The sequence below is a fragment of the Roseovarius gaetbuli genome (assembly GCF_900172365.1).
Taxonomy (GTDB): domain Bacteria; phylum Pseudomonadota; class Alphaproteobacteria; order Rhodobacterales; family Rhodobacteraceae; genus Roseovarius; species Roseovarius gaetbuli.
On the sequence record NZ_FWFJ01000009.1, the window covers coordinates 57,672 to 113,012 of the forward strand.

The 55,341-nt window shown below is 57.9% G+C and carries 58 protein-coding genes (1 of these 58 cut by a window edge); 34 read left to right on the top strand and 24 right to left on the bottom strand.

Going from position 1 to position 55,341, the window contains the following annotated elements; all coding sequences use genetic code 11:
- Positions 1–52 precede the first annotated feature (52 nt).
- Complete coding sequence (locus tag ROG8370_RS06590) at positions 53–1,276, top strand: MFS transporter (protein WP_085826288.1); 1,224 nt, start codon at positions 53–55, stop codon at positions 1,274–1,276.
- On the opposite strand, the gene ROG8370_RS06595 is transcribed toward ROG8370_RS06590, so the two are convergent.
- From ROG8370_RS06595 to ROG8370_RS06605, 3 genes are read right to left on the bottom strand one after another with little or no spacing between them, the layout of a single operon-like run.
- Positions 1,259–1,852, bottom strand: coding sequence for a Smr/MutS family protein (locus ROG8370_RS06595; RefSeq protein WP_085826289.1), 594 nt, complete (start codon positions 1,850–1,852; stop codon positions 1,259–1,261). The two genes, ROG8370_RS06590 and ROG8370_RS06595, sit on opposite strands and share 18 nt — an antisense overlap.
- On the bottom strand, positions 1,849–2,883 hold the full coding sequence (mltA, locus tag ROG8370_RS06600) for a murein transglycosylase A (RefSeq protein WP_085826290.1): 1,035 nt from the start codon (positions 2,881–2,883) through the stop codon (positions 1,849–1,851). Before mltA ends, ROG8370_RS06595 begins: the two co-directional genes overlap by 4 nt.
- Positions 2,880–3,539 carry a Tim44/TimA family putative adaptor protein gene (locus ROG8370_RS06605; RefSeq protein ID WP_085826291.1) on the bottom strand — a complete coding sequence of 220 codons (660 nt, stop codon included), beginning with the start codon at positions 3,537–3,539 and terminating at the stop codon, positions 2,880–2,882. Before ROG8370_RS06605 ends, mltA begins: the two co-directional genes overlap by 4 nt.
- Positions 3,540–3,649: 110 nt before the next feature.
- Here ROG8370_RS06605 and ROG8370_RS06610 point away from each other — a divergent pair, with 110 nt between their 5' ends.
- The gene (locus tag ROG8370_RS06610; RefSeq protein WP_085826292.1) at positions 3,650–4,135 is read left to right on the top strand and encodes an FxsA family protein; all 486 of its coding nucleotides are present in this window, start codon (positions 3,650–3,652) and stop codon (positions 4,133–4,135) included.
- A 63-nt stretch (positions 4,136–4,198) separates the two neighbouring features.
- Complete coding sequence (gene secB / locus ROG8370_RS06615; protein WP_085826293.1) at positions 4,199–4,693, top strand: protein-export chaperone SecB; 495 nt, start codon at positions 4,199–4,201, stop codon at positions 4,691–4,693.
- Here the strand turns inward: secB and dnaQ are convergent.
- From dnaQ to ROG8370_RS06635, 4 genes are read right to left on the bottom strand one after another with little or no spacing between them, the layout of a single operon-like run.
- Entirely contained in the window at positions 4,690–5,388 is a 699-nt protein-coding gene (dnaQ, locus tag ROG8370_RS06620; protein WP_085826294.1) for a DNA polymerase III subunit epsilon, read from the bottom strand. The genes secB and dnaQ overlap by 4 nt on opposite strands.
- Positions 5,381–5,974, bottom strand: a complete 594-nt coding sequence (gene coaE, locus ROG8370_RS06625) for a dephospho-CoA kinase (RefSeq protein ID WP_085826295.1) — start codon at positions 5,972–5,974, stop codon at positions 5,381–5,383. The genes dnaQ and coaE overlap by 8 nt, the downstream gene beginning before the upstream one ends.
- Positions 5,971–6,804: a shikimate dehydrogenase gene (locus tag ROG8370_RS06630; RefSeq protein WP_085826296.1), complete on the bottom strand. Its 834-nt coding sequence runs from the start codon at positions 6,802–6,804 to the stop codon at positions 5,971–5,973. The genes coaE and ROG8370_RS06630 overlap by 4 nt, the downstream gene beginning before the upstream one ends.
- Entirely contained in the window at positions 6,801–7,400 is a 600-nt protein-coding gene (locus ROG8370_RS06635) for a Maf family protein (protein WP_085826297.1), read from the bottom strand. The genes ROG8370_RS06630 and ROG8370_RS06635 overlap by 4 nt, the downstream gene beginning before the upstream one ends.
- Positions 7,401–7,818: 418 nt before the next feature.
- Here ROG8370_RS06635 and hemJ point away from each other — a divergent pair, with 418 nt between their 5' ends.
- The 7 genes from hemJ (at position 7,819) to ROG8370_RS06670 (ending at position 15,177) form a co-directional block, all read left to right on the top strand.
- On the top strand, positions 7,819–8,268 hold the full coding sequence (hemJ, locus tag ROG8370_RS06640) for a protoporphyrinogen oxidase HemJ (RefSeq protein ID WP_085826298.1): 450 nt from the start codon (positions 7,819–7,821) through the stop codon (positions 8,266–8,268).
- A gap of 119 nt (positions 8,269–8,387) precedes the next feature.
- Positions 8,388–9,659, top strand: coding sequence for a transcription termination factor Rho (gene rho, locus ROG8370_RS06645; RefSeq protein WP_085826299.1), 1,272 nt, complete (start codon positions 8,388–8,390; stop codon positions 9,657–9,659).
- Positions 9,660–9,686: 27 nt separating this feature from the next.
- On the top strand, positions 9,687–10,973 hold the full coding sequence (gene mnmE / locus ROG8370_RS06650; protein ID WP_085826300.1) for a tRNA uridine-5-carboxymethylaminomethyl(34) synthesis GTPase MnmE: 1,287 nt from the start codon (positions 9,687–9,689) through the stop codon (positions 10,971–10,973).
- Between the two features lie 12 nt (positions 10,974–10,985).
- On the top strand, positions 10,986–12,848 hold the full coding sequence (mnmG, locus tag ROG8370_RS06655; RefSeq protein WP_085826347.1) for a tRNA uridine-5-carboxymethylaminomethyl(34) synthesis enzyme MnmG: 1,863 nt from the start codon (positions 10,986–10,988) through the stop codon (positions 12,846–12,848).
- Positions 12,845–13,450 carry a 16S rRNA (guanine(527)-N(7))-methyltransferase RsmG gene (gene rsmG / locus ROG8370_RS06660; RefSeq protein WP_085826301.1) on the top strand — a complete coding sequence of 202 codons (606 nt, stop codon included), beginning with the start codon at positions 12,845–12,847 and terminating at the stop codon, positions 13,448–13,450. Before mnmG ends, rsmG begins: the two co-directional genes overlap by 4 nt.
- Entirely contained in the window at positions 13,443–14,252 is an 810-nt protein-coding gene (locus tag ROG8370_RS06665) for a ParA family protein (protein ID WP_085826302.1), read from the top strand. The genes rsmG and ROG8370_RS06665 overlap by 8 nt, the downstream gene beginning before the upstream one ends.
- Before the next feature lie 19 nt (positions 14,253–14,271).
- Positions 14,272–15,177, top strand: coding sequence for a ParB/RepB/Spo0J family partition protein (locus tag ROG8370_RS06670; protein ID WP_139838062.1), 906 nt, complete (start codon positions 14,272–14,274; stop codon positions 15,175–15,177).
- A 6-nt stretch (positions 15,178–15,183) separates the two neighbouring features.
- Here the strand turns inward: ROG8370_RS06670 and hemW are convergent, their stop codons facing one another.
- Genes hemW through rph form a run of 3 tightly spaced genes read right to left on the bottom strand, consistent with a single transcriptional unit; the run spans position 15,184 to position 17,651 of the window.
- Entirely contained in the window at positions 15,184–16,341 is a 1,158-nt protein-coding gene (hemW, locus tag ROG8370_RS06675) for a radical SAM family heme chaperone HemW (protein ID WP_085826303.1), read from the bottom strand.
- Positions 16,334–16,942 carry an RdgB/HAM1 family non-canonical purine NTP pyrophosphatase gene (gene rdgB / locus ROG8370_RS06680; protein WP_085826304.1) on the bottom strand — a complete coding sequence of 203 codons (609 nt, stop codon included), beginning with the start codon at positions 16,940–16,942 and terminating at the stop codon, positions 16,334–16,336. Before rdgB ends, hemW begins: the two co-directional genes overlap by 8 nt.
- Entirely contained in the window at positions 16,935–17,651 is a 717-nt protein-coding gene (rph, locus tag ROG8370_RS06685) for a ribonuclease PH (RefSeq protein ID WP_085826305.1), read from the bottom strand. The genes rdgB and rph overlap by 8 nt, the downstream gene beginning before the upstream one ends.
- Before the next feature lie 117 nt (positions 17,652–17,768).
- On the opposite strand from rph, the gene hrcA reads away from it, so the two are divergent.
- Together hrcA and ROG8370_RS06695 are read left to right on the top strand one after the other, a co-directional pair.
- The gene (hrcA, locus tag ROG8370_RS06690) at positions 17,769–18,833 is read left to right on the top strand and encodes a heat-inducible transcriptional repressor HrcA (protein WP_085826306.1); all 1,065 of its coding nucleotides are present in this window, start codon (positions 17,769–17,771) and stop codon (positions 18,831–18,833) included.
- Between the two features lie 9 nt (positions 18,834–18,842).
- Entirely contained in the window at positions 18,843–19,406 is a 564-nt protein-coding gene (locus tag ROG8370_RS06695) for a nucleotide exchange factor GrpE (protein ID WP_085826307.1), read from the top strand.
- Positions 19,407–19,421: 15 nt separating this feature from the next.
- Here ROG8370_RS06695 and mutS read toward each other — a convergent pair whose 3' ends face one another.
- Positions 19,422–22,049: a DNA mismatch repair protein MutS gene (mutS, locus tag ROG8370_RS06700; RefSeq protein ID WP_085826308.1), complete on the bottom strand. Its 2,628-nt coding sequence runs from the start codon at positions 22,047–22,049 to the stop codon at positions 19,422–19,424.
- Positions 22,050–22,211: 162 nt separating this feature from the next.
- Here mutS and ROG8370_RS06705 point away from each other — a divergent pair, with 162 nt between their 5' ends.
- Entirely contained in the window at positions 22,212–24,467 is a 2,256-nt protein-coding gene (locus ROG8370_RS06705; RefSeq protein ID WP_085826309.1) for an NADP-dependent malic enzyme, read from the top strand.
- Positions 24,468–24,531: 64 nt separating this feature from the next.
- Positions 24,532–25,389: a ribokinase gene (locus ROG8370_RS06710; protein ID WP_085826310.1), complete on the top strand. Its 858-nt coding sequence runs from the start codon at positions 24,532–24,534 to the stop codon at positions 25,387–25,389.
- Here ROG8370_RS06710 and msrA read toward each other — a convergent pair.
- Positions 25,386–26,054 carry a peptide-methionine (S)-S-oxide reductase MsrA gene (gene msrA / locus ROG8370_RS06715; protein ID WP_085826311.1) on the bottom strand — a complete coding sequence of 223 codons (669 nt, stop codon included), beginning with the start codon at positions 26,052–26,054 and terminating at the stop codon, positions 25,386–25,388. The two genes, ROG8370_RS06710 and msrA, sit on opposite strands and share 4 nt — an antisense overlap.
- A gap of 148 nt (positions 26,055–26,202) precedes the next feature.
- Between msrA and ROG8370_RS06720 the strand changes: the two genes are divergently transcribed.
- Complete coding sequence (locus ROG8370_RS06720) at positions 26,203–27,111, top strand: D-amino acid aminotransferase (protein WP_085826312.1); 909 nt, start codon at positions 26,203–26,205, stop codon at positions 27,109–27,111.
- Here the strand turns inward: ROG8370_RS06720 and tmpT are convergent.
- Positions 27,108–27,746, bottom strand: coding sequence for a thiopurine S-methyltransferase (gene tmpT / locus ROG8370_RS06725; protein WP_085826313.1), 639 nt, complete (start codon positions 27,744–27,746; stop codon positions 27,108–27,110). The genes ROG8370_RS06720 and tmpT overlap by 4 nt on opposite strands.
- A 142-nt stretch (positions 27,747–27,888) precedes the next feature.
- On the opposite strand from tmpT, the gene ROG8370_RS06730 reads away from it, so the two are divergent.
- On the top strand, positions 27,889–28,608 hold the full coding sequence (locus ROG8370_RS06730; protein ID WP_085826314.1) for a sulfotransferase-like domain-containing protein: 720 nt from the start codon (positions 27,889–27,891) through the stop codon (positions 28,606–28,608).
- Here the strand turns inward: ROG8370_RS06730 and ROG8370_RS06735 are convergent.
- The gene (locus ROG8370_RS06735) at positions 28,598–29,824 is read right to left on the bottom strand and encodes an argininosuccinate synthase (protein WP_085826315.1); all 1,227 of its coding nucleotides are present in this window, start codon (positions 29,822–29,824) and stop codon (positions 28,598–28,600) included. The genes ROG8370_RS06730 and ROG8370_RS06735 overlap by 11 nt on opposite strands.
- 127 nt (positions 29,825–29,951) lie before the next feature.
- On the opposite strand from ROG8370_RS06735, the gene ROG8370_RS06740 reads away from it, so the two are divergent.
- Positions 29,952–30,578, top strand: coding sequence for a threonine dehydratase (locus tag ROG8370_RS06740; RefSeq protein WP_245827235.1), 627 nt, complete (start codon positions 29,952–29,954; stop codon positions 30,576–30,578).
- Positions 30,579–30,746: 168 nt separating this feature from the next.
- Entirely contained in the window at positions 30,747–31,985 is a 1,239-nt protein-coding gene (ilvA, locus tag ROG8370_RS06745) for a threonine ammonia-lyase IlvA (protein WP_085826316.1), read from the top strand.
- Here the strand turns inward: ilvA and ROG8370_RS06750 are convergent.
- Positions 31,982–32,314: an Hpt domain-containing protein gene (locus tag ROG8370_RS06750; RefSeq protein ID WP_085826317.1), complete on the bottom strand. Its 333-nt coding sequence runs from the start codon at positions 32,312–32,314 to the stop codon at positions 31,982–31,984. The genes ilvA and ROG8370_RS06750 overlap by 4 nt on opposite strands.
- 163 nt (positions 32,315–32,477) lie before the next feature.
- On the opposite strand from ROG8370_RS06750, the gene ROG8370_RS06755 reads away from it, so the two are divergent.
- Positions 32,478–33,743: a PP2C family protein-serine/threonine phosphatase gene (locus tag ROG8370_RS06755; RefSeq protein ID WP_085826318.1), complete on the top strand. Its 1,266-nt coding sequence runs from the start codon at positions 32,478–32,480 to the stop codon at positions 33,741–33,743.
- Here the strand turns inward: ROG8370_RS06755 and ROG8370_RS06760 are convergent.
- On the bottom strand, positions 33,718–34,161 hold the full coding sequence (locus ROG8370_RS06760; RefSeq protein WP_085826319.1) for an NUDIX hydrolase: 444 nt from the start codon (positions 34,159–34,161) through the stop codon (positions 33,718–33,720). The two genes, ROG8370_RS06755 and ROG8370_RS06760, sit on opposite strands and share 26 nt — an antisense overlap.
- Before the next feature lie 77 nt (positions 34,162–34,238).
- Between ROG8370_RS06760 and hslO the strand changes: the two genes are divergently transcribed.
- The 5 genes from hslO (at position 34,239) to ROG8370_RS06785 (ending at position 38,808) form a co-directional block, all read left to right on the top strand.
- Complete coding sequence (gene hslO, locus ROG8370_RS06765; RefSeq protein ID WP_085826320.1) at positions 34,239–35,231, top strand: Hsp33 family molecular chaperone HslO; 993 nt, start codon at positions 34,239–34,241, stop codon at positions 35,229–35,231.
- Positions 35,221–35,820 (top strand): CoA pyrophosphatase, encoded by a 600-nt coding sequence (locus ROG8370_RS06770; protein ID WP_085826321.1) that lies wholly within the window; start codon positions 35,221–35,223, stop codon positions 35,818–35,820. The genes hslO and ROG8370_RS06770 overlap by 11 nt, the downstream gene beginning before the upstream one ends.
- Positions 35,820–36,965 (top strand): CCA tRNA nucleotidyltransferase, encoded by a 1,146-nt coding sequence (locus ROG8370_RS06775; protein ID WP_085826349.1) that lies wholly within the window; start codon positions 35,820–35,822, stop codon positions 36,963–36,965. The genes ROG8370_RS06770 and ROG8370_RS06775 overlap by 1 nt, the downstream gene beginning before the upstream one ends.
- A gap of 42 nt (positions 36,966–37,007) precedes the next feature.
- Positions 37,008–38,231, top strand: a complete 1,224-nt coding sequence (locus ROG8370_RS06780; protein WP_085826322.1) for a class I SAM-dependent RNA methyltransferase — start codon at positions 37,008–37,010, stop codon at positions 38,229–38,231.
- 76 nt (positions 38,232–38,307) lie between these two features.
- Positions 38,308–38,808 (top strand): L,D-transpeptidase family protein, encoded by a 501-nt coding sequence (locus ROG8370_RS06785; RefSeq protein WP_085826323.1) that lies wholly within the window; start codon positions 38,308–38,310, stop codon positions 38,806–38,808.
- Here ROG8370_RS06785 and dalA read toward each other — a convergent pair whose 3' ends face one another.
- Positions 38,809–39,324, bottom strand: coding sequence for a divisome-associated lipoprotein DalA (gene dalA / locus ROG8370_RS06790; RefSeq protein ID WP_085826324.1), 516 nt, complete (start codon positions 39,322–39,324; stop codon positions 38,809–38,811).
- Positions 39,325–39,491: 167 nt separating this feature from the next.
- On the opposite strand from dalA, the gene ROG8370_RS06795 reads away from it, so the two are divergent.
- Both ROG8370_RS06795 and ROG8370_RS06800 read left to right on the top strand, forming a co-directional pair.
- Entirely contained in the window at positions 39,492–40,094 is a 603-nt protein-coding gene (locus tag ROG8370_RS06795; RefSeq protein WP_073196426.1) for a L,D-transpeptidase, read from the top strand.
- Positions 40,095–40,238: 144 nt separating this feature from the next.
- Positions 40,239–40,427, top strand: a complete 189-nt coding sequence (locus ROG8370_RS06800) for a hypothetical protein (protein WP_085826325.1) — start codon at positions 40,239–40,241, stop codon at positions 40,425–40,427.
- A 132-nt stretch (positions 40,428–40,559) separates the two neighbouring features.
- On the opposite strand, the gene hemH is transcribed toward ROG8370_RS06800, so the two are convergent.
- Positions 40,560–41,624, bottom strand: coding sequence for a ferrochelatase (gene hemH, locus ROG8370_RS06805; protein ID WP_085826326.1), 1,065 nt, complete (start codon positions 41,622–41,624; stop codon positions 40,560–40,562).
- A gap of 60 nt (positions 41,625–41,684) precedes the next feature.
- On the bottom strand, positions 41,685–42,500 hold the full coding sequence (locus ROG8370_RS06810) for a methyltransferase domain-containing protein (RefSeq protein WP_085826327.1): 816 nt from the start codon (positions 42,498–42,500) through the stop codon (positions 41,685–41,687).
- A 21-nt stretch (positions 42,501–42,521) separates the two neighbouring features.
- Here ROG8370_RS06810 and ROG8370_RS06815 point away from each other — a divergent pair, with 21 nt between their 5' ends.
- The 4 genes from ROG8370_RS06815 to ROG8370_RS06830 are packed head-to-tail and all read left to right on the top strand — an operon-like array spanning position 42,522 to position 44,820.
- Positions 42,522–43,247 carry a ComF family protein gene (locus ROG8370_RS06815; protein WP_085826328.1) on the top strand — a complete coding sequence of 242 codons (726 nt, stop codon included), beginning with the start codon at positions 42,522–42,524 and terminating at the stop codon, positions 43,245–43,247.
- A gap of 33 nt (positions 43,248–43,280) precedes the next feature.
- Entirely contained in the window at positions 43,281–43,538 is a 258-nt protein-coding gene (gene grxC / locus ROG8370_RS06820; protein ID WP_085826329.1) for a glutaredoxin 3, read from the top strand.
- Positions 43,539–43,543: 5 nt separating this feature from the next.
- Positions 43,544–44,377, top strand: a complete 834-nt coding sequence (locus tag ROG8370_RS06825; RefSeq protein ID WP_085826330.1) for a carbon-nitrogen hydrolase family protein — start codon at positions 43,544–43,546, stop codon at positions 44,375–44,377.
- Positions 44,374–44,820 (top strand): MarR family winged helix-turn-helix transcriptional regulator, encoded by a 447-nt coding sequence (locus tag ROG8370_RS06830; protein ID WP_085826331.1) that lies wholly within the window; start codon positions 44,374–44,376, stop codon positions 44,818–44,820. Before ROG8370_RS06825 ends, ROG8370_RS06830 begins: the two co-directional genes overlap by 4 nt.
- Here the strand turns inward: ROG8370_RS06830 and ubiG are convergent.
- Positions 44,817–45,563 (bottom strand): bifunctional 2-polyprenyl-6-hydroxyphenol methylase/3-demethylubiquinol 3-O-methyltransferase UbiG, encoded by a 747-nt coding sequence (ubiG, locus tag ROG8370_RS06835; RefSeq protein ID WP_085826332.1) that lies wholly within the window; start codon positions 45,561–45,563, stop codon positions 44,817–44,819. The two genes, ROG8370_RS06830 and ubiG, sit on opposite strands and share 4 nt — an antisense overlap.
- Positions 45,564–45,611: 48 nt before the next feature.
- Between ubiG and pip the strand changes: the two genes are divergently transcribed.
- Both pip and zapE read left to right on the top strand, forming a co-directional pair.
- Entirely contained in the window at positions 45,612–46,586 is a 975-nt protein-coding gene (gene pip, locus ROG8370_RS06840) for a prolyl aminopeptidase (protein ID WP_085826333.1), read from the top strand.
- 55 nt (positions 46,587–46,641) lie between these two features.
- Positions 46,642–47,697, top strand: a complete 1,056-nt coding sequence (gene zapE, locus ROG8370_RS06845; RefSeq protein WP_085826334.1) for a cell division protein ZapE — start codon at positions 46,642–46,644, stop codon at positions 47,695–47,697.
- A 6-nt stretch (positions 47,698–47,703) separates the two neighbouring features.
- Here zapE and ROG8370_RS06850 read toward each other — a convergent pair whose 3' ends face one another.
- Entirely contained in the window at positions 47,704–48,633 is a 930-nt protein-coding gene (locus ROG8370_RS06850; RefSeq protein WP_085826335.1) for an ABC transporter ATP-binding protein, read from the bottom strand.
- A 74-nt stretch (positions 48,634–48,707) separates the two neighbouring features.
- Between ROG8370_RS06850 and ROG8370_RS06855 the strand changes: the two genes are divergently transcribed.
- The gene (locus tag ROG8370_RS06855; protein ID WP_085826336.1) at positions 48,708–48,887 is read left to right on the top strand and encodes a zinc-finger domain-containing protein; all 180 of its coding nucleotides are present in this window, start codon (positions 48,708–48,710) and stop codon (positions 48,885–48,887) included.
- Between the two features lie 85 nt (positions 48,888–48,972).
- A complete protein-coding gene (polA, locus tag ROG8370_RS06860) occupies positions 48,973–51,783 on the top strand; it encodes a DNA polymerase I (protein WP_085826350.1) in 2,811 nt (936 codons plus the stop codon).
- A 23-nt stretch (positions 51,784–51,806) separates the two neighbouring features.
- On the opposite strand, the gene ROG8370_RS06865 is transcribed toward polA, so the two are convergent.
- From ROG8370_RS06865 to cuyA, 3 genes are all read right to left on the bottom strand, one after another.
- Positions 51,807–52,253, bottom strand: coding sequence for a YtoQ family protein (locus tag ROG8370_RS06865; protein ID WP_085826337.1), 447 nt, complete (start codon positions 52,251–52,253; stop codon positions 51,807–51,809).
- Between the two features lie 21 nt (positions 52,254–52,274).
- Positions 52,275–54,674, bottom strand: a complete 2,400-nt coding sequence (gene pheT, locus ROG8370_RS06870; protein WP_085826338.1) for a phenylalanine--tRNA ligase subunit beta — start codon at positions 54,672–54,674, stop codon at positions 52,275–52,277.
- A 125-nt stretch (positions 54,675–54,799) separates the two neighbouring features.
- A protein-coding gene (gene cuyA / locus ROG8370_RS06875) for a D-cysteate sulfo-lyase (protein WP_085826339.1) crosses the window boundary here: on the bottom strand, positions 54,800–55,341 show its 3' portion. Its footprint extends 475 nt past the window's final position; only the last 542 of its 1,017 coding nucleotides appear in the window; its start codon lies beyond the right edge, outside the window — the gene reads right to left on this strand; it ends in the stop codon at positions 54,800–54,802.

Here is a 55,341-nt window from a genome sequence, read left to right on the forward strand (position 1 = left end):
AAGGTAGCGCCCTGCCCTTCCCTTTACCCACGTTTCGCGCGACGTAAGGGATATGTCGATTCTCGCCTTCCTTCGTGACAATGCGCCCTGGCTTTCGGCCGGGGTGTTGCTCACGTTTCTGTCGGGCTTTGGGCAGACCTATTTCATTTCCATCTTCGCTGGCGAGATTCGAGAGAGTTTTGCGCTTAGCCATGGGCAATGGGGCGGGATTTATACGCTTGGCACGACGGCCTCGGCGCTTGTCATGGTCTGGGCCGGGGGGCTAACCGATCGGTTTAGGGTGCGTGCGCTTGCGCCGGTGATCCTGGTGATGATGACCGGGGCCTGTCTTTTCATGGCGCTCAACCCGGTTTGGGGGCTCTTGCCGGTGGTGATCTTTTCGCTTCGGTTTACCGGTCAGGGCATGATGAGCCATATTGCCGTGGTCGCCATGGCGCGCTGGTTCGTGGCGGCGCGGGGCAAGGCGCTTTCGGTGGCGACGCTTGGCTTTGCGGTGGGCGAGGCGTTCTTGCCGCTGATCTTTGTGTCACTTTTGCTGGTCTATGACTGGCGGATGTTGTGGCTGGTGGCGGCGAGCATAGCGGTGCTTGGCATTCCGCTTTTGATGCTCTTGCTGCGCCGCGAGCGCACGCCGCAATCCTGGGCACAGACGAGCCAATCGCTTGGTATGGAAGAAATGCACTGGACCCGGCGACAAACGCTAGGGCATTTCCTGTTTTGGTTCATGGTGCCGGCGCTTTTGGGGCCGGCGGCGTTCAACACCGCGTTCTTTTTCCATCAGGTTCATTTCGCCGAGGTCAAGGCAGTTGCCCATGTCGAACTGGTCGCGATGTTTCCGATCTATACGGCCGTTGGCATCGGGGCGATGATCCTGTCGGGTTGGGCACTTGACCGGCTTGGCACCGCGCGGCTTTTGCCGTTCATGCAAATCCCGATGGTGGCGGCATTCCTGTTTTTTGCCTTTGCCGATGGGACGGCCATGCTTTTACTTGGGTTCATGTGTCTCGCCCTGACCACCGGTGCCAATAGCACCTTGCCGAATGCGTTCTGGGCCGAATTTTACGGTACCGCCAATCTTGGAAGCATCAAGGCGATGGCCACCGCGATCATGGTGCTTGGCTCGGCGATCGGGCCGGGGCTTACAGGGGTGGCCATCGATCTTGGGATTGGGATTGAAACGCAATATGTCGTTGTGGCCGGGTATTTCGTCTTTACCACGGTGATGATGACCATCGGCGTGAGACGCGCGCGCCCCTTGTTATCGCTGACGCCGTAGATAAACGTAATAGGCGCCGCCACCGCCATGTTTCAAATGCGCCTCTGTGATCTGCAAGACAAGCGGCGCAAGCGGGGCCATCCGCAACCATTGCGGCACATTATGGCGCAGCACGCCCTGGCGCACCGGGATCGGACCGCCGGTATCGCGATCCTTGCCCTTGCCGGTCACCACGAGGACAAGCCGTTTGCCCGCCGCATGCGAGCGCAGGATAAACCCGGTTAGCGCCGGATGCGCCTGTGCCATGGTCATGCCGTGAAGGTCGATCTTGCCTTCGGGGATAAGCTTGCCGCGCTTGAGCCGGGCAAAGGCCTTTTTATCCATCGAAACCGGCGATGCGGCGATGCGCTCGGAAATACCGGGCAACACATCATGAATATGGCCCGCTGTCGTGGTCTTCTCGCCAAGCGTAAACTCTTCGATCCGGGGGCGTTCCTTAACTTTGGGTGGTTTCTTGGAGAGGCTATCGGCCAGAGGCTGTGGTTTTTCGGGCTGTTCGGGATTAAGGCGCCGTGCCGTGCGTGCAACCTGATGCCAAAGCTCAAGATCTTCAGGTTTGACGCGACGACGGCTCACGGGTTTTGCTCCGGCAACATGGCATAGGCGCGCTGGATCGGCATCAGCACCACCATCCGCCCCGGATCGCGCAGGCGCCCGGCGGCGCGCCCCGCCGCATCGCCGGTGCCAAAGAAAATATCCGCCCGCTGCGGCCCCTTGATGGCAGATCCGGTATCCTGCGCCACCATCAAACGATGGATCGGGTCTTTGCCGCCCTTCTCAACCCAAACCGGCGCACCAAGCGGCACGTAAGACGGATCGACCGCCACCGTGCGCCCGCTTGTCACCGAGCGGTTCATCGCGCCAAGCGGGCCAAGATCAGCGGCGACATCGCCGATCCGGCGGAAAAAGACATAGGATGGGTTGTGAAACAAAAGCTCTTGCCCGTCTTCGGGGTTGCGCCGCACCCAGTTCTTGATGACCTCGGCCGAGACCTGATGCACGTTGTAAACACCGCGCCGCACCAGCTCGACCCCGATCGAGCGATAGGGATGCCCGTTGGCACCGCCATAGCCGACACGGATCACGCGGCCGTCCTCTAGGCGAATGCGGCCCGATCCCTGAATTTGCAGAAAGAAAAGCTCTACCGCGTCATCGACCCAGGCGATCTCAAGGCCCTGCCCGCGCATCACATCGGTGGTTTCGATCTCTCGCCGGGTCAGCCATGGATTTGTCATTTTGGCCGCGCGTGGCTCGCGGTAAATCGGATAACGATAGCGCGCACTCGGGCGCAGCGCGCCCTGAAGCTCTGGCTCGAAATAGCCGGTGAAAAGCGCGGGCTTGCCTTCGCTGATCATGACCGGACGAAAGAAAAGCTCGAAAAAGGCCCGCGCGTCCGGGCCTTGTTGTGCCAGGGCGCAGAGCGCGCGCCAATCGGGGTCTTTCATATCCGGACAGGTGTTCAGAAAAACTTTGAGGGCCGTGGAATGATCATCCTCGGCCCAACCGTTCAGGTCTTTGAATTCAAGGATATCATGGTCCTGTGCCATCGCCGGTGATCCCAGCCAAAGCCCAAGCCCTAGAAAAATACCCCGAAGCGCGCGCGTCATTCGCCCGTTGCGATAAGCCGCCAGTTGGGGTCATCCGATCCCATCACCCGCTCGTATGTCCAGACGTCCTTCTGACGCTTGGACTGACCGGGCTCACCTTCGACAATTTCGCCATCCTTGTCGCGCACCACCGAAATAAGCTCGCCCACACATTTGACGGTGATCGCGGCACGCCGGGTCGCCTGATCAAAGGTGGCATCGGTCAGCGCAAGTTCACGAATGCCGACAAATTCCGCCTCGATGGTCAAGCCTTGTTCTTCGCGGGCATCCACCACCTGGGCAAAGGTTTCATAGACGTCCTTGTTGAGAAACGGCGTGATATCATCAAGCTTGCCCTTCTCGAAGGCCATCAGGATCATCTCATAGGCCCCGCGCGCGCCCTGCAAAAAGGTTGTCACGCTAAAGTCGGGCTCGATCCGCTTCATATCGGCAAGCGCACCGGCGGCGTCGGAATCTTCGGGGACATGATCAATGATGTCATGATCCGGCCCGCCTTCGATCACCTCGAAGTCGCGGCGGTGGCTTTTTTCGGGGGCAGTTTGCGCGCGAGACGTATCTTCAAACCCGTCGCGGGTTCCCAGAACGCTTTTCAGCCGCAAAATCAGAAAAATGGCGATGCCGACAAGCACCAGTAACTGTAAAATGGGCGAATTCATGGGCACCTCTTGTTGTGCGGGGCATGGTAAGGTTCGTCGCTCGTCCTTATGTAGGTGACGTATGCAGCCAAGTCCACCTTATGGGCCGTAAAACAAAGGAGTGGCATAGCATGTGGTTATTTCTGGCTTTCATAGCGGTTCCGCTGATCGAAATTGCCCTCTTCGTTCAAGTGGGGGGTGCGATCGGCCTTTTGCCGACGCTGGCGATCGTCGTGATCACCGCCATACTCGGAAGCTGGCTTATCCGCAGGCAGGGCGCGATTGCGATGTCGAACCTTCGGCAATCGTTTTCCGATCTCGATGATCCGTCGGAACATCTTGCCCATGGCGCGATGATCCTGTTTGCCGGCGCGCTTTTGTTGACGCCGGGGTTTTTCACCGATGCTATAGGGTTTTCTCTCATGGTGCCCTCTGTGCGGCGCGCCGTGTTCAATTTTATCCGCGCCCGCGTCAAGGTCGAGCGGTTTGAAATGGGGGGTCAGGCGCCCCGTGATCCGCGCCAACCCCATCAGCCCGATATCATCGAAGGCGAATATCAGGAGGTTGAGCCGCCCAAACGACCGACCCATGGGCCGTCAGGCTGGACAAAGCATTGAGCAGCGCAAACCATCCTGCTAAGCGATAGCCAAAGTATTTTGGACCTTCAGGAGAGACCAGACATGGCCGAAGAACAAAACGGTGCCGCCCAGGCAGCCCCGCAAGTCAAGATGAATACCCTGTCACAGTTCGTGCGCGACCTGTCGTTTGAAAACGTCCTTGCCCAGCGTGGCACTGGCGGCGAAGTTCAGCCCGACGTTAGCGTTGCCGTCAACCTTGATGCCAAAAAGAGAAGCGTCGAGCATCAGTATGAAGTCTCGGTCAAACTTAACATCACGTCGAAAGACAAGACCGCGAATGAGCCGCTTTTCGTGATGGAAATGGATTATGTCGGCGTTTTCCACATTGAAAACGTGCCGGACGATCAAATTCATCCCTTCCTTCTTATCGAATGCCCTCGGATGATCTTCCCGTTCATTCGCCGCATCGTCAGCGACGTGACCCGCGATGGTGGCTTTCCGGCGCTTAACCTTGAAAACATTGATTTCATGCAACTTTATCGCAATGAGATCACCCGCCGTCAGGCCCAGGCAGACGGTCAGAAGGCCGACGCCTAACCAAGCTTTTTCCAAAGCGCGCCGTCGCCCATCTTGTCGACAAAGGCTTGATGGGCGGCGGCTTCTTCTTCGGTGATCCGGGATACAAGTCGTGTCTGGCGCGGCTGTGGGCGCCAATCCTCGCCACCATCCTGTTTTTGGTCTCGACTGCTGGTTTGCGCGTCGGCAAGCACAAGATCAGGCTGACGACCGCCAATCAGCTCAAGGTAAACCTCTGCCAGAATCTCTGAATCGAGCAAGGCGCCGTGCAAAGTACGCGCGCCGTTATCAATCGAAAATCGGCGGCACAGCGCATCAAGCGAGGCGGGCGAACCGGGAAATTTCTTGCGCGCAATGGCCAGCGTATCAATCGCCTGCTCCCAAGGTAGCTGACGCATTTTAAGCCAGCCAAGCTCGGCGTTGAGAAATTTCATGTCAAATGCCGCGTTGTGAATCACAAGCGTGGCATCTTCGACGAAATCCAGAAATTCCTGTGCAATGTCGGCAAAGAGCGGTTTGTCGCGAAGAAAGTCGTCGCCAAGGCCGTGAACCTCGAACGCGCCCTGCGGCATGGCCCTCTGAGGGTTGATGTACTTGTGAAAGGTGCGGCCGGTCGGCATGTGATTATAGAGCTCGACGGCGCCGATCTCGACAATGCGGTCGCCTTGCTCGGGCTCGAATCCGGTTGTTTCGGTATCAAGGACGATTTCACGCATCGGATATCTTCTTTCTGATCTCGGTCAGCACAGCCTGCACCTGTTCGCGCGCATGCTCAAGTGTGTCGGTCTCGATCACGTAATCCGCGCGGTGTCTCTTGATCTCATCAGGCAGTTGTTTTTCGCGGATCGCGTCAAACTGTGCCTCGCTCATTGTGCCCCGGCTTAACACCCTTTCCCGCTGGAGTTGGGGTGAAACAGTGACACAAACGACCGCATCCATGGATTTGTCTCCGCCTGTTTCAAACAGAAGCGGAATATCGAACACACAGATGTCATCGCTACAGTTTTGCAAAAAGTCCTCTCGGTCCAAGGCCACCAGCGGGTGCACGATTTTCTCGATTTCCTGCAAAGCGCCAGGATCTTCGGAAATGATGTCTTTCAGCCGCGCACGCGACACCGCGCCATCCTCAATTGCCGTTGGAAACCTTGCCGCGATCGGGCCCACAGCAGCGCCGCCATTTGCGTATAACCGATGCACCGCCGCATCCGCATCCCAGAGCGCGCAACCTTCTTGCACAAACATCTGCGCAGTCGTCGACTTTCCCATTCCGATAGAGCCGGTCAGCCCAAGTTTGAAGGTCATCGCAAGACCGCGGCGCGTGTTGCGCTATCCACCGTCGGGCGAACGCCGAACCAGCGTTCAAATGCCGGGACGGCCTGATGCAAGAGCATTCCAAGGCCATCAACCGTGACACATCCCGCCTTTTCCGCCTCGATCAACAGCCGTGTCTTGAGCGGCGCATAGACGATGTCGGTCACCAATGTGCCCTTGCGCAAGCCATCCAGGGGCACCCGTAAAGGCGGTTTCCCCAACATGCCAAGCGATGTGGTGTTCACCACGGTCACAGCTTCTTCAAGCATATTGCCGGCCTGAACCCAATCAACCACCTGAATGCGTTTGCCAAACTCGGATTGAAGCGCCTCGGCGCGCACGCGGGTGCGGTTTGACATCAATATCTCGGGCACGCCAACATCCAAGAGCGAGGCAACAATCGCCCGTGCGGCGCCGCCGGCGCCAAGAACGGCGGCGGGGCCGGATTTCGGATCCCAATCCGGCGCATTCTGGCGCAGGTTCTGAATGAACCCATACCCATCCGTATTATCGGCGTGAATCTTGCCATCCTTGCGAAAGATCAAGGTATTCGCCGCCCCGATCAAGGTTGCGCGATCGGTCACAAGATCGGCCAGTTCCAACGCAAGCTCTTTGTACGGCACGGTGATGTTCACCCCGACAAACCCCATCTTCGGAAGGGTCTTAAGGACATTTTCAAGATCATCAGCCGCCACGTCCATCGGAATGTAATACCCTGGAATTCCAAGTGTCTTGAGCCAGTGACCGTGAAGCTGCGGCGATTTCGAGTGGGCGATCGGCGATCCGATGACGCCAGCCAGAGGAATTTTTGCTTGGCTCATTGTTCGATGTCTCCTCGTAGCGTCAAATAGGATAGCAGGTCCAGCAACGGCAGGCCCAGTACAGTGAAGTAATCGCCTTCGACGCGGGAAAACAACCGTACACCTTCTTCTTCTAGCTTATAGGCCCCAACCGAATGTCGGATACTCTCCCAATTCCGCTCGATATAGCCATCAAGGTAGGCGTCGGAAAACGATCGCATTGTCATGCGTACAACACCGACATGCCGCCAAATCGCCTTACCGCCCTCACAGATCACCGCAGCCGACAAGAGGTCATGGCGCTTACCCCGCATATCACCAAGCTGCGCGCGGGCCTCTTGGGGGGTGGCAGGCTTTGATAAAAGTCGGCCTTGAAGATTCAGAACCTGATCACAACCGATCACCAATGCATCGGGGCGTTTCGCACTTACTTTTGTTGCCTTCAATTCGGCCAGTGCATCGGTAATATCGCGCGGTGATGCGTCCTCGGCCAGCATGGAACTTCGAACCGTTTCTTCGTCAACGCGGGCGGCAACGACATCGAAATCCAACCCGGCGTTTCGCAAAAGCGTTTGCCGAATGTCAGAGGTGGAGGCGAGAATAAGAGGCTGAGGCATGTGGATAACCCATGGGAAAGATTACCTGGTTATTAAGAACAATTACCCGGTAAATCCATCCCAGCCTGATTTTCCACCGTATTACCCTGATCTCGTGTGCTTGTCAGAGGTTTTTACCTCTGTGGGAAAGGATAAAGGGATGTTGTGTATTCTAGCCTGTAATTCAAAGTTATCCTCTATTGGTGAATGATCTATTAAGCTTTAAGTTTTAGTATAAGCCCTAGAATTAAAGTAATAATTTTGACTTATGTTTTTTCGAAAACTTGATGCCTTTAAATCGTACACAGAGTTATCCACCTGTTTTTAACCCTGTTGAAAACCCAATAATCCACAGAAATTAACCTGCCTAAATAAAACAACAATCTTTCTTATATATCTTTTAATTATTAGAAAGGCAGGAACCCGAGCGAGGATAGACATGCCTGATTTCCTGATCACCCTTTATCCCTGGATCAAGGCCTTTCATGTCATGTCGGTGATATCTTGGATGGCAGGGCTGTTCTATCTGCCTCGGCTGTTCGTCTATCACACCGAACAATCGACGCCTGGCGATAGCCGGGATGAAGTGTTTCAGGTCATGGAAATGAAATTGCTCAGAGTGATCATGAATCCGGCAATGGTGGCCACATGGCTTTTCGGGATCATTCTTGTGCTGACCCCCGGTGTTGTCGATTGGTCGGCGGTCTGGCCGTATACCAAGATCGTCGGCATCTTTGTGATGACTTGGTTTCATCATTGGCTTGGGTTGCGCCGCAAAGAGTTTGCCAGCGGCCAGAACACCCGCACAGGCCGTCAGCATCGCATGATGAACGAGGTCCCTACCCTTGCCATGGTGGTGATCGTTCTTTCGGTCGTGGTGCGGTTTTAAGGCCCTCATTGACGAAACGGGGTTTGATGCGTATGTAGCGGTCAAGCGCCCGTCCGGGTGGCCTGTTTTCCATTACTGAATGATACATGCGCCCATCGGGTGCAGCTGAGGGTTTTCCCATGACCGAAGAACGTCTGAACCTTGCCGATCTCAAAGCGATGACCGCGAAAGATCTTCTTGCGATCGCAGAGGACCTTGAGATCGAGAATGCCTCGACCATGCGTAAGGGCGAGATGATGTTCTCGATCCTCAAAGAGCGGGCCGAGGATGGATGGACCGTTTTCGGCGATGGCGTGCTTGAGGTGCTTCAGGATGGGTTCGGGTTTTTGCGCTCGACCGAGGCAAACTATCTTCCGGGTCCCGATGACATCTATGTTTCCCCGGATATGATCCGCCAATATTCGCTTCGCACCGGCGATACGATTGATGGCGAGATGAAACAGCCCGATGAGACTGAGCGGTATTTCGCCCTGACGTCTGTAACGCAGATCAACTATGAAGACCCCGAAAAGGCACGTCACAAGATCGCCTTTGACAACCTCACACCGCTTTATCCGGATGAACGGATGACGATGGAGATTGAAGATCCGACCATCAAGGATCGTTCGGCGCGGGTGATCGATCTTGTCGCGCCGATTGGTAAAGGCCAGCGGTCGCTTATCGTGGCTCCGCCGCGGACGGGTAAAACCGTCTTGCTTCAGAATATCGCGAACAGCATCGGCAAGAACCATCCCGAATGCTATCTGATCGTTTTGCTGATTGATGAACGTCCCGAAGAGGTCACGGACATGCAGCGCTCGGTCAAAGGCGAGGTTGTCAGCTCTACCTTTGATGAGCCCGCAACACGCCACGTTGCCGTATCCGAAATGGTGATTGAAAAAGCCAAGCGTCTGGTCGAGCATAAACGAGATGTTGTTATTCTTCTCGATTCAATCACAAGACTTGGTAGGGCTTACAACACAGTTGTGCCGTCGTCAGGCAAAGTTTTGACCGGTGGTGTCGACGCTAACGCGCTTCAACGTCCCAAGCGTTTCTTTGGTGCGGCGCGTAACATCGAAGAAGGTGGATCACTTACCATCATCGCAACTGCCCTGATTGATACCGGAAGCCGGATGGATGAGGTCATCTTTGAAGAGTTCAAAGGTACCGGCAACTCGGAAATCGTGCTTGATCGCAAGGTTGCGGATAAGCGGGTGTTCCCCGCCATCGACATTCTGAAATCAGGAACCCGGAAAGAGGATTTGTTGATCGACAAACTCGATCTTCAGAAAACCTTTGTTCTGCGCCGAATTCTCAACCCGATGGGCACAACCGATGCCGTCGAGTTCCTGCTGTCCAAGTTGAAGCAGACCAAGTCGAATGCAGAATTCTTTGACTCGATGAATACCTGATTCAGCCACCATAACGGGGGCGTGCTCATGGACACGATCTATGCTTTGTCTACGGCGCAGGGAAAGGCCGGGGTCGCGGTTGTTCGCGTCTCTGGCCCAAGCGCGTTGGATGCCTGTCAGACGATCTGCGGTGATATTCCTGCGTTTCGTCGTGCGTCATTGCGTGTTTTGGTGGATCAGGATGGCGCGCGCCTGGACGAAGCCCTTGTTCTGACCTTCCCCGAGGATCAAAGTTTTACTGGCGAGCCTGTCGTAGAATTTCAGGTTCACGGTAGCATCGCGGTGGTATCCGCCGTTCTCGATGCTCTGGCAAAGGTTGGTGGCTTGCGGCCGGCCGAGCCCGGCGAATTCACGCGACGCGCCCTTGAAAACGGACGGCTAGATCTTGCCCAAGTCGAAGGACTTGCCGATCTCATTGAATCCGAAACCGAGGCACAACGCCAACAGGCGCTCCGCGTCTTGGCCGGTGATCTTGGCCGTAAATGCGAGGAATGGCGTAAAAGCCTGATCCGCGCGGCGGCGCTGCTTGAGGCAACGATAGATTTCGCCGACGAAGAGGTTCCTGTTGATGTCTCACCCGAGGTTACCGACCTTGTCGCGGGGGTTTCGTCTGCCCTCAAGCTTGAGATAGCAGGCGTAGCGGCGGCCGAGCGCATCCGGACTGGGTTTGAGGTCGCGATTGTTGGTGCGCCGAACGTGGGAAAGTCCACACTTTTAAATGCGCTTGCGGGGCGAGACGCCGCGATCACTTCGGAATTCGCTGGAACCACGCGCGATGTGATTGAGGTTCGAATGGATCTGGCGGGGCTTCCGGTTACCCTTCTTGATACGGCCGGCCTTCGCGATACCCAAGATGCGGTCGAATCGATTGGGATAGAACGGGCACGGGATCGAGCAGACCGCGCAGACTTGCGGGTTTTCCTGGTCACTGAGGGCCAGGAACCCGAGTTGCCGCCACGGAGCGGTGATATTGTTTTACGGGCCAAGGCCGATCTGCTTGCTAATCCAACTGGCGCTATTTCCGGAAAAACCGGGCTTGGCCTATCTTCCCTTGTGGATGAAATCACGAAAACCCTAAGCGCACGGGCGTCTGGCGCGGGTCTTGCAACCCGCGTGCGCCACAGAGAGGCCATGCAGCGTGGGCTTGAATCGCTTAATGACGCCATGACTCTTATCCCATTTGGCGAAGAGACAGCAGATATTGCCGCAGAAGAGCTAAGGACATCTATCCGCGCACTTGATTCTCTGGTAGGACGCATCGATATCGAAAATGTGCTGGGTGAAATCTTTGCGAGTTTTTGCCTCGGAAAGTGAGGAGTGTTTCACGTGAAACATTTTGACGTCATTGTAATCGGCGGCGGTCACGCCGGGGCGGATGCTGCGCATGGCGCGGCGCGTATGGGCGCGCGTACCGCACTTGTCACCCTAACACGCGAAAGTATTGGCGTGATGTCGTGCAATCCGGCAATTGGTGGCTTGGGCAAAGGGCATCTCGTCCGGGAAATTGATGCCCTCGATGGCGTCATGGGGCGTGTCGCGGATAAGGCTGGTATTCAGTTTCGCCTTTTGAACCGGCGCAAAGGCCCCGCTGTTCAGGGCCCCCGCGCCCAAGCAGACCGCAAAATTTACCGCGAAGAAATGCAGGCAGAGATTGCTGCGCAACCCAACCTTACTGTCATTGAAGGCGAGGCCTCTGATTTCATCCTCAACGATGGGCGCGTGAGCGGTGTCGTGTTGGATGACGGAAGTGAGATTACTGCGGGCGCCGTTGTTTTGACAACCGGGACATTTCTGCGTGGTGTGATCCATATTGGCGACGTGTCCCGGCCTGGCGGGAGAATGGGGGATCGCCCCTCTGTCAAGTTGGCGGAGCGGATAGATTCATTCAATCTTCCCCTCGGCCGTCTGAAAACGGGGACACCACCGCGCCTGAATGGCAAGACAATTGCCTGGGATACCCTCGAAGCACAGCCGGGCGACGATGACCCTGTGATGTTTTCCTTTTTGTCTACGCGCCCTCCCGCGCGGCAGGTTTCCTGTGGCATAACCTATACAAACGAGGCAACCCACGACATCATTCGTGAGAATCTTAACCGATCTGCCATGTACGGGGGCCACATTGATGGTATCGGGCCGCGTTATTGCCCGTCGATCGAAGATAAGATCGTGCGATTTGCCGATAAAACCTCACATCAGATATTTCTGGAGCCTGAAAGCCTTTCGGATGACGTTGTGTACCCAAACGGGATTTCAACGTCTTTGCCAGAGGAGGTGCAGGTAGACTACGTGCGTTCGATCGCCGGATTGGAAAGCGCTGAAATCCTTCAGCCCGGTTACGCGATTGAATATGACTACGTCGATCCGCGCGCCTTGGACAGTACATTGGCTGTCAAAGACGTGCCCGGGCTTTATCTTGCTGGTCAAATCAACGGAACAACCGGGTATGAAGAGGCTGCCGCTCAGGGGCTTGTCGCCGGTATCAATGCCGCGCTGTCCGTTCAAGGTAGAGAGCCCGCAAATTTCAGTCGTACAAATAGCTACATTGGCGTGATGATTGATGATCTGACAACGCGCGGTGTAAGTGAGCCCTACCGCATGTTTACCTCGCGTGCCGAATTTCGCCTGTCTTTGCGCGCTGACAACGCGGATCAGCGGCTAACGCCAATTGGCCTTGCGCTTGGGTGTGTTGGAGAGAGCCGAAAAGCCAGTTTTGAGGATAAAATGGCTCGCCTCACCAGTGGCCGCGCGATCCTTGAAGGTAAGAGCTTCACGCCGCGAGAGCTTTCAGAGTCTGGGCTCAAAATCTCTCAAGATGGCGCCCGACGGAGCGGGTTTCAAATACTTGCTTATCCTGACGTGACGTTTTCGGATCTTTTGCGGATTGATGACAGTCTTTCGGACATTGATCCAGAATGTCGTGCGCAGCTTGAAAAGGACGCTCTGTATTCAAATTACATCGAGCGCCAAAATCGCGACGTCGAAATGATGAAACGAGATGAAGCACAGGTCATTCCCACCGACTTTTCTTTTGGTGAGATTGATGGGCTATCCAACGAGCTGAAATCTAAATTGAGTACCGCTCGGCCGGAAAACCTCGCGCAGGCAGCCCGGATTGATGGAATGACGCCCGTCGCCCTCACGCTTATTCTTGCGAGGTTGCGTCATGGGCGCCGGGACCAGTCCGCATGAGTGTGGCGTTGAATGTTTCACGTGAAACAATGGACCGGCTGGAAACCTACGCAGAACTGCTGCGGAAATGGAATCCAAAGATAAACCTCGTCTCAAAGAGCACGATTGATGACCTTTGGTCGCGCCACATCATGGATTCCGCCCAAATCTATAGTCTTGCGCCTCACACCGTTGGGCACTGGGCGGACCTTGGGTCAGGAGGCGGATTTCCCGGGCTTGTTATTGCAATTATGGCTGCTGATCAAAATTCACCTCAAAAGACAACTCTTGTCGAAAGCGACGCTCGCAAGTGCGCCTTTCTTCGAACGGTCATTCGAGAAACCGAGGCCAATGCGGTGGTGCTGAACGAGCGCATCGAAACCCTACCTTCCCTTGCGGCTGATATTCTTTCAGCTCGGGCGCTTGGCAGTCTGGAGCTGCTCTTATCTTTTGCGGATCGGCACCTGGCCAAGACGGGAACGGCGATTTTTCCCAAGGGAGCGAGCTGGGAAAAAGAGTTGGCGGATGCGCAATCTAAGTGGAAGTTTGATTACCAGCTTGTTAAAAGTGAGACAGAATCCGGTCCCGTCATTATGAAGATAACAGGAGTTTCCCGTGTCTGATCCAACTCGCCCACGCGGACCAAAGATCATCGCGATTGCCAATCAAAAGGGCGGCGTTGGAAAAACGACGACGACGATAAATCTTGGCGCGGCATTGGCCGAGGCTGGCGCTCGGGTTCTGATTGTTGATCTTGATCCGCAGGGAAATGCCTCGACAGGACTAGGGATAGAGGCCGATGCGCGCGAATACACAACATATGACTTTTTGCTTGATGAGATCACCCTTGGTGAGGTGATCCAAAAGACGGCAGATGAAAACCTCATGATCATTCCTGCGACGGTTGATCTCTCGTCGGCGGATATTGAGCTTATCTCGAACGAGAAGCGAAGCTTTCTCTTGCATGATGCGTTGCGACAGCACGCGATTGACGCTTATGCGCTTGATTATGTGCTGATTGATTGCCCGCCTTCTCTTAACCTTTTGACGGTAAACGCGATGGTTGCGGCCCATTCCGTCCTTGTGCCGTTGCAGAGTGAATTTTTTGCGCTTGAAGGTTTGTCACAGCTCATGTTGACGATCCGCGAGGTCCGCCAGACGGCCAATGCAAACCTTCGTATAGAAGGGGTTGTATTGACGATGTTTGACGCCCGCAACAATCTTTCGTCTCAGGTTGAACAGGATGCTCGGGAAAATCTTGGGGATTTGGTCTTTCAAACGAGAATTCCACGCAACGTTCGGGTCAGCGAGGCGCCATCCTATGCGGTTTCCGTGCTGAGCTATGATTCCAACTCAAAAGGAGCGCAGGCCTATCGCGATCTTGCGCAGGAATTGATGCAAAACAACGCGCGCGCCGCTGCCTGAACCGAAAAGGACAAAAGATATGGCCAGTAAGAAAACTCAGCAGCGCGGCCTTGGGCGCGGCCTTTCGGCGCTAATGGCAGATGTCGGCGATGATGCGCGTGCATCCGCAGCAGGTGGGTCAAAGCGCCCGGATCTTATGGTTCCGGTCGAGAAGGTTCAGCCAAACCCCGATCAGCCGCGCCGCAGCTTTGATCAGGAGCTTTTGCAGGACCTGGCCAATTCCATCGCCGAGAAAGGGGTTATTCAGCCGCTGATCGTGCGCCCAAACCCGCGCCGTGAGGGTGAATATGAAATCGTCGCGGGCGAACGCCGCTGGCGTGCGGCGCAGATGGCGAAACTTCACGAAATTCCTGTTCTTGTACGTGACTTCAACGACACCGAGGTGTTGGAAGTTGCGATTATCGAGAACATTCAGAGAGCTGATCTAAATCCGGTGGAAGAAGCGACCGGATATAATCAACTGATGCACAAATTTGGCCACACTCAGGAAAAGCTTGCCGAGGTGCTGGGCAAAAGCCGGAGCCATATCGCAAACAGTGTGCGGTTGCTCAACTTGCCCGAAGAGGTTTTGGCCTATGTGCGCGAAGGAAAGCTGTCATCGGGCCACGCGCGTGCCTTGATCACAGCGGATGATCCCGCCGCCCTCGCGCGTCAGGTGATCCAAAAGAACCTTTCGGTGCGGGAAACGGAAAAGCTCGTTAAGACGGGAATTGGCAATATTTTCAACGAGGGCGGAGCGACGGTAAAGCCCCGCAAAGCGCCGGAGAAAGACGCCGACACCAAGGCGCTTGAGGGCGATCTTTCGGCGAATCTTGGTATGAAGGTGGCAATCAACCATACCGCCGGCCAAGAAAACGGCCAGATTACAATCAGCTATGACTCGCTTGATCAACTTGATCGACTCTGCGGGCTTCTCAGCAGCTAATAGTCACTATTCCGGCAAAAGATCACGAATAACGGCGTTCAGCACCGCGCGACCCTGCCGGGTTGCGCGCATAGCGTTTGCCTTGGTTTCGATCATGCCGATCTCTTGCAAATGGGCGACGGTTTCGGGGTTTAACGGTACACCCGACAGGGCGGCAAATCGCTGCGGGTCAATCCCATCGGTGATCCGCAGCCCCATCAAAAGGTATTCGGTTGCCTGATCCTGCGCGCTAAGCGCTTTGGCGCGTTTCTCGGCATTGCCCTGTTCGACCGATGTTAACCAACGTTCGGGCGACGAGAAGGCCTCGGTCGCAAAACGCTGTCCATCGCGGGTGATCCGGCCATGTGCGCCTGGACCGATACCGACATAGTCGCCATAGCGCCAATAGATCATGTTGTGCCGGGATTCTGATCCGGGCTTGGCATGATTGGAGACCTCATATGCCCCAAGTCCGGCCGCATCGCATATTTCCTGCGTGGCGTGATACATGTCGGCGGCAAGATCGTCCTCTGGCAAACCCCGCAGGCGCCCGGCAGCATACCGATCACCAAAGGCGGTCCCTTGCTCGATGGTCAACTGATAGAGCGAGAGGTGATCAATCGCCATACCAAGCGCTTCGCGCAGCTCCGAGCGCCATTCATCAAGCGTTTGATCCTGGCGCGCGTAAATGAGGTCAAAGCTAACCCTGTCAAAGGTTTGTCTTGCAATATCAAAGGCTTGTTGTGCCTCTTTGACCGAATGAATACGGCCAAGCCGCTTAAGGTCGCGATCATTGAGGGCTTGAACGCCCATGGAGATACGCGACACGCCGCCCTGGGAAAAGGCACGAAACTTGCCCGCTTCGACAGATCCGGGATTGGCCTCTAGCGTGACCTCAAGATCGTTGGCGGCTGGCCATGTGCGACGCACACGGTCGAGGATCGCCGCGACAACTTCGGGGTTCATCAAGCTTGGCGTGCCACCGCCGAAAAAGACACTGTTGAGCACCCGACCAGACAGCATTTCGCCGTAGCGATCAATTTCCGAAAGATACGCCCACAGCCAGCGAGATTGGTCAATCTCACGCGCAACATGGCTGTTGAAGTCGCAATAGGGGCATTTGGCCTGACAGAACGGCCAATGGATATAGAGGCCAAAGCCCCCTGCTTGCCAATCTTCAGCCAAAACAGCCCTTTACCAATTTGTTGAACGCATCGGCGCGATGGCTAATGCGGTTCTTTTCCCAGCGATCCATTTCGCCAAAGGTAATCTCATAGCCGACCGGCTGAAAGATCGGGTCATACCCATGCCCTTCACTGCCGCGCATCGGCCAAACGACCCAGCCTTCGACGGTGCCTGCGAAAACCTCGTCATGCCCGTCGGGCCAGGCAAGCACCAAAGTACAGCAAAACCGCCCGGTCCATGGCTGTGCAGCGCCGCTTTGCACAAGTTTGTCATGGGTCTTGGTCATCGCCATGACAAAGTCACGACCAGTCTCTGTTTCGGCCCAATCGGCAGTATAAACGCCAGGCGCGCCGTTCAGCGCGTCAATCTCGATCCCGCTGTCATCGGACAGGGCGGGAAGGCCGGTTGCCTTTGCCGCTGCGTGCGCCTTGATGCGCGCATTGCCGACAAAGGAGGTCTCGGTTTCGTCGGGTTCGGCAAGCCCCATTTCGGCGGCGCCCACAACGCGGACACCGTAAGGGGCAAGCAGATTGGCGATCTCTTCAAGCTTGCCCGCGTTATGCGTGGCCACCAACAGGGTATCGCCGGTAAATTTACGCACCTGTCGCCTCAAGCTGTTTGGCGACAAGTTCGTCGACGCCCTTTTCGGCCAGATCAAGCAGCGTGTTCATCTGATCGCGGCTATAGGTCGAGCCTTCGGCGCTCATTTGCACCTCGATCAGCTTTTTGGTGCCTGTCATGATGAAATTGCCATCAACGCCGGCATCGCTATCCTCGGGGTAATCAAGATCAAGCACCGGCTGGCCCGCGTAGATGCCACAGGATACGGCGGCGACCGGATCAATCAGCGGATCGCTGACAACATCGCCGACCTTCATCAGTTTTTGCACAGCAAGGCGAAGGGCAACCCATCCGCCGGTGATCGAGGCACACCGCGTGCCGCCATCGGCCTGAATGACATCGCAATCAACCGTGATCTGACGTTCGCCAAGGGCAACGCGATCAACGCCGGCGCGCAAAGAGCGGCCAATCAGACGCTGAATTTCAACGGTACGGCCGCCTTGTTTGCCCGCCGTCGCCTCGCGGCGCATCCGGCTATTGGTCGAGCGGGGAAGCATGCCGTATTCGGCGGTCACCCAACCAAGGCCGCTGCCTTTGATAAAAGGCGGCACGCGATCCTCGATCGTGGCGGTGCACAGAACATGGGTATCACCGATTTTGATCAGGCAAGACCCCTCGGCGTGCTTCAAAACTCCGGTTTCGATTGAAACTGGCCGCATTTCGCTTAAATCTCTACCAGACGGTCGCATGATATTTCCCTTTCGCTGTTGGGCGGGGGATACAGGTGAAGCGCCTGCAATGGCAACCCCGATTGACCTTTGGCGCAACCCGTCTTTAATGGCAGACCTATGAGGAAACCCGGTTAGATGAATACCCCAAGACAGGGCCTTGATCAGATGAACGACCGCTCGCGCGAAGTGTTTCGCCGCGTGGTCGAAAGCTATCTCGCCAATGGTGATCCTGTTGGGTCGCGCACCCTCACGCGAGACTTTAGCGAAAAAGTAAGTGCGGCAACGATCCGCAACGTGATGCAGGATCTGGAATACCTCGGCCTTTTGGACAGCCCGCACATCAGCGCCGGGCGCGTGCCAACGCAGGAAGGCTTGCGGATGTTTGTCGATGGCCTGCTTGAGGTGGGCGATCTTGAGGCAACAGATCGCAAGATGATCGACGACACCGTCGCCACGAATTCGCAAGACGTTGGCGGCATACTTGATCGCATCGGTTCTGCGCTTTCGGGGGTGACGCGAGGTGCGTCGCTTGTTTTGACTCCGAAGCACGAGGCGCCGATCAAGCATATCGAATTCGTTAGTCTCGGGCATGAGCGCGCGCTTGTGGTTCTGGTGTTTTCCGACGGGCATGTTGAAAACCGCATTTTCAATCCGCCCCCCGGCCAAACCCCAAGCTCGATGCGCGAGGCGGCGAATTTTCTGAATTCCTTGATTGAGGGTAAAACCCTGTCGGATCTTCAGACCGTGATCGCGAAACAGATCGCTGCGCGGCGCCAGGAAATTGATCAGCTTTCCCATGCCATGGTCGAAAGCGGCTTGGCCGTCTGGGAAGGAGAAGGCGACGCTTACGAGCGTCTTATCGTGCGTGGGCGGGCGAATCTTTTGAATTCGGGCACCGAGGAAGTTGACCTTGAGCGCATTCGCACACTGTTTGATGACCTCGAACGCAAGCGTGATATCGCCGAATTCCTCGAACTGGCCGACGAAGGCGCAGGTGTGCGCATTTTTATTGGTTCTGAGAACAAACTTTTTTCACTTTCGGGTTCCTCTTTGGTGGTCTCTCCATATATGAACGCTGACCGTAAGATCATTGGCGCAGTTGGTGTCATTGGCCCGACGCGCCTGAACTATGGGCGGATCGTGCCAATCGTCGACTACACGGCGCAACTGGTTGGCAAACTGATCTCGGACCGGAGTTAGAGGTGTAAAATGGCAGACCCGAACAACGAAAGCTTTCTCGATGATATCGAAGAAGCCGCCGCTGAAGAGAACGAACAGAACGAAGCAGAGATCTCTGACGCAGAGTTAGAGCTCGATAGCCTTCGTGCAGAGCGTGACGCGTATCAGGATAAGTTCATGCGCGCGCTCGCGGATGCCGAAAATGCCCGCAAGCGGTCTGAAAAGGATCGACGCGAGGCCGAGAATTACGGGGGCTCCAAGCTGGCCCGTGATATGCTTCCGGTGCATGACAATCTCAAGCGCGCGCTTGAAACCCTCACCGACGAACAACGTCAGGCCTCGGCCGCCGTGTTCGAGGGGATCGAGCTTACGCTGCGCGAGCTATTGAACGTGTTCACCAAGCACGGAATCACCGTGATCGACCCGCAAGTCGGGGATCGTTTTGATCCGCAACTGCATGAGGCTATGTTCGAGGCCCCCCTGCCCGGCACAAAGGCTGGCGAGATCATTCAGGTCTCTGGTCAGGGCTTTATGTTGCACGACCGCATTCTGCGCCCGGCGCAGGTTGGTGTTTCGTCCAATCGCGGTGCATAAAGTTCAAGGCGGGCACTAGCCCGCCTTATTTTTTGCCAGTCCCTTGAGTTCATAGATCAGGTCCAGCGCTTCGCGCGGGCTAAGCGCGTCAGGCAGGATATCTGCAAGGCGCGCTTCGACCTCGGATGGGCCGGCCGATTTGACCGGGGTCGGCGTGGGCGGCATCGCGGAAAACAGCGGTAAATCGTCGATCAGCGCCTTTTGGCGGCTTCCGCCTTCGCGCTCACCCTTTTCCAGCGCATCAAGCACTACGCGTGCCCGCGCAACGACCGCCTCTGGCAGGCCGGCGAGTTTTGCGACCTGCACGCCATAACTGCGATCGGCGGCACCGCGGCGCACCTCATGCAAGAAAATCACGTCGCCATCATGTTCCTTGACGGTGACGGTGGCGTTTTCAACGCGGGTAAGTTTGTCACTCAGATTGGTTAGCTCGTGATAATGCGTGGCAAACAGCGCCCGGCAACCGTTGACGTCATGCAGGTTCTCAAGCGTCGCCCAAGCGATGCTAAGCCCATCATAGGTGGCCGTGCCGCGCCCGATTTCATCAAGAATAACAAGCGCATGATCATCTGCCTGATTGAGGATCGCGGCGGTTTCGACCATTTCGACCATAAAGGTCGAGCGCCCACGCGCGAGATCATCCGAGGCGCCAACGCGGCTGAAAAGTTGGCTGACAAGGCCGATATGGGCGGATGTGGCGGGAACATAGCTTCCCATTTGCGCCAAAAGCGCGATCAGGGCGTTTTGCCGAAGGAAGGTCGACTTACCGGCCATGTTCGGCCCGGTCAAAAGCCAGATATCGCTTTCACCGCCCAGATCACAGTCATTGGCGATGAACGGCGCGCCATTCTGAGCGCGCAGCGCGCGTTCGACCACGGGATGCCTCCCGCCCTTTATGTTTAGCGCGCGGCTGGTGTCGACGATGGGTTTGCACCAATTCTCCTGTACCGCAAGATCGGCAAGGGCGGTGGAAAGGTCAATCTCGGCAAGCCCGCGCGCGACCTGCGCAATGGCTCCGGATTGCTCAAGAATTGCGGCCTTCAGGGCGTCATAGACCCGCTTTTCAATCTCAAGCGCCCGCCCCCCGGCGTTCAGGATCTTGGTTTCCATCTCGCTGAGCGGCACGGTGGTAAAGCGCACCTGATTAGCGGTGGTCTGGCGGTGTTTGAAGGTCTCGTTCAGCGGCGCGGCCAGCATTTTATCGGCATGGGTGGAGGTGACTTCGACGAAATAGCCGAGTACGTTGTTATGCTTGATCTTGAGCGACTGAATGCCGGTCAGGGCGGAATATTCACCCTGCATTGCCGCGATAACGCCGCGTCCTTCATCGCGAAGCTGGCGCGCCTCGTCGAGGTCGGCGTCATAGCCGGGCGCGATAAACCCGCCATCACGTGCCAAAAGCGGCGGCTCGGCCACAAGTGCCAGATCAAGCAGATCCAGAAGCGCGTTATGACCGGTCAGGCCCTTGGCCGCTTCGGCAAGTAGCCGAGGAAGATCAGCACCGGCAAAAAGGCCGGCCACTTCTTCGGCCTGTTCAAGACCGTTGCGCACCGCCGCCAGATCACGCGGCCCGCCCCGATCAAGCCCCAGGCGCGATAGCGCGCGATCAAGGTCAGGCACCCTACGCAGGGCTTCGCGTAAATCGGCGGACAAACGAGACTGTTCCGCCGCAAAGCCGACAGACGCCAGCCGATCGGTTACCACATCCAAGACCCGGCTCGGGCTTGATAGTCGTCGCTCTAACAGACGCCCGCCGCCTGCCGTCACGGTGCGATCAATCGTTGCCAAAAGCGATCCGGCCCTGCCTCCGCCAAGTGCCTGAGTCAGCTCAAGATTACGCCGGGTCGCGGCGTCGATCTGCATCGCGCGTTCTTGTTGTTCACGCACCGGCGTGCGCAAAAGCGGCAGATTGCCCTTTTGCGTGATCTCAAGCCATTCGACGATGGCGCCCATCGCGGCAATCTCTGGACGTGAAAACTGACCAAAGGCTTCTAGTGTGGTGACGCCAAACAGCGCGCAAAGCCGCTTTTCACCGCCCGTACTGTCAAAGGCGGAGCGCCCCAGCGGCGTCAGAGACGCGCCTGATTCAGTGACTATTTCGCCTAAATCACCTTCATCCCCATCCGCGATTACCACCTCGCGTGGGGTAAGGCGCGCGAGTTCCGGGCCAAGCCGCGCCGCAGTCAGGGGCATGACGTGAAAGGCCCCGGTGGAAATATCGACCCAAGCAAGCGCACAATCGCCGCGTACCTGTGCGAAAGCGGCAAGGTAATTGTGACGCCGCGCCTCTAGCAGGCTTTCCTCGGTCAAGGTGCCGGGGGTGACAAGGCGCACGACGGCGCGATGCACCACCGACTTCGAGCCGCGCTTCTTGGCCTCTGCCGGGTCTTCCATCTGTTCACAGACAGCCACGCGAAACCCCTTGCGGATCAGTGTCAGAAGATAGCCCTCGGCGGAATGGACAGGCACGCCGCACATCGCGATATCTTCGCCCAGATGCTTGCCGCGTTTGGTAAGCGCGATATCAAGCGCCTCGGCCGCCGCCGCCGCATCGTCAAAGAACAGCTCGTAAAAATCACCCATCCGATAGAACAAAAGCGCCTCTGGATACTGTGCCTTGATCTCAAGATACTGCGCCATCATCGGCGTGACTGTGGATGGTTGTGCTGTCACGGGGGCCCCCTTTTGCTTGGCGTGACCTTACAAATCCCGGACCGCCCGCGAAAGCCAAAACCGCGTTTCAGTTGAGGCCGCGGCATTCCCCCGCTATGCAGGGTCAAATTCATTCAATGCACAGGCCCGAACATGGCAAAACAAAAACTGACCCGCGAAGAGGCACTTGCCTTTCACCTTGAGCCGACCCCCGGCAAGTTCGAGATTACCGCGACCGTTCCGATGACGACGCAGCGTGATCTTAGCCTTGCCTATTCGCCCGGCGTGGCGGTGCCCTGCGAGGAAATCGCAGAGCATCCCGAGCTTGCCTATGACTATACCAACAAGGGCAACCTTGTTGCGGTCATTTCGAACGGGACGGCGGTTCTTGGGCTTGGCAATCTTGGCGCGCTTGCATCCAAGCCGGTGATGGAAGGCAAGGCGGTTCTGTTCAAACGCTTTGCCGATGTGAATTCGATTGATATCGAACTTGATACCGAAGACCCCGAGGCCTTCATCAACGCGGTGAAACTGATGGGTCCGACATTTGGCGGCATTAACCTTGAAGACATCAAGGCGCCCGAATGTTTCATCATCGAGCAGCAGCTTAAAGAAGTGATGGATATCCCGGTTTTCCACGATGATCAGCACGGCACCGCCGTGATTTGTGCCGCAGGTCTGATCAACGCGCTCTACCTGTCGGGAAAGAAGATCGAGGATGTTCGCATCGTGCTTAACGGTGCGGGCGCGGCCGGGATCGCCTGTCTTGAACTGTTGAAATCCATGGGTGCAAAGCATGACAATTGCATCATGTGTGACACCAAGGGTGTGATCTATCAGGGGCGTACCGAGGGTATGAACCAATGGAAATCGGCCCATGCCGCCAGCACCTCGCTGCGCAGCCTTGATGAGGCGATGGCCGGGGCCGACGTCTTTCTTGGCGTGTCTGCCAAAGGGGCGGTAACACAGGATATGGTTGCCTCGATGGCCGACAATCCGGTGATTTTCGCGATGGCGAATCCCGATCCAGAGATCACCCCGGAAGAGGCCCATGCCGTACGTCCCGATGCGATTGTTGCCACGGGCCGGTCTGATTATCCCAATCAGGTGAATAACGTTCTGGGCTTTCCCTATCTGTTTCGCGGCGCACTTGATGTGCATGCGCGTGCGATCAATGATGAGATGAAGATCGCCTGCGCCGAGGCCCTGGCGCGGCTTGCGCGCGAAGATGTGCCGGACGAAGTTGCGATGGCCTATGGCCAAAAGCTTTCGTTCGGGCGCGATTACATCATTCCCACGCCGTTTGATCCGCGCCTTATCTACACAATCCCCCCGGCGGTGGCGCGCGCCGGAATGCAGACTGGAGCGGCGCGGCGCCCTATCGTTGATATGGATGCCTATGAAGTCTCGCTGAAGTCGCGGATGGACCCGACCGCAAGCATCCTGCGTGGCATCAATGCCCGCGCTCGCAACGCTCAGGCGCGAATGATCTTCGCCGAAGGCGATGATCCCCGCGTCTTGCGCGCCGCAGTACAATACCAGCGGTCAGGTCTTGGCAAGGCTCTCGTGGTGGGTCGCGACAGTGATGTGAAAGAAAAGCTTGAGGCCGCAGGTCTTGGCGATGCGGTACGAGAGCTTGAGATCGTGAATGCCGCCAAGACCGATCGCTTGGACGAGTACAAAGAGTTTCTTTACAAGCGGTTGCAGCGCAAGGGGTTTGACCGGCACGACATTCACCGCCTCGCCGCGCGCGACCGGCATGTGTTCTCGGCCTTGATGCTTGCGCATGGGCACGGCGATGGCCTTGTGACCGGGGCAACGCGGAAATCGGCGCATGTGCTTGAGCTGATCAACCACGTTTTCGATGCCGATGCCCATCATGGCGCGGCTGGGGTGACGGCGCTTTTGCACAAGGGGCGGATCGTTCTGATTGCCGATACGCTTGTGCATGAATGGCCTGATGAAGAGGACCTTGCCAATATCGCCACACGTGCCGCCGGGGTGGCGCGTCATCTTGGGCTTGAGCCACGCGTTGCCTTCGTCAGCTTTTCGACATTCGGCTATCCGCGCTCTGAGCGGGCCGAGAAAATGCACCGTGCCCCCAAGGTCCTTGAAGCGCGCGGCGTGGATTTCGAGTTTGAAGGTGAGATGACCGTTGATGTTGCGCTTAACCCTGCCGCGCAAGAGAATTACCCGTTTCAGCGGCTGACCGGGCCTGCGAATATTCTTGTCGTGCCGGCGCGCCATTCGGCGTCAATTTCTGTCAAGCTGATGCAGGAAATGGCTGGGGCCACGGTCATCGGGCCGATTCTGTCGGGTGTGGATCAGTCGATCCAGATTTGTTCGTCGAACTTTACGTCGAATGATATTCTGAACATGGCGGTTCTGGCGGCGTGTAAGGTGGGCTAGGCGCGGCACCTTTGGCAGGCGTTGGAGTGTGAGTATTTGCGGAACGATGAAACAGGGGATGAGAATGATCTTTAACCTTGGCTCGATCAACGCCGACCATATTTATCGCCTGCCTCATTTGCCCGCCCCGGGCGAAACCCTTGCCGCGGATAACTATCACCGCACGCTTGGCGGAAAGGGCGCCAATCAATCCGTGGCCGCCGCGCGGGCGGGACAGCGGGTTTGTCATATCGGGGCTGTCGGGCCTGATGGCGATTGGATGGTCGATCTGCTTGAGGGATACGGCGTTGGGGTTGGCCATGTTGCGCGGTCCGATACGCCGTCTGGTCATGCGGTTGTTTGCGTCGATGACGCGGGTGAGAATGCAATTGTCATTTTTCCTGGGGCCAATCGCGCGCTTGAGATTGCTGATGTGACATCGGCGCTGGGCGGGGCATCGCCGGGTGATTGGCTGATGATGCAGAATGAAACGAATTTGCAGGTCGAAACCGCGCGTCTGGCGCAGGCATCTGGGATGAAGCTTGCCTATTCCGCCGCGCCCTTTGATGCCAATGTGGTGCGCGAGATATTGCCTTTTGTGACGCTTTTGATGCTGAATCAAGTCGAGGAGCGCCAGCTTGAGCAGGAAATGGGCGAGATTGATGTGCCGCAGCTTTTGATCACCCGTGGCGCCGATGGTGCCGAGTGGCGGGACAATGCATCGGGCGAGGTCGTCTTTTGCCCGGCCTTTCCGGTCACGCCGGTTGACACCACAGGTGCGGGCGACACTTTTGCCGGCTATTTTATGGCGTCGCTTGCGCAGGGCCTATTGCCGAATGCGGCGCTCCGGCGGGCCTCGGCGGCGGCGGCGCTTCAGGTGCAAAGGCCGGGCACTGCCGAGGCGATCCCGACAGGCGCCGAAACCGCCGCATTTCTTGCCTAGGATTGTCCGGCAAAGGGCGCGTCATTCCCCCAAAGCGCGCGTACGCGAGCGTCGCGACCGCAGGCTTCGCGATAGAGTTTGTAGGCTTTTGCCTTGGTACGCGGCCCAAACCGTGTGATGACCAGAGCGTTCCCTTTGTAATAATCCTGATGGCTGCTATCGGCGGGATAGAAGGTTTCAAGCGGAAGAACCGGCGTTACGACCTTGTGCGATAGCGCATCTTGCGCAGCCGTTTTTGCTGCCTCGGCAAGTTGCTTTTCCGCTGAATCAGAGACGAAAACCGCGGTGCGATAGCTTGCGCCGCGATCACAGAACTGCCCGCCCGCATCGGTTGGATCAACCGAGCGGAAAAACAGGTGCAGCAGCGATGCTCGTGAAACCTTATCCGGATCGAAGGTAATTCTTACGGCTTCTAGGTGTCCAGTATTGCCCCTGGTCACCTCTTTGTAGGTCGGGTTTTCGGTTTTTCCGCCGGTAAAGCCCGATACTGCCTCGATGACGCCGGGGACTTTCTCAAAATCGGCCTCGACGCACCAGAAGCAACCGCCAGCGACAACCAGATCTTGCGGTTCGCTCGCCTGTGCGCGCCTTGCATCAACGCACAAGCCGACAGCGATCAGTAATGCCAGCACCGCCGCCTTAATCTCTCGTTTTTGCAGTATCATAGCCCTGCCCTCCTTGGATGTGGTGATCCTGCACCAAATGAACGATCACACCAAGATACGTCCCCGTGAGGTCACGCGCAGTTGAGCAATATTTCGCCCTTGGCATGCGGAGGGCCGCTCACTAGGCTTGCCGAAAACGGGGGATATCATGAGCGAGCACCAGACCACACATCAGGCCGAAGAAGACGCGCGCAACGAGCAGATCAAAATCTGGTTGAACGGTCGGATTGTGCCCAAGGCAGAGGCGCTTGTCAGTGTTTATGATAGTGGCTTCATGCTTGGCGATGGCGTCTGGGAAGGGCTTCGGCTTTATAACGGAACATGGGCCTTTGTGGAGGAGCATCTGGATCGCCTTTTCGAGGCGGCGAAAGCGATTGACCTTGATATTGGTATGACCCAAAAAGAGGTGTTTCAGGCCATTATAGACACACAATCGGCCAATGACATGACCACTGATGCGCATGCGCGCCTTATGGTGACGCGCGGCGTGAAGACCCGACCGTTTCAGCATCCGTCGCTAAGCCGTCAGGGGCCGACCGTGACCATAATCATGGAGCATTCCAAGCCCAAGATTGCCCGCCCGATCCGCCTTGCGACCGTGCCGCATATTCGCGGATTGCCGATGACGCAGGACCCCAAGTTGAATTCGCATTCCAAGCTGAATTGCATCCTTGCCTGCATCGCTGCGGAAAAGGCAGGGGCCGATGAGGCGCTCATGCTTGATCTGCATGGTTTTGTAAACACGACCAACGCCTGTAACTTTTTCATCATCCGCAAGGGCGCGGTTTGGACGAGCACCGGGGATTACTGCATGAATGGCATCACCCGGCAAAAGGTTATTGACCTATGCCGTGCCAACGACATCCCGGTTTACGAGCGGAATTATTCGCTGGTCGATACCTATGGCGCGGATGAAGCGTTTTTGACCGGTACCTTTGGGGCACAAACCCCGGTGGGCGAGGTTGATGGCCGGGTGATTGGCGATGGCGCGCAAGGGCCGGTGACCACCCGCATTCAAGAGCTTTACAAGGCTCTGATTCAGCGTGAAACGGCTTAAACTGGCATAAGACGCAGGGCCTTTTCCCGTGCGGGGCAAACCCCTTTCAGCCCGCCCTGAACCTCTGCATCGGCCAAAAGCGTGATATCATAGTGGGCGCCGTAGCGATCCTCTACCTCGGATTGAGAAAGGGAAAACGGCGGGCCATTCATGACCGATTGGTCGTATTCAAAGGTCACGAGCAACTGAGGCGCGCGTTGCGTGACAGTTGCGATATGACTGGTATAGCGACCGCGCATTTCTTCGGGCAGAGCAACCAGAGCGGCGCGGTCGAACGCGGCATCAACCGGTCCAAGCACCTCGGCTGTCAGATCGAAGATATCGCCGACAAGGATATCAATACCCTCTGCGGCATAGCGTTTTAACGGACCTGTCTGCATCACCTTGGGCACGAGGGGCAGTTCGTCAAAAAGCTGTTGCACCGCGATTTCGCTAAGTTCGGCGCCGACGACGCGATATCCTTTGGCTAAAAGCCAGGCAATGTCGCGGGTCTTGCCGCAAAGCGGCAGGAATACCCGCGATCCCGGCGCAACAGACAGGGCATCCAAATGCGCGGCCAGCATCCGGTTCACCTCACCTTCGTGAAACCCGATCTGCGCATTTTCCCACCGCTCATGCCAGAAATCCGCTTCCATATCCTGCCCTTACCTCTTTTGTTGCATCCGCGATTCGACGATTCTAGACTCATGGTGGTAGCAAAGGGCGTGGGCAGGCAATCATGAATTTTCGTCAAACCGTTATGCGTCGCGATATCGCTCTGGCCGGGCGGGCCTAGAGATGCGGATCGCAATGTGGTCCGGGCCTCGCAACCTTAGCACGGCGATGATGTATAGCTTTGGCGCACGCGCCGATTGCGCTGTGGTGGACGAGCCATTTTATGCCGCCTATCTTATGAAAACCGGGTTTGATCATCCCATGCGAGACGAGATTATCGCGACGCAGCCGACCGATCCGGCCAAGGTGATCGACACCCTTTTGGGGCCGATCCCCGACGGCAAGGCGCATTTTTATCAAAAGCACATGTCGCAACATATGATCGAGGGTGTGCCGCGCGATTGGGTGCACCGGGTGGCTAATGTGTTCCTGATCCGCCATCCGGCGCGGGTCGCGGCAAGTTTTTCCGCGAAGTACGACAACCCGACCCTGGCCGACATCGGCTTTGTCCAGCAGGCAGAGCTTTACGATCAGCTTGTCGCGGCGGGGGCCCGTCCGGTTGTGGTTGATTCCGCCGATATCCGGCGTGATCCCGAGACGATGTTGAAACGGCTTTGCGCCGCCATTGGCCTTGCCTGGGATCCGGCGATGCTAAGCTGGGCGGCGGGAGGGCATCCCGATGACGGGCTCTGGGCCGCGCATTGGTACGAGGCGGTGCATCAATCGACCGGGTTTGCCCCGGCTGAGGGAGCATTACCCGATCTAGATGGCCCGCGCGCGGCATTGGCAGAGGCGGCGATGCCCGCCTATGAACACCTGCGCGCGGTGGCGCTTAGCCTTTAAGACGCCGATTGCGCGCCGCCAGAAGTTTGAGGCGCAGCGCGTTAAGCTGAATGAAACCAGCCGCGTCTTTTTGATCGTAGGCGCCTGCATCATCCTCGAACGTCACGTGGGCCTCGGAATAAAGGCTGTGGTCTGACCAGCGGCCAACGGTCGTCGCCGCACCTTTATAAAGCTTGAGACGCACTGTGCCGGTCACATGCTCCTGGCTTTTGTCGATGGCGGCCTGAAGCATCTCGCGCTCGGGGCTGAACCAGAAGCCGTTATAGATAAGCTCTGCGTACCGCGGCATTAGCGAATCCTTGAGATGACCCGCGCCGCTATCAAGGGTGATCTGCTCAATGCCGCGATGCGCCTCAAGCAAGACGGTGCCGCCGGGGGTTTCATAGATCCCGCGCGATTTCATGCCGACAAAGCGGTTTTCCACGAAATCAAGCCGCCCAATGCCGTGCTTGCCGCCATATTCGTTCAACTTGGTCAGGATCGTCGCCGGGCTCATCGCCTCGCCATTGATCGCGACGGCGTCACCTTTTTCAAAGCTGACCTCGATGAACTCGGGCGTGTTGGGCGCGTCTTCGGGGCTAACGGTGCGCTGATAGACGTAGTCGGGCGCGGCCTCTGCCGGGTCTTCAAGAACCTTGCCCTCGGATGAGGTATGCAACAGGTTCGCATCAACCGAGAACGGCGCTTCGCCGCGTTTGTCCTTGGCGATCGGAATCTGGTTTTGCTCGGCAAAAGCCAAAAGCTTGGTCCGGCTGCTCAGATCCCATTCGCGCCAGGGCGCAATCACCTTGATATCGGGGTTGAGGGCATAGGCCGCCAGTTCAAACCGCACCTGATCGTTGCCCTTGCCGGTTGCCCCGTGTGCCACAGCATCGGCGCCTGTTTCGGCAGCAATTTCGACAAGCCGCTTGGAAATCAGCGGCCGCGCAATCGAGGTGCCCAGAAGGTAAAGCCCCTCGTAAAGGGCGTTGGCGCGGAACATCGGAAAGACGAAATCGCGCACGAATTCTTCGCGGACGTCCTCGATATAGATGTTCTCGGGCTTGATCCCCATCAGCTCGGCTTTTTTGCGAGCCGGGTCAAGTTCTTCGCCCTGCCCCAAATCGGCGGTAAAGGTCACGACCTCACAGCCATATTCGGTTTGAAGCCACTTCAAAATGATCGAGGTATCAAGGCCGCCAGAATAGGCCAGGACAACTTTTTTGGGCGCAGACATTCACTTTCCCCTTGCGTCAAATCTGGCTGGCGGAGTAGCGGCTTTTTCCCCAATGGGCAAGTGGAGGTCGTTGACGGAACCCTATCACGTGTTATTGCGGTACATTAGTATTCTTAGAGGTGGGCCCATGAAAGCCTGGACGATTTTTACCCATTCGTTGAAGATGATTTTTGGGAACTTGCCGCAGGTTATGAAGATCACGCTTGTTCCGGCACTGATCGGGTTTGCATTTCTGATTGGTTTTATGGCGATCCTAGGCATTTCGGCTAATCAGTTCACGGTCCTTGAGAGCGGCCCTGGCGCCATCAGTACCGGAGCATTTTTAGGCGCCATCCTGCTTTTGCTGATCCTCCTCATGGTCGGGCTATGGCCCATCGTCGCATGGCATCGCTTTATCCTTTTGGCGGAATACCCCAAGGGCTGGATTCCGACTCTGCGGTTTGACCGTATCCTGTCCTATGCTGGTCATGCGATTTTGCTTGGGCTCGTGGCGTTTGCCCTCGTGTTGCCGATCGGCATGATTATGGGGGTTACGGCATCCGCTGCGCCAGTTGCGGGAACGGTCTTTGTGCTGCTGGTTGTCTTGGCAGTGAATGTCATCGTCTTTCGGCTGTCCCCGATTTTGCCGGCCGCCGCGATTGGCAGGCCGCTTCGGATGAAAGAGGCCTGGGAGGCGACCAAGGGCGCGGATGGAACGCTTCTTTTGCTGTTGATCATTCTGAGCGTTTTCCAGTTTATCCTGCAATTTGCCTAGGGCCTTGTCATGGTGATCCCCGTGATCGGGCTATTGATCATGCTCGTCGGCGTCCTGATTTCGGCGCTGATCAATGTGAGCATCCTGACCACACTTTACGGTCATTTTGTCGAGGGTCGCGATCTCTGACCCTTGTCAGGGCGGGATGATTGCGGCACTCAGGCGGGCATGACTGATTTCAGAACCAGGGCCCAGGCCGCCGAGGCCGCGATGCGCGAGGTGTTCGAACCGACACCGCTTCAGCGCAATGATCACCTGTCCGAGCGTTACCATGCCGAAATCCTGCTCAAGCGGGAAGACCTTTCGCCGGTGCGCTCTTACAAATTGCGCGGTGCGTTCAATGCGATGCGCAAGGTCTTGGCGCGTGACCCGGAAACAACACAGTTTGTCTGTGCCAGTGCGGGCAATCACGCGCAGGGGGTGGCGTTCATGTGTCGCCATTTCGGGGTCAAGGGCGTGATTTTCATGCCGGTGACAACGCCGCAGCAAAAGATCGGCAAGACCGAGAAGTTTGGCGGCGATGCGGTGGCGATCCGGCTTACCGGCGATTATTTCGATGACACGCTGCACGCCGCGCAGGCCTATTGTGCGCAAACCGGCGGGCATTTCCTGTCGCCGTTCGACGATGAGGATGTGATTGAGGGTCAGGCCTCGGTCGCGGTTGAAATCGAGGCCCAGCTTGAGGGTCTGCCCGATCATCTGATCATGCCGGTCGGTGGCGGCGGCCTTTCGGCGGGGGTTCGAAGCTATGTTGGGGATCGCTCCAGCCTGACCTTGGTGGAGCCGATGGGCGGCGCCTGTCTTGGGGCGGCGCTTGCGGCGGGCAAACCGGTGCGGCTCAATCACGTCGACAACTTTGCCGATGGGGCGGCTGTCGCCCAGATCGGGGCCAAGACCTTTGCCCGGCTGAGTGATTTTGATGCCGCGCATGCCCGCGTCATTGACGAGGATCGGCTGTGCACGACCATGCTTGAGATGCTGAATATCGAGGGGATCGTTCTTGAACCTGCCGGCGCTCTTTCGGTGGATGTTCTCAAGGATATGGGGGATGCGATCCGGGGTAAAACGGTTGTCTGCGTGACCTCTGGTGGGAATTTTGATTTTGAACGCCTGCCTGAGGTCAAGGAACGTGCACAGCGGTTTTCGGGCGTCAAGAAGTACTTCATTCTTCGGATGCCACAGCGCCCCGGCGCGTTGCGCGAGTTTCTTGAAATTCTTGGACCGGATGACGACATCGCACGGTTCGAATACCTCAAGAAATCGGCCCGTAACTTTGGCTCTGTCCTGATCGGGATTGAAACCAAGAACCCCGACAATTTTAAGCATTTCCTGCAAAAACTCGCGGCAGCCGGGTTTGATTATCGCGACATCACCAAGGATGAGGTTCTGTCCGAATTTTTGATCTAGGCGGCGATGACCCGGTCAAGGCCTGCCAGAAAGGCCGATTTTGACGCGTCATAACAGGTAAGAACCTCGTTGGTGTCGACACTGTCTTGTTGTCCTGCGGCAGAGGCCATTTCACCCTTGTGGCAGAGGTCGGAAAACGCGGCAAAACCAAGGTTAAGTGCGCTGCCCTTCAGAAAATGAAGCTGACTCTCAAGATTGCTGCGGTCCGAAAGCGCGCGTAGCTTGTCGATTTCTCCGTCCACCTCTTCGAGGAACATCTCGACCACCTCTCCAAACGCCTCTGCGCCGATTTCATCGCGCAAATCCTGAACATGCTCCCAGTCGATCATCTTTCAGCCTCCTTTCGCTTTGTCGCAAGGGTGGCTGTAACCTGCTGACAAAGGGTTAAACCGGGCAATCAAGCGATGAAAGTTTTAGCATTCACATCCCGTTAAGCGGCCTTCGGTTAGGCCTTGTTCAGTTAGATCAAAGGTGACGATTGTGCGGTCTCAGATGCAGGAATTATCAGAAACGGATGCGGGCGGCGGTGTGATCCGGCGGGTGCTTGTGGTGGATGATAGCCGTCTGCAACGTCGTATCCTGACTGCTTCGCTTCAACGCTGGGGGTTTGAGGTTCAAGAGGCCGAATCAGGTGATGATGCCCTTGAGCTTTGCCGTGATAACCCACCCGATCTTGTGATGAGCGATTGGATGATGCCGGGCCTGAGTGGTCTTGAATTCTGTAAAGAATTCAGACAGATGTCGCGCGATCACTATGGATACTTTATCTTGCTCACTTCAAAAAGCGACAAGGATGAGGTGGCGCTTGGGCTTGATGCCGGGGCCGATGATTTTCTGACCAAACCGGTCAACGCGGCCGAATTGCGTGCCCGCATTTCCGCCGGTGCCCGGATTTTACGAATGGAGCGGGAGCTTACCGAGAAAAACCGGCTTATCAAAACGACGCTGGATGAATTGCAGACGCTTTATGATCTGCTCGATAGTGACCTGATCGAGGCCAAAAAGCTTCAGCAATCCCTGGTGAGCGAGCGTTATCGCGATTTTGGCCCCGCAGAAGTGTCCTTGATGCTGCATTCGGCGGGGCATGTTGGGGGTGATCTTGTCGGCATGTTTCCGATCAGCGATCAGCGAATTGGCCTTTATGGCATTGATGTCTCGGGCCATGGAATCAGCTCTGCGTTGATGACTGCACGGCTGGCGGGTTATCTGTCGTCTTCCGTGCCGGAACAGAACCTCGCGCTGCGCAAAACCGCCGATGGCCGCTTTGTTGCTCGCCCGCCATCCGAGGTGATTGCCAACCTCAATCGCCTGATCATGAGCGAGATGGAAACAGAGCATTTTTTCACCCTGCTTCTGGCGGACGTCGATCTTGCTAGCGGCAAGGTGATCATGTCGCAGGCTGGTCACCCCTACCCGGCCCTGCAACGGGCCAATGGGCAGGTTGAATTTGTCGGGCGCGGCGGCCTTCCCGTCGGCCTGATTGACGGGGCAGAATATCAACAGTTCGAGGTGACCATGGCGCAGGGTGACCGTTTGCTCATTCATTCCGACGGGATCATCGAATGCGCGGGCACAAGCGGCGCGCTTTTGGATGATACGGGCCTTGCAAGCATCCTGCGCGATTTGCGCCAGACGCGTGGCATGGCCTGTCTAGAATCGCTGATCTGGAAGCTATCGGAATTTGCCGGTGATGCGGATTTTGCCGATGATGTGTCGGCGCTCTTGCTTGAATTCAAGCCAAGCCTGTTTCCTGGCTGACAAAGAACCGATCTCCTTCATTGCCCAATTCACGCGCCGCGATGTTCGGGCTGATCCAGACCGCCTGATGGCCCGGTTCGGACGGCGGCCCAAGTTCGCGCACCGGGTGCGCGCGATAGATCACACAGACCTTTTCGGCCCAGAGATCGTAATCGGGCATATAGGTGAACCGACGAAATACCCCAAGCCGCATCGGCCGTGCGATCTTCCAGCCGGTTTCCTCGAACACTTCGCGATGCAATGCCTGGACCGGTGATTCGCCCGGATCAATTCCGCCGCCGGGCAACTGTAACTCGGGTATCGGATTGGCCTGATGGGTGACAAGAAGCTGCCCGCCGCGAGGCAAAATTGCATAAACGCCCGGCCGTCGGCGATATGAAATGCCGGGTTTGGGTGTCTCTCCGAACCGTCTGATCATGGCTTGCCCCCTTGGACGCCGACTTGCCCTGCCTACATAGCTGCGATATGCCAAGTACCGGCGCTGAAGGAAACCCCATGACACTCGGACAAAAAATCGCCTGGGACGACACGATATTGCCGTTCCAGCTTGACCAAGCAGATATTCGCGGCCGCGTTGCGCGGCTGGACGGGGTGCTTGACGGCATCCTCAAGCAACATGACTATCCTTTGGTGGTCGAGGCGCTTGTGGCCGAAATGGCGCTTTTGACGGCGATGATCGGTCAAACGATCAAACTTCGCTGGAAGCTGTCGCTTCAGGTTCAGACCAATGGCCCGGTGCGGATGATCGCCACGGATTATTACGGCCCGACCGAAGACGGCGAGCCTGCGCGCATTCGTGCCTATGCTAGCTATACCCGCGAGCGGCTGACCGATGCGGCCCCGTTTAAACAACTTGGCGAGGGTTATTTCGCCTTGTTGATTGATCAAGGTCAGGGAATGGCCCCCTATCAGGGCATCACCCCGATTGCCGGTGACAGCCTGCGCAGTTGTGCCGAGGCCTATTTCGCCCAGTCCGAACAGCTTCCGACGCGCTTTGCGCTGAGCTTTGGCAAATCGACCGAATCTGGCGGCGACGAGCATTGGCGCGCGGGGGGTGTTATGCTGCAGCATATGCCCAAGGCCTCGCCTTTCGCAAAGGACGGCGGGTCTGGCGAAGCCGGGCTTTTGATGCCCGAGGACATCCTTGACGGGGATGAGGCGGAAAACTGGAATCGGGTGAATATCCTGCTTGATACGGTCGAGGATCTTGAAATGATCGGGCCGTCGGTGGCGCCGACCGATCTTTTGCTGCGGCTGTTTCACGAAGAGGCGCCGCGGGTGTTTGACGCCCAGCCCGTGCGCTTTGGCTGCAGCTGTTCCGAGGATCGGGTGCGCAACAGCCTGTCGATCTATTCCGCCAAGGATATCGAGACAATGACCACCGATGAGGGGATTGTGACCGCCGATTGCCAGTTCTGCGGCGCGCATTACCGGCTTGATCCGGCAACCGTCGGGTTCGAGGCAAAAGAGGGCCCCGGTGACTCCTGATCCGCTAAACTGGGTGCTTGGGGCGCTGAATGCAGCGCGCCAGGCCTCGTCTGATTATGATCTCAACCCCGAGATCATCCTTCCTGAGGGGCGCAAGCTTCGGGCGGCGGGGGTGTTGGTGCCGGTCATTCAGACCGGTGGCGAGGCGCATGTGATCCTGACCAAACGCTCGTCGGCGCTCAAGCATCACCCCGGCCAGATTGCCTTTCCGGGCGGCAAGCAGGATTTGGGGGACGTCGATATCACGGCCACCGCCCTGCGAGAGGCGCATGAAGAAATCGGGCTTGATCCTGCCAATGTCGAGGTGCTGGGGCATCTGCCGAAACATGAAACCGTCACAGGTTTTGATGTGACGCCGGTTTTGGCGAGGGTGACGCATCCGTTTGTGCCACGCCCCGAGGCGGGTGAGGTGGATGAGGTGTTCGAAGTGCCTTTGGCGCATTTCCTCGCCCCGGCACATTTTCGCGTGGAGCAACGGCGTTGGCGCGGCAGTTGGCGGCGCTATTACACGGTGCCGTTTGGCCCCTATTATGTCTGGGGCGCGACCGCGCGCATCTTGCGCACCCTGGCGGATATGGCGCGACCATGATGCAGATTACCCAAGACTGGATCAGGGTCGGTGCCACGCAAGCGGTCTGCAAGATGCTGACCGACGCCGGGTATCAGGCATTATTCGTGGGCGGCTGTGTGCGCAACGCGCTTTTGGATGCGCCGGTGGGTGATATCGACATTGCAACCGACGCCCTGCCCGATCGGGTGATGGAATTGGCCGATGCGGCGGGGCTAAGGCCGGTTCCGACGGGTATTGATCACGGTACGATTACCGTGGTTTCGGATCACATTCCCCATGAGGTCACGACGTTTCGCGAGGATATCGAGACCTTTGGCCGCCACGCCAATGTGGCCTTTGGCGGGGATATTTCCGGGGATGCGCGGCGTCGCGATTTCACGATGAATGCGCTTTATGCGCGTCCTGACGGCACGATTCTTGATCCGCTTGGCGGGCTTGATGATCTCAGGGCGCGGCATGTGCGCTTTATCGAAGATCCGGCAAAGCGCATCCAAGAGGATTACCTGCGCATTTTGCGGTTTTTCCGGTTTCATGCCTGGTATGGCGATCCGAACGGCGGGCTTGATGCCGAAGGGTTGGCGGGGTGTGCGATGCATCTTGATGGACTGGCGGGCCTGTCGCGCGAACGTGTCGGCGGCGAAATCCGCAAGCTTTTGGGTGCGCCCGATCCTGCGCCATCGGTTGCCGCGATGCGCAGCACCGGTGTTTTGTTGTCGGTGATGCCGGGGGCCGACGATCGCGCGCTCGGCCCCCTTATCCATCTTGAATCAGAGACTAATACGGCCCCGGACGCCATTCGTCGTCTTGCCGCGCTGGGCGGAGAGGACGTGGCAGAGCGCCTGCGCCTGAGCAAGGCAGAGGCGCGGCGGCTGGCGCATTTGCGTGAAGGGGCGCTTGGCATGATGGGCGCACTTGAGCTTGGGTATCGTCATGGCACGGCAGAGGGGCTCGATATCCTTTTGCTGCGTGCGGCCTTGTCCGAGCAAACGCTGGCGCCCGGTACAGCGGGCGATCTTGCGCGCGGCGCCGCGGCAAAGTTTCCGGTCAAGGCGGCCGATCTTATGCCTGATCTTAGCGGTGCTGCTCTTGGGGCGCGTCTTGCAGAGCTGGAACGGCGCTGGATCGGATCGGGTTTTCGCCTTGAACGCGACGACCTGATCTAACTGGCCTTTATTGCGCCCCCAACTCGGGTTAAAGCCGGGGGCATGAGCCAACATAAAATCATTCGGTTGGGCCATCAGGGTGACGGGATCGCCCAAGGCCCTGTTTTTGCCCCGCTTACCCTGCCCGGTGAGGTGGTGAGCGGCACGCTTGACGGCCAGGTGCTGCGCGATGTCAAGATCGACACGCCCTCGCCCGACCGGGTTGCGCCGCCCTGTCGGCATTTCAAATCCTGTGGCGGCTGCCAGCTAATGCATGCCTCGGATGACTTTCTTGCGGGCTGGAAACAGGATGTGGTCGCCTCTGCACTTGGCGCACATGGGATAACGGCTGAGTTTGCCCCGATCCACGTGTCGCCCGCCCAATCGCGGCGACGCGCGACACTCACGGCGCGGCGGACAAAAAAGGGCGCGATGGCGGGGTTTCACGCCAAGGGATCGGATGTTGTGATTGAGATTCCCGATTGCAAGCTGTTGCACCCTGCCCTTTTGGGCGCGGTTCCGGTGGCCTGCGATCTTGCGGTGACCGGGGCCAGCCGCAAGAACGGTATTTCGGTGTCGGTGACCCTGTCGCTCAACGGTCTTGATATCTCGGTGAGCGACGGCAAGCCTCTGGACGGGCCGTTGCGCATCGCGCTGGCGGCGCTGGCGGATCGTCATAACCTCGCGCGGCTGGCCTGGGACGGCGAGGTGGTCGTGACTCGTCACGCCCCTGACCAGGTGTTTGGCGCGGCGCGGGTTCTGCCGCCGCCGGGCGCGTTCCTGCAAGCCACGGCAGAGGGCGAAGCCGCCCTGCTTGCCGATGTGCAGGCGATTGTTGGCGGGGCAAAGCGCATCGCCGATCTGTTTGCCGGCTCAGGCACCTTTGCCCTGCCACTTGCGAAGAATGCCGAAGTGCTCGCGGTCGAGGGCAGCGCCGCCATGTGCGAGGCTCTGGATGCCGGCTGGCGCAAGACCCAAGGCCTCAAGTCGGTCACGACCGAGGCGCGCGATCTTTTCCGCCAGCCGCTGTTGCCCGATGAATTGAAACGGTTTGACGCGGTGGTGATCGACCCGCCCCGCGCCGGCGCCGAGGCGCAGATCGCCGAGATTTGCCGCGCGCGCGTGCCGGTCATCGCCTATGTGTCATGCAGCCCGACAAGCTTTGCCCGCGATGCCAAGACGCTTTTGGCCGAAGGATATACGCTTGATCGTCTGCGTGTGGTGGATCAGTTCCGCTGGTCTTCGCACGTAGAGATGGTGGCGGGATTCATCCTAAACCCGGCGTGATCGCTGCAATTTCCCCCTATCCCCAAGCGGCCGATTTATTGTATGAACAGGGCGAGCAGGACAACGGCAGTTTTTGATGAAAACGATTAGATTTTTTGCGCTGGTTGCGGCCCTTTTGGGCCTTGTGGCCTGTGGCGGCCCGTCAAAATTCAAAACCTACAACGGCCCCGAGGTGACCCGGATCATCATCAACAAGGGCGACCGCGAGATGTTTTTGCTGCACCACAACAGGGTGCTGAAATCTTATGAGGTCGATCTTGGGTTCGCCCCCGAGGGTCATAAGGAATTTGAGGGCGACGGCAAGACGCCAGAGGGCGATTACACTGTCGACCGGCGCAATCCCAATAGCTCTTTCCACCTGTCGCTTGGCATCTCTTACCCAAATGAACAGGATATTGCCTATGCCAGGGTGGCCGGAAAATCACCGGGTGGGGATATTTTCATTCACGGCGAACCCAACAAGTTGGGGATTTTCGGGCCGGATTGGACGGCGGGGTGTATTTCCGTCGCGAACGGCGAGATCGAGAATATCTACGCCATGGTCCGCGACGGAACGCCCGTGACGATCAACCCCTGATCAACCGCCCAGAACCATTGTCCACCAGATCTTGCCGTTGTTTTCCTGAAGCCAGGAGAACCCCATCTTTTTGGCGTCCGGCGCAAGAATGACGCGGCGCGAGCCGGAGTCTTCCATCCATGCGGAGAGTGTTTCAAGCTCGGTTTCATAGGTTTCCGAGATCGTTTCCCCAACCAGGTGACCGGAGTAGCCAACACGCTGAATCCGCTCGATCGGGGAAGAGCCGTCAGAGCCAAAGTGCCATGGCCGGTTCTGCAGCGACATATCGCGCGAATGGGTCGCGGCGGCGGCATTCAGCGATGCGTCAAGAATAAGCGGCGATTGCCCGGCGGCCTGGCGCAGAGAGTTGACGGCATCAAGCATGCGGAACTGAATTTCAGCCGTGTCGCCGGATCGGATGCGATATAGCTTGGGCAGCGGTTTGCCATCGGAGCCAAGCTGTGGCGGCGGAGGCGGGGCCGCACAGGCCGCCAAAGCCAAAAGTGCCGACAGAAAAATGATGTAAAGACGCGCCATGATGTCAAACCACTCGGAATTGTTGTAGTCTCTGCCTTATCGCGAGAGACGTTGCGATTCAAACCCACATACGCGCAAGTTCGCCTGATGACAGTTGTTTGAATTGCGACTGCGTCATTCGCGCCATATATTCTTGCAATCCAAGGACCAATATCTGGAGAACCCAAATGGCCTCTGAAACCCGAGACAACTGGAACCGGCGCGCTTTTCTTGCCGGAACCGCAGCACTGATCGGGGCACCCGCATTGGCGCAAAGCGTTGATGGTGAAGGCACTGTCGAGATTGAGCGTGACGTCACTGAAACAGTGCGCCACAACATTTCCAGTTTCCGCACCCTGAGTTGGGAGCCCTATTTCTCGAATCTCAAGAACGGCGCGATCCTTGTCGATATCGATTCGCGTGCGGTTCATTTCTGGAACGAGGATCAGTCCGTTTATAAGCTTTACCCGTCCTCTGTGCCGCTGACCGAGGATCTGACGCGTCGTGGCCGTACCTCTGTGGTGCGCAAGGTCGAAGGCCCAAGCTGGCGCCCGACGCCCTCGATGCTGGAGCGTAATCCCGAATGGCCGGCCTATGTCGGGCCGGGCCCCGATAACCCATTGGGCACCCACGCCCTTTACCTTAGCTGGACATATTATCGAATCCACGGCACCCACGACACGCGCAAAATCGGGCGTCGTTCGTCGAATGGATGCGTCGGTCTTTATAACGAACACATCGCTGAGTTGTTCGGAATGGCCAAGGTGGGCACCCAAGTGTTGCTTATTTGACGAAAAGAGGGCCTGATATGATCCCCGAACCTTAACTTGCGTTTGCAATCGGGTCGGATTGCTGGTTAGAAAAAAGCCACGAGGTTAAGTCTTGGGTGCTTTGCGTTGTGATACACAGCGTTAAGCCAAAATCTGGAGGATAATATGAAGAAACTCGTTCTTGCCGCCGCCCTTAGTGCTGCTGCTTCGACCGCATTCGCTGGCAGCTACGCCGAGCCCGTTATCGAGGCACCGGTAGTTGTTGAAGAAACTGCAGCTAGCTCGTCTGCTGCTGGCGTATGGGTTCCGCTGGTCCTGTTGGCCATCGTAGCTGCTGTTATCGCTGCTGACTAAGTCAGTATCGAAGACAAAGAAAAAGGCAGTGGGAAACCACTGCCTTTTTTCGTTTCTGCCAGGGTGTGGCGTTTAGAGCATGTCGCACGTTCGAGAAGCTTAAACCCGGTGCCCAATTTTGAGCAACAAGCTCTAATCAAGCCAACCCTGAAGGTTCGATTCCACAATGGATGATAGCGCCTTGATATGCGCATCCTGATCATTCAGGCAGGGAATATAGGTAAATTCCTCGCCGCCCGCTTCTTCAAAGCTTTCGCGGATCTCTTCATTGATCTCTTCCAGCGTCTCGATGCAGTCGGCGGAAAAGGCCGGCGCCATCACGGCGATGCGCTTTTTGCCGTCTTCGCGGGCAAGCCGGGCAACCTCGTCCACTGTATAGGGCTTTAGCCATTCTTCGGGGCCAAAGACCGATTGGAACGTCGTGGTGATCTCGGTATCATCCCAGCCAAGCCGCTCTTTCAGAAGCCGCGTCGTTTTCTGACAGTGACAATGATAGGGGTCACCCTGCATAAGATAGCGTTTCGGCATCCCGTGATAGGACACCACAAGGATATCGGGGCGGTTTTCGACATTCGCATAGGCGGTCTCGACCGATTCGGCCAAGGCCTCGATATAAAGCGGATTCTCGAAATAGGGCTCGACCACGCGGGCGATCGGCTGCCATGTTTCGTCCATCAGCGCGCGAAAGAACTGATCGTTGGCGGTGGCCGATGTGGCGCCGGCGTAATGCGGGTAAAGCGGAAAGAACAGGATCCGGGTACAGCCGGCCTCGACCATGGCACGGACCTTGGATTTGGTCGACGGATTGCCATAGCGCATGCAGAAATCAACCATCACCTGATCGCCGTACCTTGCCTCAAGCGCGGTGGCCATCTTTGCGGTCTGGTCGCGCGTGATGGTCATCAGCGGGCTTTCGCCCTTGTCCTCGTTCCAGATGGATTTATAGGCGTGGCCGCTGGTGAAGGGGCGCTTGGTCAGGATGATCAACTGTAACAGCGGCTGCCATTTCCAGGGGGCATAGTCGATGACACGACGATCCGAGAGGAATTCGTTCAGATAGCGGCGCATTGACCAGTAATCGTAATTATCCGGCGTCCCGAGATTGGCCAGCAGAACCCCCGTCTTGGCGCGTGGAATTGCGGGGTGATCGCCGGGCGCATGGGGCGGACGAACGGCAGGGTTGCTTGCATCGGGCATGGTCTGGGTCAATCCTTACTGTCTCGGGTTAAGGCTGACATAAAGGTTGTGACCCCAAGGTCAATCTTTCAGCGGTGTTTCTTTGGCCCCGAGGGCATCGGCGAGCCGTGCACCGGCCGATCCGGGGCGCAGGGGCTGGGGCTGGCTTGCATCCGGGGACCAGCCGGTCAGGAAAATCATCTCGAAGGTGGCGGGAATGCGCCCCTCGGCATCGCCAAACTCCTGGGTATAGATGTCTGCGGCCCGATCAAACAGCGCGCGCAGGGTTGCGCGCCGCGGCCGGTTGGTCATTGCGTTGCCCTCGCCCATCGCGCGTAATTCATGCATAAGGTGGCGCGGCGAGGCATAGCTTGTCTTGAGCGGCAGGGTGTCGGCCACCGGAAGGGCAAAGCCCGCGCGCTGCAAGAGCGCGCCAAGATCGCGGATTTCACCCATCGGCAGAATGCGCGGCGATAGCCCGCCAAGCAGGTCTGATTCCGCCTGCGCTAGGGCGATGCGCAACTCATGCAGGGTTTCGCCACCAAACAGCACGCTCAGCATAAGGCCATCGGGCTTGAGCGTGCGCCGCGCTTGAATAAGCTGGCCCACCGGGTCATTCGCCCAATGCAGGCAAAGCGCGTGAATCACCAAATCATGCGATTGCGGTTCAAGCGAAAGGGTTTCGTCATCCTTAACGCAGAGGGCCTCTGGGAAACGATTTTGCCAGAACTCTGGAAAACCCGTCACCACGGCGGGCGCGGTAAAGGATTTCTTAACCAAGCTCAGACGATCCTCGATCTCATCAGCAGCGGCTTCATGCAGAAACCATTCAGGCGCGCGCAAAGCGCGTTGGCGATTGCGATTCAGGGCGGAACGGTCTGTCAGGGTTTGTGTCATAGCGGGGACAATAGGGCGAGTATGCAGGCTTTTCAAACGGCACTTCAGGTGGTTTATCCGGCGCGCTGCACGTTGTGCGGCTGTCATGTCGAAAGCGATTTTGGCCTATGTGGTCCGTGTTGGCGCGACACGCCATTTATTGCCGGTCTGGTGTGCGATGCCTGCGGCGTGCCCTTGCCGGGCGAAAGCGGGGGACATGCCGAACATTGCGATGACTGCCTGAGCGTGGCGCGACCCTGGTCTCGGGGGCGCTCGGCGCTTGTGTACCATGAAAACGGCCGCAAACTTGTGCTGGCGCTCAAACATGGGGATCGACATGATGTGGTGCACCCCGCCGCCCTCTGGATGGCGCGGGCCGCGCAACCGCTTTTGACCCGCAACACGCTCATCGCGCCGGTGCCCTTGCATTGGCTGCGGATGCTCAAGCGGCGGTTCAATCAATCCGCGCTTTTGGCACAGGCGCTGGCGCGTGAGACCACCTTGCCGGTTTGCCCTGATCTGTTGATTCGCCCGAAACACACGCGCCCGCTCAAGGGTATGGGGGCAGAGGAGCGTCACGCCATGCTTGATAGTGCGATTCGTGTTCACCCCAAGCGGCGGGCCGAACTTATCGGGCGCACGGTGCTTTTGGTGGATGATGTAATGACATCGGGGGCGACGCTTTCGGCGGCGGCGCAGGCCTGTTTTTCGGCGGGCGCACAAGATGTGCGCATACTAACACTGGCGCGCACGGCCAAGGATGCCTAAGTTCCTGTCAAACAGGATTACGGAAGCACCAAGATGAAACCAGTCGAAATCTATTCCTCGCCTCTTTGCGGGTTTTGCCACGCGGCCAAGCGGCTGCTCAAGCAAAAGGGCGTCAACTTTTCGGAAGTCAACGTGCTGGCCCAACCGGCCCGCAAATCCGAGATGCTGAAACGTGCCAACGGTCGTCACACCGTGCCGCAAATCTTTGTCGGTGACACCCATGTCGGTGGCTATGATGACCTCTCTGCGCTTGATCGGGCAGGTAAACTTGATGCCTTGCTGGCCAAGTGATTCCGATGCGCGCGGGGCTTGTTCAACTTAACAGCAGCGATGATCCGGTAGCGAACCTGCCGGTCACGCTGGCGTTTGTTGACGATGCAGTCGCGCAGGGCGCCGAGTTTGTCTTGACGCCCGAGGTGACCAATTGCGTTTCTGGAAGCCGCGCGCATCAAAAGGCGGTTTTGCACCCCGAGGAGAGCGACCCGACCCTCAAGGCGTTGCGCGCCAAGGCGACAGAGCGGAAAATCTGGCTTTTGATCGGCTCGCTTGCGCTCAAGACATACGATCCGGATGGCCGGTTTGCCAATCGGAGCTTTCTGATCGGGCCGGATGGTGGGATCGTCGCGCGCTATGACAAGATTCATATGTTCGATGTCGATGTGTCGCCCGAAGAAACCTATCGCGAATCAGACGGATTTCGCCCCGGCAGTCGCGCTGTTGTCGCGGACCTTCCGATTGGAAGGCTTGGCCTTAGCATTTGCTATGACATCCGGTTTCCGCATCTTTACCGCCGCCTTGCCCATGCCGGGGCGCGCATCCTGAGCGTGCCTGCGGCGTTTTCCTATGTCACCGGCGCCGCGCATTGGGAAAGCCTTTTGCGCGCGCGGGCGATTGAAAACGGCTGTTACGTTCTTGCCCCGGCGCAGACCGGCACCCATGCGGCAAGCACCGGGCGGGCCCGGAAAACCCATGGTCACAGCCTTGTTGTTGCCCCCTGGGGCGAGGTTCTGGCCGATGGCGGCACTGAACCCGGCGTTGTGATGGTTGATCTTGACCCAGCCGAGATTGACAGCGCGCGGGCGCGTGTCCCGTCTTTGCGTCATGACACAGAGTTTGACGGCCCGGCATGAACGATTCGACCAGCAATTCCCTGGCGGTGGCCTTGTTCAGTGAAATTCTCACCAATGAACAGCTTATCCGCAATCGGTTAAGCCGGGTGTTGCCCAAGGGCATGGAAATCTCGCACTTCTCGGTTCTCAACCACCTTGCCCGCACCGGTGACGAGCGAAGCCCGGCGCAACTTGCCAAGAGCTTTCACGTAACGCGCGGCGCAATGACCAACACGCTAAGCAAGCTTGAATGGGCCGGATACGTGCATATCCGCCCCGATTGGGATGATGCGCGCCGCAAGATGGTCGCGATAAGCCCGTCTGGGCGACAAGCGCGCGATGCCGCCATCGCCGCGATCACCCCGATGGTCTCGGAATTGATCAGCGATCTTGGTGAAGACAGAGTGCGCGCAAGCCTTCCGGTGCTGCGCGAGCTGCGCTCCAAGCTGGAACCGGGGGTTTAGCCCGGCTTGACGCTTGCGGTGACGTAATTCACACTCAAATCCCTGTCCGACAAACGCCAGACCCAGGTGATCGGGTTGAAGACAAAGCCCTTGCGATCAACCGGATCAAGCCCCGCCTTGCGCAGCAGGTCGTATAACTCGTCCGGGGTGATGAATTTCGACCATTCATGCGTGCCCTTGGGCAGCCAGCGCATCACGTATTCAGCGCCGACAATCGCCATGGCAAAGCTTTTGGGATTGCGGTTGATGGTTGAACAAATCTGAATCCCGCCGGGTTTAAGCAGCTGCTGACAGGCGGTGAGATATGTCAAGGGATCGGCCACATGCTCGACCACTTCCATGTTCAGAACGGCATCGAACTGTTCGCCTGCCGCCGCCAAATCTTCGGCGGTGGTGTGGCGGTAATCAATCGCAAGGCCGGATTGCTCGGCATGGACCTGTGCAACGGGGATGTTGCGCGGCGCGGCATCTGCGCCGACAACCTCGGCGCCCAAACGCGCCATCGGCTCGCTTAGCAGCCCGCCACCACAGCCGATATCGAGAATGCGCAAGCCCTTGAACGGCGCGTCCTTGGTAAGATCACGGTCATATTCCGCCGCGATTTGCGAGGTGATGTAATCAAGTCGGCAGGGGTTCAGCATGTGAAGCGGCTTGAACTTTCCGTTCGGATCCCACCATTCGGCGGCCATTGCCTCGAACTTGGCGACTTCGCTTGGATCAATAGTGCTCTGAGCGGCTTGCATTCTGCTCTCCATATGCTCTTTTGGTCATGCGCGTTATATAGGACATTCATGGACAAATTCTCAGGCCAAAAGAGCGCAATTCAATATCTATATCCGCCGGTCGAGCCATTTGACCGGCAAATGATGGATGTGGGCGACGGGCACAGCATTTATGTCGAACAATCCGGGCGCCGCGATGGTCTTCCGGTGGTGGTTTTGCATGGCGGTCCGGGCGGCGGGTGCAGCCCGGCGATGCGGCGCTATTTCGATCCGGCGATTTATCGAATCATCCTGTTTGATCAGCGCGGGTGCGGGCGATCAAAGCCCCACGCCAGTGTCGAGGACAACACCACATGGCATCTGGTTGCCGATATCGAGCATATCCGCCGCGCGCTCGGCATCGAGAGCTGGATCGTCTTTGGCGGAAGCTGGGGCGCGACGCTTGCCTTGATTTACGCACAGGCCCATCCTGCCCCGGTAACGCATCTTGTGCTGCGCGGCGTGTTTACCATGACCGAGGCCGAGCTTAACTGGTTCTACGGCGGTGGGGCCGGGGCGTTTTGGCCGGAAACCTGGCATCAGTTTCAATCGCTGATCCCTCTGGCCGAACAGGGCGACATGATCGCGGCCTATCACCGACGGTTGTTTTCCGGCCTTTTGAACGAAGAGGTCCGCTATGCGAAGGCGTGGTCGGCCTGGGAAAATGCGCTTGCCACGGTGCATTCCACCGGCGTTGGCGGCGATAGCCCGGCGGATTATGCGCGCGCCTTTGCGCGGCTTGAAAACCACTATTTCACCAATCGCGGGTTTCTTGATTACGACGGTCAAATCCTCGATCAGATGGACAAGATCGCCCATATTCCCGGCACCATCGTTCAGGGGCGCTATGATATGATCTGTCCGCCCGGCACCGCCTATGAACTGGCGCGGGTCTGGAAGAAAGCCGATCTGCGGATGATCCCGGTGGCGGGTCATGCCCTGTCAGAGCCGGGCATAAGCGCCGAATTGGTGGGCGTGATGAACCGGATGGCGAAAAAAGCCTGAAGTTTGCGGGCTATTGGCGCTTTTCCCGGCGCTTTTCCCGCGATATCCCGGAGGCATGGAAACGCTACCCGAACTTTACGCCCGGCTTGTGGCCGAGGGCGAACTCACCCGTGATGCGGCGCAAGAGGCGTCTTTACCCGAATTCGAGAGGATTCGGCATGCTTTGGCCGAGCAGCCGCGCAAAGGCTGGTTTCGCCGCGCGCCAGAGCCGCCCAAGGGGCTTTATCTTTGGGGCGGGGTCGGGCGTGGCAAATCCATGTTGATGGATTTGTTTGTCGAGACGGTCGATGTGCCCAAGCGCCGGGTGCATTTTCATGCCTTCATGCAGGAAATCCATGCCGGGTTGCACGCGGCGCGTGCCCGCAACGAATCCGACGCGCTGGCCCCGGTTGCGAAAGAGGTGGCCGATTCGGTCCGGCTTTTGGCGTTTGACGAGATGCAGATCACCGATATCACCGACGCGATGATTGTCGGGCGGCTGTTCGAGGCGCTTTTTGCCGCCGGCGTTGTCGTGGTCACCACCAGCAATCGCATTCCCGATGATCTTTACAAGAACGGGTTGAACCGTCAGCTTTTCCTGCCGTTCATCGAGATCGTCAAAGAGCGGATGGTCCTGCATGAAATGGCAAGTCCGGTCGATTACCGGCAGGATCGCCTTGCCGGAAGCCCGAGTTACTTTACCCCGGTCAATGCCGAGGCGCGGGCGCAAGTGGAAAGCATCTGGCAGGATTTGACCGGTGGGCAAGGCGGGCCGCACAAGATCATCGTCAACAAGCGAGAGGTCGATATTCCGGCGTTTCACAACGGCGTGGCGCGGGCCACGTTTTACGACCTTTGCGGTAAACCCCTTGGCCCGGCGGATTATCTTGCCTTGGCAGAGGCGGCGCGGATGCTCATCCTTGAGGATATTCCGCAGCTTGGGCGCAGCAATTTCAACGAGGCCAAGCGCTTTGTCACCCTGATTGACGCGCTTTACGAGGCGCGGGTGCGGCTTGTCTGTTCGGCGACGGCAGAGCCGGAATACCTTTACCTTGAGGGCGAAGGATCGTTTGAGTTTGAACGCACGGCCAGCCGTCTGCGCGAAATGCAGTCGGACGGTTGGGGCGAGTGACGCGGCCTAGCGGCTTCGGGTCAGTTCAAGGAAGACATCCTGAAGATCGGCTTGTTCGGTTTTGACGTCACGAATGGAAATGCCCGCGGAGCGAACAGCAGCCAGAACCGCCTCGGCCGGGGTGGCCGCGGAATGATAGTTGATCACAAGCGCCCCATCCGCACGCTTTGACACTTCAATCCCCTCACCCTTGGGCAGGGTTGTTGCCGGGCTGTCGGGGTGAATGATCATCGTCTTGGCATCAAGCCGTTCCAAAAGATTGGCGGTGCTGTCGCGGGCCACCAACTCGCCGAGGTTGATGATGGCGATCTCGTCGCACATCTCTTCGGCCTCTTCGAGGTAATGGGTCGTCAGGATGATCGTCATGCCCTTTTGATTGAGGCGGCGAATGTTCTCCCAGAGCATCTGGCGCAGCTCAATATCGACACCGGCGGTGGGTTCGTCCAGCACCAGAATATGCGGGGTATGTACCAGCGCCTTGCCCAGCAAAAGCCGCCGCCGCATGCCGCCCGAGAGGGTTCTGGCATAGGCATCGGCCTTGTCCTCTAGCCCGATCAGGCGCAGGATCTCGTCGCTTTTTCGCTGTTTGCGGGGCACGCCGTAAAGACCCGCCTGCACCTCAAGCGCGCCGCGCGGGGTAAAGAAAGGATCAAGGTTCAATTCCTGCGGCATGACCCCGATCGAGGCGCGCGACTGGCGGGGGTTCACGTCCTGATCAAAGCCCCAGATCGTGACCTGACCGCTGGTTTTAAGAACCAACCCGGCGAGAATGTTGATCAGGGTGGATTTACCGGCGCCGTTGGGGCCCAAAAGCCCGAAGACAGAGCCCTGCGGGACATCAAGATCAATGCCCTTCAGCGCCTGTTTTTCGGGGCTGTTGCGGCCGCCGCCATAGGTTTTTGTCAGTCCTCGGATTTCAATGGCGTTTGCGGCCATGGTGCTCTTGCCCCTTGCTGGCGTATCAATCATATTTGGACCTAATTCAAAGTCACGCAAAAGGAAACGCCCCCATGGTAACGCAGGCCCCAGAAACCAGAATTGTTGACGCCTATCGCGTGGCCTGTGACGGCGGCGATGGGGCGCTGGGCCATCCGCGCGTTTGGTTGCAGATTTCTCATGAAAAGGGCTATGTCGAATGCCCCTATTGCGATGCCAAGCTTGTGCACCGCGAGTTTGAAGGCAAGGTTTAAACCGGCCAAGCCCGCACCCGTGGTGATGCCGCGGGATTGAGTATTTTTGGAACGATGAAAGCCTTCTGGGCGAAAGGGGCGCGTGATGTCATTCGGAAAAGGTTGCCATCTGCATCTGATTGACGGATCGGCGTTTATTTTTCGCGCCTATCACGCGTTGCCGCCGCTGACGCGCAAATCGGATGGCTTGTCGATTGGGGCCGTGGCCGGATTCTGCAACATGTTGCAGCGCTATGTCGAGGGCAACAACGGCCATGACGCGCCGACGCATGTGGCAGTGATCTTTGACAAGGGCAGCCACACTTTTCGCAACGACATGTATCCCGAGTACAAGGCGAACCGCGAGGCGATGCCAGAGGATTTGCGCCCGCAGATGCCGCTGACCCGCGAGGCGACTCGCGCCTTCAATATCGCCTGTGAAGAGATCGAGGGCTATGAGGCCGACGATATCATCGCCACGCTGGCCTGTCAGGCGCGCGATCTTGGTGGCCGCGTGACGATTATCAGCAGCGACAAGGACCTGATGCAGCTTGTCGGTGGCGGGGTCGAGATGCTGGACGCGATGAAGAACCGCCATATCGATGTCGACGGCGTACGCGAAAAATTCGGCGTGAACCCGGATCGCGTGGTCGATGTGCAGGCTTTGGCCGGGGATAGCGTCGATAACGTGCCCGGCGCGCCGGGGATCGGTGTGAAGATCGCGGCGCTTTTGATCAATGAATTCGGCTCGCTAGAAGAGCTTCTGGACCGCGCGGAAGAGATCAAACAGCCCAAGCGCCGCCAGACCTTGATTGAAAAGCGCGAGCAGATCGAGATGTCAAAGCGGCTGGTTCAGCTTGATTGCAACACGCCGCTCGATTTCACGCTTGATGACCTTGAGGTGCGCGATCCTGATCCTGACGTTCTGCTCGACTTTTTGGCCAGGATGGAATTTCGCACCCTGTCAAAGCGGATCGCCGATGCCTTGGGCACCGAGGCCCCGGTGATACCAGAGCCCTCGCCGCAGGCCAGTCAGGCCGGAGGTGAGGTGCAGAATGCCCCGGATTGGCCCGCAATAGACCCTGAAAAGTACGAACGCGTCGGTGACATGGCCGCGCTTGAGGTGTGGATCGAGCGTATTCGCGCACGCGGCTATGTGGCGGTCGATACCGAGACGACGTCGCTTAACGAAATGCAGGCCGATCTTGTGGGAATCTCACTTTGTGTTGATCCCGGCGAGGCCTGTTACATCCCGCTAATCCATAAGGACGGTGCGGCGGATGATCTGTTTGGCTCGGACAAGCTTGCCGAGGGCCAGCTAAGCGTTGGCGATGTGCTTGGTGCTCTCAAACCGGTGCTTGAGGATGATGCGATCCTCAAGATCGGGCAGAACATGAAATATGACGCCAAGATCTTTGCCGCGCTCGACGTTCATGTGGCGCCGATTGATGACACGATGCTCATGTCCTATGCGCTTTATGCCGGGCAGCATGGGCATGGGATGGACACGCTGAGCGATCGCTACTTGGCGCATAAGCCGATCCCGATCAAATCGCTGTTGGGGACGGGCAAATCGGCGATCACCTTTGATCGCGTGCCGGTGGATGAGGCGGTGAAATACGCGGCGGAGGATGCCGATATCACGCTGCGCCTGTGGCACCTGTTCAAGCCGCAATTGCACCGTGATCAAGTGACGACGGTGTACGAGGTGCTTGAACGCCCTCTGGTGCCGGTTTTGGCCCGGATGGAGCGGTACGGCATCAAGGTTGACCGTGAAACCCTGAGCCGGATGTCGAACGCCTTTGCCCAGAAAATGGCCGGTTTAGAGTCTGAAATTCACGAGCTGGCGGGGCGGAGCTTTAACGTCGGCTCGCCCAAGCAGCTGGGTGAAATCCTGTTTGATGAAATGGGGATTGAGGGCGGCAAGACCGGCAAGACAGGCGCCTATGCAACTGGCGCCGATGTTTTGGAAGACCTTGCAACCGAGCACGAATTGCCCGCGCGGGTGTTGGATTGGCGCCAGCTTTCCAAGCTGAAATCCACCTATACCGACGCGCTTCAGGATCACATCGACCCTGACACGGGGCGTGTACACACATCCTATGTTCAGACCGGAGCGAACACCGGGCGGCTGTCGTCGACCGATCCCAACCTGCAAAACATTCCGGTGCGCTCGGAAGAGGGGCGCCGCATCCGCGAGGCCTTTGTCGCAGAGCCGGGAAACCGCCTTGTCAGTCTTGATTACAGCCAGATCGAGCTCCGGATTCTGGCGCATGTGGCGGGGATTGATGCCCTCAAGGCGGCGTTTCGCGAGGGGCAGGATATTCACGCGATGACCGCCTCGGAGATGTTCAACGTGCCGATGGACGAGATGACGCCGGACATTCGCCGTCAGGCCAAGGCGATCAACTTTGGTGTGATTTATGGCATCTCGGGCTTTGGCCTTGCGCGCAACCTGCGTATTCCAAGGTCAGAGGCGCAGGGGTTCATCGACCGGTATTTTGAACGCTTCCCCGGCATCAAGACGTACATGGACGAGACCGTCGCTTTCGCCAAAGAGCATGGCTATGTCCAGACGCTGTTCGGGCGCAAGATCCACACCCCCGAAATCGCCGCCAAGGGCCCGCGCGCCGGGTTTGCCAAGCGCGCGGCGATCAATGCGCCGATCCAGGGAAGCGCGGCCGATGTGATCCGGCGCGCCATGATCCGGATGCCGGATGCGATTGCCGATATCCCCTGCAAGATGCTGTTGCAGGTGCATGACGAATTGATCTTTGAGGTGGCCGAGGATGCGGTTGATCGCCTGATCACCAGCGCCCGCGATGTGATGGAGGGCGCGGCGCACCCCGCCGTGCATCTTGACGTGCCGTTGGTCGTCGATGCGGGGCAGGGGGCGAACTGGGCCGAGGCGCATTAAGCGCCTCGCGACCCGGTAAAGGCTTAGGCCGGCAGGCTACCGTCCAGAACATAGCGCAGGATTTCAACCACCTGCGCGGGGTCGCGGGCCACGGCCAGGGCGGCGGCGTCAACCTCTTTGAGGGCATGATCGTGATCCGGCTGTTGCAGGATGATCAGCGATTTGCCAAGCGCGGCGGCATAGCCCGCATCAAAGGCCGCGTTCCATTGCTTGTATTTCTCGCCAAAGCGCACGACGACAACATCGGCATCGGCAATCCCCTTGCGGGTGCGGATCGCGTTGACCATCGCACCCTTGTGGTCATGCCAGTATTTGTTGTCCTCAGAGCCAAGAATCGCCACGCCGCAATCATCGCTGGCGGCGTGATCGGTGACCGGGCTGTTGAAGGTCACGGCAAGACCTTTCGCGCCTTCGGTGATCTGTTCGCGCCAGTCGGTGTGAATCTCGCCAGACAGGTAAACGTTCAGCATGATATATCCCCTTTTGCTTGATCAGCCGCGCAGCGTGCCGCCGGTGGCCTTGGTGACCTTTTCGATGATTTTGGCCGAAACAGTCTCGATATCGGCCTCTTTCAGCGTACTATCCTTGGGTTGCAGGCGCACGGTCATGGCGAGCGATTTCTTGCCCTCGCCAAGGTTGCCGCCGATGAATTCGTCAAAGATGCGCACATCGTCGATCAGCGCCTTATCGGCAACGGCGGCGGCGTTGATCAGGGTCAGCGCCTCAACCTCTGCATCGACCACAAAGGCAAAGTCGCGTTCCACCGCCTGAAGATCGCTGATCTCAAGTGCGCCGCGCGTGGCCGAGGCTTTGCGCGGCAGCGGGATTTCGGCGGGATAAATCGTAAAGGCCACGGCGGGCCCTTTGACATCCATCGCCGAGAGGATGCGCGGGTGCACCTCGCCAAAGACCGCGAGCATCTTCTTGGGGCCAAGACAGATACGGCCATGACGACCGGGGTGAAACCATGCCGGACCGTCGCGCAGCACCTGAACCTTGGTCGGCGCACCAATGGCGGCAAGGATCGCTTCGGCGTCGGCCTTGGCGTCGAAGAGATCAACGGCGCGCGCGCCGCCCTGAACATCCTTGGGACCGGTGCGACCGATCAGAATGCCCGCCATCTGCAAATGCTGTTCCTCGGGTTCGCCGCCCTGAAAGGCGTGGCCGACCTCGAACAGGGCAAGATCCATGATGCCGCGCGCCTGATTCCGGGCTGCGGCCTGAAGCAGGCCGGGCAGCAAATCGGGGCGCATATGGCTCATTTCAGAGCTGATCGGATTGGCCAGCATCGTGGCATCATCGCCGCCGCCAAACAGGGTCGCGCTCGCGTGGTCGATAAAGCTATAGGTGACGCATTCGTTGTACCCAAGCGCCGCACCCATACGCCGCGCGATCTGTTCGCGCTTTTGCATCGGCGACAAGATCGGCTTGGGCACGCCGGTGGTCATCCGGGCCATCGGGCGACCCTTGAGCTTGGTCAGAGAGGCAATGCGCGCCACCTCTTCCACAAGATCGGCCTCGCCAAGGATATCGGGGCGCCAGCTTGGGACATGGGCCATGTTGCCTTCAAGCTTGAAGCCGAGGCTGGTCAGGGTCTGGCGTTGCTCGGATTCCGGAATATCCATCCCGACCAGAGAACGCACGCGCGCCGGATCAAGCCGATAGGCGCGCGACACATCGGGCACCTGCCCGGCGGTGACGCGGTTTGACGGGCTGCCACCGCAGAGATCTATGATCATCTGGGTCGCCAGATCAAGCGCCTCCATGTTGAAGGCCGGGTCGATTCCGCGTTCGTTGCGATAGCGCGCATCAGAGTTGATCTTGAGAGCGCGCCCGGTGCTTGCGATCTGAATATGATCCCAAACGGCAGCTTCGAGAAACACATCGGTGGTTGTCTCGGTGCATCCGGTGGCAAGGCCCCCCATGATGCCGCCGATTGATTCAATGCCGGTGTCGTCGGAAATTACCACCTGGCCGGGGCCGAATGTATATTCCTTTTCATCCAGCCCAACCAGGGTTTCGCCGCCCGCAGTGCGGTGAACCCGGAGATTGCCGGCAACCTTGTCCGCATCAAAAACATGCAGGGGGCGGTTGCGGTCATAGGTGAAAAAGTTGGTGATATCGACCAGTGTCGAGATCGGGCGCAGACCAATGGCGCGTAACCGATCCTGAAGCCATTCCGGCGAGGGGCCGTTTTGAACGCCACGAATAAGGCGGCCGGCAAAAACCTCACAGCCGTTGGTGGCGGCGTCTTCGTCAATCGTCACGGTGATCGGGCAGGGGAACTGACCTTCGACATGGGCCGGTTCGATCGGTTTCATCGTGCCAAGCCCGCGCGCCGCAAGATCAAGGGCAATGCCGCGCACGCCCAAAGCATCGGGGCGGTTCGGCGTGATCGCGATTTCGATCACCGGATCAACCTTGGCGGGGTCATTGACCGCAAGCCAGTCGGTAAACCGCTGGCCCACTTCGCCTGAGGGCAGCTCGATGATGCCGTCGTGTTCTTCGCTCAGTTCCATCTCGCGCTCGGAACACATCATGCCATAGCTTTCGATGCCACGGATTTTGCCGACGCCGATGGTGGTATCAATGCCGGGCACGTAAACGCCGGGCTTGGCGATCACCACGGTGATCCCCTCGCGGGCATTGGGCGCGCCACAGATGATCTGGGTCTGGCCTTCATCGGTGTCCACCTGGCAAATCCGAAGCCGGTCTGCATCGGGATGCGGCTCGGCCTTGACGACCTTGCCGATGGTGAAATCGGACAAGCGGCTTGCGGGGTCCGAAACGCCCTCTACCTCTAGGCCGAGGTCGGTCAGCGCCTCGGTGATTTCGTCAACCGTGGCCGTGGTGTCTAGGTGATCTTTCAGCCATGACATTGTGAATTTCATGTGCGTTCATCCGCCTGTAAATCTTGGGTCGACACAGGCTTTACCGGATATGTCCGATATGGAAAACCCCGCATCGCTGCGGGGTTTCATTATCATGTGGTCCTGTGGTCGCGGAGGTGCCGGTTTCAGGCCGTCCAGCGATCCGAGAAATCGAACGCGGCGTCATAGCCAAACAGCGCCACAGACCCGCCGGTATGCAGGAACACGACCCGCTCGCCCTTTTTGAAATGACCCTTGCGGATCAGATCAATGAACCCGGCCGCGCCTTTGGCGGAATAGACCGGATCAAGCAGGATCGCTTCAAGCTCTGCGAACATCTTGATCGCCTCGATGCCGCCATCGGTGGGGATGCCATAGCCTTCGCCGACGTAATCGGTGTTGGCGACAACGTCTTCACGGCTCACGACGCCGGGGCAGCCAAGCTTTTCTGCGGTCTTGACGGCAAGGTTGTAAACGTTCTCTTCCTGCTTGTCCTTGGGGGCGCGCACGCCGATGCCCAAGAGCGGGATATTTGCATTCATCGCCTTGAGGCCGGTGATAAGGCCCGCCTGCGTGCCGGCGCTGCCGGTGGCGTGAACGATGTGATCGACCTTGAGCGCGCGATCGTTGAACTGCGCGAGCATTTCAAAGGCACAGTTGACATACCCCAAGGCGCCGGTCGGGTTCG

Coding starts and splice junctions, on each gene's coding strand:
- ROG8370_RS06590 (WP_085826288.1), top strand. CDS start 53: ATGTCGATTCTCGCCTTCCTTCGTGACAATGCGCCCTGGCTTTCGGCC.
- mltA (WP_085826290.1), bottom strand. CDS start 2,883: ATGACGCGCGCGCTTCGGGGTATTTTTCTAGGGCTTGGGCTTTGGCTG.
- ROG8370_RS06605 (WP_085826291.1), bottom strand. CDS start 3,539: ATGAATTCGCCCATTTTACAGTTACTGGTGCTTGTCGGCATCGCCATT.
- ROG8370_RS06610 (WP_085826292.1), top strand. CDS start 3,650: ATGTGGTTATTTCTGGCTTTCATAGCGGTTCCGCTGATCGAAATTGCC.
- secB (WP_085826293.1), top strand. CDS start 4,199: ATGGCCGAAGAACAAAACGGTGCCGCCCAGGCAGCCCCGCAAGTCAAG.
- dnaQ (WP_085826294.1), bottom strand. CDS start 5,388: ATGCGTGAAATCGTCCTTGATACCGAAACAACCGGATTCGAGCCCGAG.
- coaE (WP_085826295.1), bottom strand. CDS start 5,974: ATGACCTTCAAACTTGGGCTGACCGGCTCTATCGGAATGGGAAAGTCG.
- ROG8370_RS06630 (WP_085826296.1), bottom strand. CDS start 6,804: ATGAGCCAAGCAAAAATTCCTCTGGCTGGCGTCATCGGATCGCCGATC.
- ROG8370_RS06635 (WP_085826297.1), bottom strand. CDS start 7,400: ATGCCTCAGCCTCTTATTCTCGCCTCCACCTCTGACATTCGGCAAACG.
- hemJ (WP_085826298.1), top strand. CDS start 7,819: ATGCCTGATTTCCTGATCACCCTTTATCCCTGGATCAAGGCCTTTCAT.
- rho (WP_085826299.1), top strand. CDS start 8,388: ATGACCGAAGAACGTCTGAACCTTGCCGATCTCAAAGCGATGACCGCG.
- mnmE (WP_085826300.1), top strand. CDS start 9,687: ATGGACACGATCTATGCTTTGTCTACGGCGCAGGGAAAGGCCGGGGTC.
- rsmG (WP_085826301.1), top strand. CDS start 12,845: ATGAGTGTGGCGTTGAATGTTTCACGTGAAACAATGGACCGGCTGGAA.
- ROG8370_RS06670 (WP_139838062.1), top strand. CDS start 14,272: ATGGCCAGTAAGAAAACTCAGCAGCGCGGCCTTGGGCGCGGCCTTTCG.
- rph (WP_085826305.1), bottom strand. CDS start 17,651: ATGCGACCGTCTGGTAGAGATTTAAGCGAAATGCGGCCAGTTTCAATC.
- hrcA (WP_085826306.1), top strand. CDS start 17,769: ATGAATACCCCAAGACAGGGCCTTGATCAGATGAACGACCGCTCGCGC.
- ROG8370_RS06695 (WP_085826307.1), top strand. CDS start 18,843: ATGGCAGACCCGAACAACGAAAGCTTTCTCGATGATATCGAAGAAGCC.
- mutS (WP_085826308.1), bottom strand. CDS start 22,049: ATGATGGCGCAGTATCTTGAGATCAAGGCACAGTATCCAGAGGCGCTT.
- ROG8370_RS06705 (WP_085826309.1), top strand. CDS start 22,212: ATGGCAAAACAAAAACTGACCCGCGAAGAGGCACTTGCCTTTCACCTT.
- ROG8370_RS06710 (WP_085826310.1), top strand. CDS start 24,532: ATGATCTTTAACCTTGGCTCGATCAACGCCGACCATATTTATCGCCTG.
- msrA (WP_085826311.1), bottom strand. CDS start 26,054: ATGATACTGCAAAAACGAGAGATTAAGGCGGCGGTGCTGGCATTACTG.
- ROG8370_RS06720 (WP_085826312.1), top strand. CDS start 26,203: ATGAGCGAGCACCAGACCACACATCAGGCCGAAGAAGACGCGCGCAAC.
- tmpT (WP_085826313.1), bottom strand. CDS start 27,746: ATGGAAGCGGATTTCTGGCATGAGCGGTGGGAAAATGCGCAGATCGGG.
- ROG8370_RS06730 (WP_085826314.1), top strand. CDS start 27,889: ATGCGGATCGCAATGTGGTCCGGGCCTCGCAACCTTAGCACGGCGATG.
- ROG8370_RS06735 (WP_085826315.1), bottom strand. CDS start 29,824: ATGTCTGCGCCCAAAAAAGTTGTCCTGGCCTATTCTGGCGGCCTTGAT.
- ROG8370_RS06740 (WP_245827235.1), top strand. CDS start 29,952: ATGAAAGCCTGGACGATTTTTACCCATTCGTTGAAGATGATTTTTGGG.
- ilvA (WP_085826316.1), top strand. CDS start 30,747: ATGACTGATTTCAGAACCAGGGCCCAGGCCGCCGAGGCCGCGATGCGC.
- ROG8370_RS06750 (WP_085826317.1), bottom strand. CDS start 32,314: ATGATCGACTGGGAGCATGTTCAGGATTTGCGCGATGAAATCGGCGCA.
- ROG8370_RS06755 (WP_085826318.1), top strand. CDS start 32,478: ATGCAGGAATTATCAGAAACGGATGCGGGCGGCGGTGTGATCCGGCGG.
- ROG8370_RS06760 (WP_085826319.1), bottom strand. CDS start 34,161: ATGATCAGACGGTTCGGAGAGACACCCAAACCCGGCATTTCATATCGC.
- hslO (WP_085826320.1), top strand. CDS start 34,239: ATGACACTCGGACAAAAAATCGCCTGGGACGACACGATATTGCCGTTC.
- ROG8370_RS06775 (WP_085826349.1), top strand. CDS start 35,820: ATGCAGATTACCCAAGACTGGATCAGGGTCGGTGCCACGCAAGCGGTC.
- ROG8370_RS06780 (WP_085826322.1), top strand. CDS start 37,008: ATGAGCCAACATAAAATCATTCGGTTGGGCCATCAGGGTGACGGGATC.
- ROG8370_RS06785 (WP_085826323.1), top strand. CDS start 38,308: ATGAAAACGATTAGATTTTTTGCGCTGGTTGCGGCCCTTTTGGGCCTT.
- dalA (WP_085826324.1), bottom strand. CDS start 39,324: ATGGCGCGTCTTTACATCATTTTTCTGTCGGCACTTTTGGCTTTGGCG.
- ROG8370_RS06795 (WP_073196426.1), top strand. CDS start 39,492: ATGGCCTCTGAAACCCGAGACAACTGGAACCGGCGCGCTTTTCTTGCC.
- ROG8370_RS06800 (WP_085826325.1), top strand. CDS start 40,239: ATGAAGAAACTCGTTCTTGCCGCCGCCCTTAGTGCTGCTGCTTCGACC.
- hemH (WP_085826326.1), bottom strand. CDS start 41,624: ATGCCCGATGCAAGCAACCCTGCCGTTCGTCCGCCCCATGCGCCCGGC.
- ROG8370_RS06810 (WP_085826327.1), bottom strand. CDS start 42,500: ATGACACAAACCCTGACAGACCGTTCCGCCCTGAATCGCAATCGCCAA.
- ROG8370_RS06815 (WP_085826328.1), top strand. CDS start 42,522: ATGCAGGCTTTTCAAACGGCACTTCAGGTGGTTTATCCGGCGCGCTGC.
- grxC (WP_085826329.1), top strand. CDS start 43,281: ATGAAACCAGTCGAAATCTATTCCTCGCCTCTTTGCGGGTTTTGCCAC.
- ROG8370_RS06825 (WP_085826330.1), top strand. CDS start 43,544: ATGCGCGCGGGGCTTGTTCAACTTAACAGCAGCGATGATCCGGTAGCG.
- ROG8370_RS06830 (WP_085826331.1), top strand. CDS start 44,374: ATGAACGATTCGACCAGCAATTCCCTGGCGGTGGCCTTGTTCAGTGAA.
- ubiG (WP_085826332.1), bottom strand. CDS start 45,563: ATGCAAGCCGCTCAGAGCACTATTGATCCAAGCGAAGTCGCCAAGTTC.
- pip (WP_085826333.1), top strand. CDS start 45,612: ATGGACAAATTCTCAGGCCAAAAGAGCGCAATTCAATATCTATATCCG.
- zapE (WP_085826334.1), top strand. CDS start 46,642: ATGGAAACGCTACCCGAACTTTACGCCCGGCTTGTGGCCGAGGGCGAA.
- ROG8370_RS06850 (WP_085826335.1), bottom strand. CDS start 48,633: ATGGCCGCAAACGCCATTGAAATCCGAGGACTGACAAAAACCTATGGC.
- ROG8370_RS06855 (WP_085826336.1), top strand. CDS start 48,708: ATGGTAACGCAGGCCCCAGAAACCAGAATTGTTGACGCCTATCGCGTG.
- polA (WP_085826350.1), top strand. CDS start 48,973: ATGTCATTCGGAAAAGGTTGCCATCTGCATCTGATTGACGGATCGGCG.
- ROG8370_RS06865 (WP_085826337.1), bottom strand. CDS start 52,253: ATGCTGAACGTTTACCTGTCTGGCGAGATTCACACCGACTGGCGCGAA.
- pheT (WP_085826338.1), bottom strand. CDS start 54,674: ATGAAATTCACAATGTCATGGCTGAAAGATCACCTAGACACCACGGCC.